Source organism: Duganella lactea (genome assembly GCF_009857505.1).
Classification (GTDB): domain Bacteria; phylum Pseudomonadota; class Gammaproteobacteria; order Burkholderiales; family Burkholderiaceae_D; genus Rugamonas; species Rugamonas lactea.
The window spans coordinates 1-54,819 of sequence record NZ_WWCP01000038.1; the positions used below are offsets into that span (position 1 = coordinate 1).

The 54,819-nt window shown below is 64.0% G+C and carries 35 protein-coding genes; 16 read left to right on the plus strand and 19 right to left on the minus strand.

Annotation, left to right across the window (positions count from 1 at the left end; translation table 11 throughout):
* Positions 1-138 precede the first annotated feature (138 nt).
* Genes recD through GTP44_RS22510 form a run of 4 tightly spaced genes read right to left on the minus strand, consistent with a single transcriptional unit; the run spans position 139 to position 12,270 of the window.
* Positions 139-2,082 carry an exodeoxyribonuclease V subunit alpha gene (gene recD / locus GTP44_RS22495; RefSeq protein WP_161021174.1) on the minus strand — a complete coding sequence of 648 codons (1,944 nt, stop codon included), beginning with the start codon at positions 2,080-2,082 and terminating at the stop codon, positions 139-141.
* Positions 2,075-5,764: an exodeoxyribonuclease V subunit beta gene (gene recB / locus GTP44_RS22500; RefSeq protein WP_161021175.1), complete on the minus strand. Its 3,690-nt coding sequence runs from the start codon at positions 5,762-5,764 to the stop codon at positions 2,075-2,077. The genes recD and recB overlap by 8 nt, the downstream gene beginning before the upstream one ends.
* On the minus strand, positions 5,761-9,171 hold the full coding sequence (gene recC, locus GTP44_RS22505) for an exodeoxyribonuclease V subunit gamma (protein ID WP_161021176.1): 3,411 nt from the start codon (positions 9,169-9,171) through the stop codon (positions 5,761-5,763). The genes recB and recC overlap by 4 nt, the downstream gene beginning before the upstream one ends.
* 36 nt (positions 9,172-9,207) lie before the next feature.
* On the minus strand, positions 9,208-12,270 hold the full coding sequence (locus tag GTP44_RS22510; RefSeq protein WP_229257037.1) for a CHASE domain-containing hybrid sensor histidine kinase/response regulator family protein: 3,063 nt from the start codon (positions 12,268-12,270) through the stop codon (positions 9,208-9,210).
* A 167-nt stretch (positions 12,271-12,437) separates the two neighbouring features.
* Between GTP44_RS22510 and GTP44_RS22515 the strand changes: the two genes are divergently transcribed.
* The 3 genes from GTP44_RS22515 to GTP44_RS22525 all read left to right on the plus strand — a co-directional run bounded on the left by GTP44_RS22515 (position 12,438) and on the right by GTP44_RS22525 (position 19,943).
* Entirely contained in the window at positions 12,438-14,009 is a 1,572-nt protein-coding gene (locus GTP44_RS22515) for a CehA/McbA family metallohydrolase (protein ID WP_161021178.1), read from the plus strand.
* Positions 14,010-14,229: 220 nt separating this feature from the next.
* Entirely contained in the window at positions 14,230-19,122 is a 4,893-nt protein-coding gene (locus GTP44_RS22520) for a hybrid sensor histidine kinase/response regulator (protein WP_161021179.1), read from the plus strand.
* On the plus strand, positions 19,110-19,943 hold the full coding sequence (locus GTP44_RS22525) for a CheR family methyltransferase (protein ID WP_371867303.1): 834 nt from the start codon (positions 19,110-19,112) through the stop codon (positions 19,941-19,943). The genes GTP44_RS22520 and GTP44_RS22525 overlap by 13 nt, the downstream gene beginning before the upstream one ends.
* 1 nt (position 19,944) lies before the next feature.
* Here GTP44_RS22525 and GTP44_RS22530 read toward each other — a convergent pair whose 3' ends face one another.
* A complete protein-coding gene (locus tag GTP44_RS22530; RefSeq protein WP_160990094.1) occupies positions 19,945-20,571 on the minus strand; it encodes a glutathione S-transferase family protein in 627 nt (208 codons plus the stop codon).
* Complete coding sequence (locus GTP44_RS22535; RefSeq protein WP_161021180.1) at positions 20,568-21,236, minus strand: glutathione S-transferase family protein; 669 nt, start codon at positions 21,234-21,236, stop codon at positions 20,568-20,570. Before GTP44_RS22535 ends, GTP44_RS22530 begins: the two co-directional genes overlap by 4 nt.
* Positions 21,237-21,357: 121 nt before the next feature.
* On the opposite strand from GTP44_RS22535, the gene GTP44_RS22540 reads away from it, so the two are divergent.
* Both GTP44_RS22540 and GTP44_RS22545 read left to right on the plus strand, forming a co-directional pair.
* Positions 21,358-24,024 (plus strand): M1 family metallopeptidase, encoded by a 2,667-nt coding sequence (locus GTP44_RS22540; RefSeq protein WP_161021181.1) that lies wholly within the window; start codon positions 21,358-21,360, stop codon positions 24,022-24,024.
* 378 nt (positions 24,025-24,402) lie between these two features.
* Positions 24,403-25,122, plus strand: coding sequence for a YceI family protein (locus GTP44_RS22545; protein ID WP_161021182.1), 720 nt, complete (start codon positions 24,403-24,405; stop codon positions 25,120-25,122).
* A 125-nt stretch (positions 25,123-25,247) separates the two neighbouring features.
* On the opposite strand, the gene GTP44_RS22550 is transcribed toward GTP44_RS22545, so the two are convergent.
* Positions 25,248-25,877 carry a LysE family translocator gene (locus GTP44_RS22550; protein ID WP_161021183.1) on the minus strand — a complete coding sequence of 210 codons (630 nt, stop codon included), beginning with the start codon at positions 25,875-25,877 and terminating at the stop codon, positions 25,248-25,250.
* A gap of 102 nt (positions 25,878-25,979) precedes the next feature.
* Here GTP44_RS22550 and GTP44_RS22555 point away from each other — a divergent pair, with 102 nt between their 5' ends.
* The 3 genes from GTP44_RS22555 to GTP44_RS22565 all read left to right on the plus strand — a co-directional run bounded on the left by GTP44_RS22555 (position 25,980) and on the right by GTP44_RS22565 (position 30,626).
* Entirely contained in the window at positions 25,980-28,778 is a 2,799-nt protein-coding gene (locus GTP44_RS22555) for a hybrid sensor histidine kinase/response regulator (RefSeq protein WP_161021184.1), read from the plus strand.
* 61 nt (positions 28,779-28,839) lie between these two features.
* Complete coding sequence (locus tag GTP44_RS22560) at positions 28,840-30,219, plus strand: MFS transporter (RefSeq protein ID WP_161021185.1); 1,380 nt, start codon at positions 28,840-28,842, stop codon at positions 30,217-30,219.
* Positions 30,220-30,245: 26 nt separating this feature from the next.
* Positions 30,246-30,626 carry a GNAT family N-acetyltransferase gene (locus GTP44_RS22565; RefSeq protein ID WP_229256423.1) on the plus strand — a complete coding sequence of 127 codons (381 nt, stop codon included), beginning with the start codon at positions 30,246-30,248 and terminating at the stop codon, positions 30,624-30,626.
* Here the strand turns inward: GTP44_RS22565 and GTP44_RS22570 are convergent.
* Complete coding sequence (locus GTP44_RS22570) at positions 30,623-33,724, minus strand: NAD(P)-binding protein (RefSeq protein WP_161021186.1); 3,102 nt, start codon at positions 33,722-33,724, stop codon at positions 30,623-30,625. The two genes, GTP44_RS22565 and GTP44_RS22570, sit on opposite strands and share 4 nt — an antisense overlap.
* Before the next feature lie 97 nt (positions 33,725-33,821).
* Between GTP44_RS22570 and GTP44_RS22575 the strand changes: the two genes are divergently transcribed.
* Positions 33,822-34,373, plus strand: a complete 552-nt coding sequence (locus tag GTP44_RS22575) for a hydrolase (RefSeq protein WP_161021187.1) — start codon at positions 33,822-33,824, stop codon at positions 34,371-34,373.
* Here GTP44_RS22575 and GTP44_RS22580 read toward each other — a convergent pair.
* Positions 34,370-37,483, minus strand: a complete 3,114-nt coding sequence (locus GTP44_RS22580; RefSeq protein ID WP_161021188.1) for a glycoside hydrolase family 2 TIM barrel-domain containing protein — start codon at positions 37,481-37,483, stop codon at positions 34,370-34,372. The genes GTP44_RS22575 and GTP44_RS22580 overlap by 4 nt on opposite strands.
* A gap of 151 nt (positions 37,484-37,634) precedes the next feature.
* Between GTP44_RS22580 and GTP44_RS22585 the strand changes: the two genes are divergently transcribed.
* From GTP44_RS22585 to GTP44_RS22600, 4 genes are all read left to right on the plus strand, one after another.
* The gene (locus GTP44_RS22585; protein WP_161021189.1) at positions 37,635-38,597 is read left to right on the plus strand and encodes an MBL fold metallo-hydrolase; all 963 of its coding nucleotides are present in this window, start codon (positions 37,635-37,637) and stop codon (positions 38,595-38,597) included.
* Between the two features lie 101 nt (positions 38,598-38,698).
* A complete protein-coding gene (locus GTP44_RS22590; protein WP_161021190.1) occupies positions 38,699-39,541 on the plus strand; it encodes an alpha/beta fold hydrolase in 843 nt (280 codons plus the stop codon).
* Between the two features lie 115 nt (positions 39,542-39,656).
* Positions 39,657-40,397: a sensor histidine kinase gene (locus tag GTP44_RS22595; protein WP_161021191.1), complete on the plus strand. Its 741-nt coding sequence runs from the start codon at positions 39,657-39,659 to the stop codon at positions 40,395-40,397.
* The gene (locus GTP44_RS22600) at positions 40,376-40,999 is read left to right on the plus strand and encodes a response regulator (RefSeq protein ID WP_161021192.1); all 624 of its coding nucleotides are present in this window, start codon (positions 40,376-40,378) and stop codon (positions 40,997-40,999) included. Before GTP44_RS22595 ends, GTP44_RS22600 begins: the two co-directional genes overlap by 22 nt.
* Before the next feature lie 15 nt (positions 41,000-41,014).
* Here GTP44_RS22600 and GTP44_RS22605 read toward each other — a convergent pair whose 3' ends face one another.
* Positions 41,015-41,704 (minus strand): hydrolase, encoded by a 690-nt coding sequence (locus GTP44_RS22605; RefSeq protein WP_161021193.1) that lies wholly within the window; start codon positions 41,702-41,704, stop codon positions 41,015-41,017.
* A gap of 116 nt (positions 41,705-41,820) precedes the next feature.
* On the opposite strand from GTP44_RS22605, the gene GTP44_RS22610 reads away from it, so the two are divergent.
* Positions 41,821-42,192 carry a hypothetical protein gene (locus GTP44_RS22610; protein ID WP_160990079.1) on the plus strand — a complete coding sequence of 124 codons (372 nt, stop codon included), beginning with the start codon at positions 41,821-41,823 and terminating at the stop codon, positions 42,190-42,192.
* 4 nt (positions 42,193-42,196) lie between these two features.
* Here the strand turns inward: GTP44_RS22610 and GTP44_RS22615 are convergent, their stop codons facing one another.
* The gene (locus tag GTP44_RS22615; protein WP_161021194.1) at positions 42,197-45,217 is read right to left on the minus strand and encodes a sensor histidine kinase; all 3,021 of its coding nucleotides are present in this window, start codon (positions 45,215-45,217) and stop codon (positions 42,197-42,199) included.
* A gap of 126 nt (positions 45,218-45,343) precedes the next feature.
* On the opposite strand from GTP44_RS22615, the gene GTP44_RS22620 reads away from it, so the two are divergent.
* The gene (locus GTP44_RS22620) at positions 45,344-45,706 is read left to right on the plus strand and encodes a hypothetical protein (protein ID WP_161021195.1); all 363 of its coding nucleotides are present in this window, start codon (positions 45,344-45,346) and stop codon (positions 45,704-45,706) included.
* Positions 45,707-46,031: 325 nt separating this feature from the next.
* Complete coding sequence (locus tag GTP44_RS22625; protein ID WP_161021196.1) at positions 46,032-46,925, plus strand: PAS domain-containing protein; 894 nt, start codon at positions 46,032-46,034, stop codon at positions 46,923-46,925.
* Between the two features lie 255 nt (positions 46,926-47,180).
* On the opposite strand, the gene GTP44_RS27260 is transcribed toward GTP44_RS22625, so the two are convergent.
* The 8 genes from GTP44_RS27260 to ssuE form a co-directional block, all read right to left on the minus strand.
* On the minus strand, positions 47,181-47,408 hold the full coding sequence (locus GTP44_RS27260) for a hypothetical protein (protein WP_229257038.1): 228 nt from the start codon (positions 47,406-47,408) through the stop codon (positions 47,181-47,183).
* A gap of 140 nt (positions 47,409-47,548) precedes the next feature.
* Positions 47,549-49,312 carry an amidohydrolase gene (locus GTP44_RS22630; protein ID WP_161021197.1) on the minus strand — a complete coding sequence of 588 codons (1,764 nt, stop codon included), beginning with the start codon at positions 49,310-49,312 and terminating at the stop codon, positions 47,549-47,551.
* A gap of 88 nt (positions 49,313-49,400) precedes the next feature.
* Positions 49,401-49,967, minus strand: a complete 567-nt coding sequence (locus GTP44_RS22635) for a YceI family protein (protein ID WP_160990074.1) — start codon at positions 49,965-49,967, stop codon at positions 49,401-49,403.
* Between the two features lie 208 nt (positions 49,968-50,175).
* Positions 50,176-51,000 carry an ATP-binding cassette domain-containing protein gene (locus tag GTP44_RS22640; protein ID WP_161021198.1) on the minus strand — a complete coding sequence of 275 codons (825 nt, stop codon included), beginning with the start codon at positions 50,998-51,000 and terminating at the stop codon, positions 50,176-50,178.
* A gap of 9 nt (positions 51,001-51,009) precedes the next feature.
* A complete protein-coding gene (gene ssuC / locus GTP44_RS22645) occupies positions 51,010-51,780 on the minus strand; it encodes an aliphatic sulfonate ABC transporter permease SsuC (protein WP_161021199.1) in 771 nt (256 codons plus the stop codon).
* A 1-nt stretch (position 51,781) separates the two neighbouring features.
* Entirely contained in the window at positions 51,782-52,927 is a 1,146-nt protein-coding gene (gene ssuD / locus GTP44_RS22650) for an FMNH2-dependent alkanesulfonate monooxygenase (RefSeq protein WP_202424193.1), read from the minus strand.
* Between the two features lie 15 nt (positions 52,928-52,942).
* Entirely contained in the window at positions 52,943-53,926 is a 984-nt protein-coding gene (locus tag GTP44_RS22655; RefSeq protein ID WP_161021201.1) for a sulfonate ABC transporter substrate-binding protein, read from the minus strand.
* Between the two features lie 9 nt (positions 53,927-53,935).
* Positions 53,936-54,523 carry an NADPH-dependent FMN reductase gene (ssuE, locus tag GTP44_RS22660; RefSeq protein ID WP_161021202.1) on the minus strand — a complete coding sequence of 196 codons (588 nt, stop codon included), beginning with the start codon at positions 54,521-54,523 and terminating at the stop codon, positions 53,936-53,938.
* Positions 54,524-54,819: the final 296 nt, after the last annotated feature.

Consider the following 54,819-nt stretch of genomic DNA (forward strand, 5'->3'; position numbering starts at 1 on the left):
GACAAGGGCGCCTATCTGACACACGGGTTCAACTACCCAAAGTCTGGTCGGCGTCACCCTGCCTGACCGTTGCCACCTCCACATTATCCGGCGATGGCGCGGTAGATTCAATATACGAGGTCTGACACCCGTTTTTTTTTAACGCATCAGCAGGGTGCGCAGGCCGCTGGCGCGCTGGGTGCGCTGGCCGATGGCGTCGAGCAGGACCTGGCCGTTCGGCGTCAGCAGCGTGAAGTGCTCGCGCGCGCGCGTGATGCCGGTGTAGATCAGCTCGCGCGCCAGCATGCCGCCGCCGTCTTTCGGCAGCACCATCGCGGTGTGCGAAAATTCGGAGCCCTGGGATTTGTGCACCGTCATCGCAAACGCGGTCTCGACGTTGCGCAACCTGGTGGCCAGCACGCTGCGCACCGTATCGCCTTCCGAGAAGTACACCCGCAATGCGCCCGCGCGCGCCGGGTCGGGCAAGGTCAGGCCGATGTCGCCGTTGAACACGCCGGTCGCGTAGTCGTTGCGCGTGACCATGACCGGACGGCCAATGTACCATTCGCCGCTTCGCTTTAGCAGGCCGGCCGCTTGCAACCGTTGTTCGATCACCTCGTTGAGGCCGGACACGCCCCACTCGCCCTCCCGCACCGCGCACAGGATGCGGAAGCTTTCGAAAGCTTTCAGCACCGATTTCACCCATGTCAGACGCGCCTCTTCGTCGCTCTCCACCGGCGGATTTTTGACCAGCTGCAAATACTGGCGATAGCCGTCCAGGGCCAGTTGCAGCAGATCCTGCGCCTGCGCCAGGTCGGTCCAGGCGACTTTACCATCCTGCCCTTCGCGCAGCACTTGCACCGCCGCCGCCGCGTCGCCGGCGTTGACCGCCTGCGCCAGCGCGCCGATCGGCCCGCCAAAGCGACGGCTTTCACGCAGCATCACCGTCTGCTGCGCGATCGGACCACCATGGCCCGCGTAGTGATCGGGAATCTGCTGGCCGGTGCTGGCTTGCACGTATAACAGGGTTTCCGGCTGATACCCGCCTTGCTCGGCGTTGTGACACAGGTCGCCCAGCACCGCGCCCGCCTCCACCGACGCCAACTGGTCCTTGTCGCCGAGCAGAATCAGTGTGGCCGTGTCCGGCAGCGCGGCCAGCAGCGCCGACATCATTTCCAGGTGAATCATCGACGCCTCGTCGACAATGAGCACGTCCACGTCCAGCTGGTTGCCTGCGTTGTACTGGAAGGCGCGCGTGTCCGGACGCGCGCCCAGCAAACTGTGCAGCGTGCGCGCCGCGCCCATGCGGGCGGCCAGTTCGCGCAGCGGCAGCTCGTCGCCGACCTTAACGGCCAGCTCGTCCAGCGCGCTATCGATGGATTGCTTCAGACGCGCCGCCGCCTTGCCGGTCGGCGCCGCCAGCGCCACGCGCAGGCCGGACTGTTGGTCGCCGGCGGTGGCAAACAGCAAGGCCAGCAATCTGGCCACGGTATAAGTTTTGCCGGTGCCCGGACCGCCGGTGATAATGCCCAGCTTGCCGCGCATGGCCACCGCGCACGCGACCTTCTGCCAGTCCACACCACCGCCGCGCGCGGCGTGCGGGAACAGAATGTCCAGCCAGCGGCGGATGTCCTCGGTCTGCGCCTCGGCGTCCAGCGGCAGCACGCCACCCAGCGCGCGGCCGCGCACGGCGCTGGCGACATGGGTTTCATCGCGCCAGTAGCGGCGCAGGTACAAGCGCTCGCCGTCCAGCACCAGCGGCTGATTATGGTCGGTGCTGTGCGCCGCCCACACTTGCGCGCAGTCGAGCAGCAGCTCGCGCCACGCGGAAGTGTTCTGCGGCCAGTCGCCGACAGTGGCGCGCAGGTCACCCCATGGGTCGTCGCTCCAGCCCAGCAGCGCGGCCGGATCGGCGTTCAGTTCATCCAGCATCAGGCAGCTATGGCCACGGCCTTCCAGTTCCGACAGCAGCACGCAGGCGATCATCAGCTGCGGCGAGCTGTCACCCACCGAGGCGATGAAGCGCGCAAAGGCGCCACTCAGGCGACGCAGTTGGCCGGCTTCGGTCAGCGCATCGACTTGCGTGAAAAATGCGTTATTCATTGCTTGCACCCAGCAGGCGATCCAGCCCGTCCAGCAGTTCGGCATCCGGCGCGATCCAGTAGCAGCCGCGCGTTTGCGCGTTGCCTATCCCGCGCAGGAACATGAAGATGGCGCCGCCCAGTTGTTCGGCCGGATCGTAGGCGTCACCGAGGCGGCTGCGCAGCAGCCGGTGCAGCGCCAGCATGTAGATCGCCCCCTGAATGTCGTAGCGATGTTCGGCCATGGCGGCGATCAGCGCCGGTTCTTGGTAGGCGGCGTCACCACCGCCCAGCGCATTCGACTTGTAGTCGAGTATCCAGTAGCGTCCTTGGTGCTCGAACACCAGATCGCAGAAGCCTTTCAGCATGCCGTGCAGTTCGCGCTCCGGCAGCGCGGGACGCGGCGCGCCACCCAGCAGGTGCGTGGCGCACAGTTGGTCCAGCGCGCCGGTCACCAGACGCTCGCTCGGGAACCAGAACTCCATCTCCGGCAGCGGCGAGGCGATGTCCTTCAACGGCGCATTCAGGTGCGGCAGCGGCGTCGCGGGGATTTTGCGCAGCCACGCCAGCGTGTCGTCAAAGTGATTTCCCCAGCCGTCACGCTCGACACGCCGCTTAAGCGACAATTCAAAATGTTCGCGCTCAACCATCGCAAAGCCCTCCTGTCCCATCCACTCCAGTTGCTCATGCAGGAAGTTGCCAGGCCGGGAACCACGCGGGAAGCGATGCCACGGCGCGTCCTCGACGCGGGTCGTCACGGCGATGGCCGGCTGGTCGCCGTCCTCCAGCAGTTTTTCCTGCAAGGCGTCGCGCGGCACCAGGCCGGCGGCGCTAACGGTGCCGGTGGGCCCGGTGCGGCGCGCCAGCGAGGTGAAACTGCCGACCGACCAGTCACGCTCAAAGTGACCGGTGTAGTGCTGCGGCGCCAGCAACGGCGGGCGGTATTCGAGGCGGCTCAGGCGTGTGAGCGGCTGTGCGTTCATCTCCAGCGTGGCGATGCGGATATCGCCGCAGTCCTTGCAGACATGCTGCCAGCGTTCCAGCATCAATTCCGACGGCAGCGGCGCGCCGCCGGTCAGCAGATAGCCCAGCGCCGATTCGTGCAGCGTGTTGTCGCCAGCCTTGCGCGCCGATAGCGCGGTCACGCCCAGCCACAGAAAATGGCGCGCGCGCGTCAGCGCCACGTACATCAGCCGCAGGTCCTCTTGCAGGCGCGCCTTTTCCACCAGATCCAGCGCGGCGTCGGTCAGCGCCATGTCGATCTGGCGCACACCATCGTCGTCGCTGAATTCAAAAAAGCTGCGATTGCGCCGCTCGACCTTGCGCGCGGTGACGGCGAACGGCAGGTACACCAACGGATACTCCAACCCCTTGGACTTGTGGACCGTGACCACCTTCACCAGTTCCGCATCGCTCTCCAGCCGCAGCACGCGCTCGTCGCCGGCGCCCTCGCCGCCTTCGATCTGCTCGGCGAGCCAGCGTATCAGCGCCTGTTCGCCATCCAGCTGGCGGCTGGCCGATTGCAGCAGCTCCGCCAGATGCAGCAGATTGGTCAGGCGCCGCTCGCCGCCAACCTGTTGCAACAGCGCCGCCGGCAATCGCAGCTCATGGACGAAGCGGCGCAACATCGCCAGCACGCCCTGGCGCTGCCAGATGAGATGCAGCGCCTTCAGTTGTTCGACACGCTCCTCCCAAGCCAGTTCATCCGACGACAGGCGCGCCAGTTCGGCCAGCGGCAGGCCGGCGGTACGGGTGGCAAACGCCGCCCGCGCCAGCGCGCCGTCCAGCGGATTGGCGACGGCCGACAGCCAGCGCAGCACGTCGGCCGCTTCCTCACTGTCGGTTACCGAGTCCTTGTCCGACAGGTACACGCTCGGCACACCGCGCCGCTGCAACGCGCGGCGGATGGCCGATGCCTCCTTGCGGTCGCGCACCAGCACCGCGATATCGGCGGGCTTGAGGCGCTCGAAGGCATCGCCCTGGAATCCGGCACGCTCGTCGTTCAGGCGCGCCACGATGTCTTCCGCGCAGTGGTGGGCGAAGAATTCGCGGTAGCTGTCGGCCTTCAGGTCCTGCGCGGCGCTACAGGCCAGCACCAGCGCCGGCGTATGGCCGCTGGCATCAACCATGTGTTCCTTGCGGCCCTTGGCATCGACCGCTTCGAATGGCAACGGATTTTCGCGCGTCTTCGGATTGCGGAAGCGGAAGGCGCCACGCGCGAAGCCTTCGACTTCGCCGCCGCCTTCGGCGTTGAGGAACAGATGATTGACCGCGTCCACCACCGGCTTGGTCGAACGGTAGTTGGTGCCCAGTTGATAGTGCCGACCTGCCGTGGCACGGCGCGCGGACAGGTAGCTGTGGATGTCGGCGCCACGGAAGCCGTAGATCGACTGTTTCGGATCGCCGATCAGGAACAACCCCGTTTCCGGGTCGTTGTCGGCCACGCGGTACAGCGCGTTGAAGATCTGGTACTGGTTCGGCGCCGTGTCCTGGAATTCATCGACCAGCGCCACCGGATATTGATCGGTGATGCGCTTGCGCAGCGCGGCGCCGTTTTCACCTTGCAGCGCGGCGTTCAACCGGTCCAGCATGTCGGCAAAACCGAATTGGCGGCTGCGTTTTTTGAGCTCGGCCATGCGCCCCGCCACGGCGGCGGCGGCGTGGCGGTACAGCGCGTGCGATAGCGGCGCCATTTCCGCCAACGCGAATTTGAGCGGCAGCGTGGCCTCGAAGTCGTCCGGCATGGCGGTGCTGAAGTTCTTGGCGAAAGCGTCTTCCACGCCTTCGGTTGTGAGGCGGTTCCATGCCGTGTCCGAAATATCCGGCTTGAAGCTGACCGGGTTCTGCGCCCATTCTCGCAGGCCGTTGAACCAGGCAATCAGCGAGTCGGCCCGCATCTTGTTACCGTTGAGGCATTTGGGATCGACGGCACGCAGCTGTGCGATCCACTGCTCCATGCGGTTGGCGCGTTCGTACCAGCCGGCCTTCAGCTCTGCGAGTTGCGCCTGCTGCTCGCGCTGCACATTGGCGATCAACACGCCCAGCGGCTCGCCGCCGGCATCGCCGATGATATCGGCGCGCTTGACCAGTTCGCGGATCGAGCGTTTCAGCGCTGCCACGTCGCTCCAGCAGGACAGCAGCGCTTCCAGCGAATCGGCGTTCAGCGGGTAGACTTGCTGGCGCCAGTAATCGTGGGCCGCGTCCTCGAACAGCGCCTGCTCGTCGCTAACCAGCTCTTCGTCAAACAGGCTGCCGCTGTCGAAAGCGTGCTCGCGCAGCATGCGCTGGCACCAGGCGTCGATGGTAAAGATGGCCGCTTCGTCCATCGTTTCCGCCGCCAGTTGCAGCCGGTGCGCGGCTTGCTGCTGCGCCGCGTGGTCCGGGTAGGATTCGAGGATCTGGTCGAGATACTCGTCCGGCTTGGCGTGCGGCGCCGGCTCGCGGAAGTACGCGGCCGCTTCCACCAGCCGTTCGCGCACACGGTTGGACAGCTCGCGCGTGGCGGCGCGGGTGAAGGTCATCACCAGAATATCGGCCGGCAGCAACGGGCGTTGGTAGCCATTGTCGCCGCCGTGGCCCAGCACCAGCCGCACGTACAGCGCGGCGATGGTCCAGGTTTTGCCGGTGCCGGCGCTGGCCTCGATCAGGCGCGAGCCGTGCAGCGGAAAAGTCAGTGGTGCGAGTTGCTTGCTTACGTTGCTCATGCCGCGTCCTCGCCTTCGATCTGGGCGACCGTGATGCATTGATCCATCCAGTCCGCCAGCGGTCCATACAGCGCCATCGACACGTCATGGAAGTCCGCTTCGGCGCTCAGCGCGGCGAAGTCCGGCCACACGCGCCTGAGACACAGGTCGTGGTTTTCGCCGTTGGCATCGAAACCGCCGTCGTACACCGCGCGCGGATCGCCTTCGCGCACCAGCGCCAGCGCGGTCTTGCAGGCGGTTGGCAGCGGACGGTTCATGCCGTCGCGCCACAGGCAGACCAGCTCACGCAAGGCTTCCTGCGCCTGCGCCGGGTCCAGCGGCTGCATGGTGACGATGGCGTCGCGCGCGACCAGGTGGCCGGTGACCTGCATGCCGGTGGCCGATATCGCCAGCTGGCGCAGCCAGGCCGCGATCAGCTTGTCGCCGCGCGGCTTGCCCTGCTTGTCGGCGACGCGCGACGACATCTGCGCCAGCCAGACGGTTTCGTTGCCGTTGGTGCGCAGCTGGTCGATCCAGTCGTCCAGCGGCACGCCGGCCAGCACCAGATTCAGCGCGACCTTCGGCGCCGGCAGACTGTAATGCTGGCGCAGCGTGAGCCAGGCGCAGCGCACCGGCACCAGCGCGTCCACCAGCTTGTCCTGGTACTGCTGGCCGATCAGGCCAATCGGCAGCTTGCCTTCGCGGGCCAGCCGCTCGGCGCGCTGCGTCAGTTTGTCGTAGACCTCTTCGATCAGTTCCGGCGTTTCGGCGTCGTCCAGCAGCGTATCTTCCAGCACGTAGCGCTGCAGCGCGTCGAGCGAGAACGGTTCTTCGTCCTCGCCCACCAGCGCGGCCTCGCCGAACATCACGCCGAGACGCTGACGGAAGAAGAAACGCACCGGCTGACGGACGAAGTTGTGCAGGCTGGCCAGCTTGAGACGGTATTTGTCGTCGATGTCGAACGGCGGCAGCTCGGCGGCGGCCGTGGCCTCGTCTTCCATGCCGTGCGCCTCGCGCCATTCGCGCGCGTAGGTCAGCAGGCCGCCGGCCTCGAAATAGCGGCGGCTGAAGGGCTGCAGCGCGTGTTCGGTGGTGCGCGCGTGCAGGTCCAGCTGCCAGCCGCCGACCAGATAATCGCGCAGCTGCGACACCAGCACCGATGGCGGCTGCTCGCTGTTGTCGCGCACATTGCGCCCCACCCAGCTGATATACAGCTTGTCGCGCGCGGCCAGCACGGCTTCCAGCATCAGGTAGCGGTCATCATCGCGGCGCGAGCGGTCGCCGGGACGCGACATACCGGGCAGCGCCAGCAAGTCAAAGTCGGCCTTCGGCGCGCGGCGCGGAAAGTCGCCGTCATTCATGCCGAGCAGGCAAACCACGCGGAACGGTACCGCGCGCATCGGCATCAGCGTGCAGAAAGTCACGCCGCCGGAGACGAATTGGTGGTTCAGCGTCGGTTCATCCATCAAGCCTAGCCAGGCTTCGCGCAGCACCGCCAGCGGTACCGCTTCGTCGTAGCGGGCGCCGTCACAGGTGTCCAGCCATTTATTCAGGGCGTCGTTCAGTTGCGACAGCGTGAGGCGGTCGCTCTCCTCGCTGGATTTGAAGAAGGCCGCCAGCAGCGCGCGCGCCTGCACGCCCCATTCGGCCGGCGTGCGCGGCTCGGCCAGCACGGCGCGCCAGTGCAGCAGCGCTTCGACCAGTTGCGCCAGCGAGCCGGCCAGCGCGGCATCCAGACCGCCGACTTCGGCGTAAGGTTCGATGCCGGCGTAACTGCCGGCATCACCGCTGGCATAGCCGAGCAGCATGCGCCGCACGCCGAAGATCCAGGCATTCTGCTCGCCGGCGGGGCCGAGACCGAGGCCGCTGCGGTGCTGCTGGTCGAGGCCCCAGCGCACGCCGGAACCTTCGATCCACAAGCCCAGTGTCGGCAAGTGCTCTTCGCGCAGGCCGAAACGGCCGGCCAGCGCCGGCACGTCGAGCAGATCGCGCACCTCGCTCTGGCGGCAGCGCTGTTGCGGCAACCGCAGCAACCATTCCAGCGCCACCAGCAGCGGGTTGACGCTGCGGTCATTGACGTCGCCGATCTCGAACGGGATGTAGCGGGCGTCGCTGCGGCGATGCTGCGCGAAGACGGCGTGAATGGCGGCCGAGAAGGTGTCGATGTCCGGCACCATCACCACCACGTCGCGGGGTCGTAGCGGGCGGTCGCTGTGCTCCGCCTCGGCGAACATTTTCAGTAATTGGTCGTGCAGCACTTCCACTTCGCGCTGCACGCTGTGGGTGACGTGGAATTCGATCGAGCGGTCGTCTTCCGGCGGCGGAATTTGCGGATGTTCGGACAGCGGCAGCAGTTCGCGCACGGCGGCCTGCACCTGCGTCAGCAAGGTGTCACCCTCGCCTTCGCTGAACAAGTCGACCCGCAGCGGCGCCGATTCAGCGGGGTAGGCTTGCGCGGTCTCGTCGAATTCGTCCAGCATGCGCACGAAGTCGCGGCCTTGCCGCCCCCAGCTGGCCAGCAGCGGATGGCTGTGGGCGTGCAGTTCTTCCAGCGGAATCTGGCCCAGGTCCCGGCCATTGCGCGGTTGCTGGCGGCGGTGCGCGCTGCGCAGCAGGTCGCGCCCTTCGATAATGTCGCCCCAGTAGTATTGGCAAGGATTCGGCACCGCCAGCAGCACCTGCGTATAGCCGGCGATGGCGGCCAGCGCCTGCAAGGTCTGGAACGGCAGCGCGGACACGCCGAAGATCACCACGCGGCGCGGCAGGCTGTCCTTCGGTTCTTGGCCGGCGGCGCAGGCGCGTACGAATTCGGTGTGGACGGTGGCGCGCCCCAGTCCTCGCTGATGCTCCTCAACGTCGGCGATGACGGCGCGCCATAACTGGCCTTGCCAGCGCTGATCGTCCGGCAGCGGCGTGGTGTCGCCGCGCGCGCTGCGCAATTGGTCGCTGCCGGCCGCCCAGTCTTCCAGCCAGTCGGCGCGATACACCTGGTATTGGTCGAACAAGTCGGCCAGCCGCTCGGCCAGTTGCAGGCGGCGCTCCGCCTCGCCGTCGGCGAGGAAGTGGCGCAGCGGCGCGAACGCCGGATCGGCCAGCAGCGTCGGCAAGAGACGCATCAGGCGCCAGGTCAGCGGAACTTTGTCAAACGGCGCGTTACGCGGCACGCGCTCGCTCCCCAGCAAACCGCGATAGGCCCGCACCCACAGGAAGCGGGCCGGCAACTCCACGCGCGAGGCGGCGCAGATGCCGACTTCCTCGGCCAGCGCGATCTTCAGCCATTCGGCCACGCCGTTCGACTGCACCAGGAAGATTTCCGACTCCAGTGCCCCGAGCGGGTGGTTGCGCAGCCATTGGAAAACGGCGGCGCGCAACTGTTCCATTTGATTGCCGTGCAAAATCAGCAGGCCGGGGGTGATGCCAGGGTGCATAGAGCTCTTTAATGGGTTCGACCCCGTATTATCGCTCTAGCTCGGGGCGTATGCCAGCAGTTCCTGTTCGATATGCTGCTCCAGCACGGCGAACATCGCGTGCAGTTCCTGGATCAGACGGCTGGCGTTGCCGGTGTCGGCATCGTGGCGCACCTGTTCGAGCGCGTAGCACAGGTTACCGAACCGCATGGCGCCAACAGCACGGGCAGCCGACTTGATGCGGTGCCCCACTTCCGCCAGATGCGCCAGGTCCTCCATCGCCAGCGCTTCATCCATTTCGGCCAGGCCGTCGCGCGCGGAGGACAGGAACAGCAGCGCATACTTGCGCATTTTTTCGGCCTTGCCGTCGAAGGTCTGGGCCAGCGTATCGACATCGAACAGCGCCACCGGCGCCTCGGCGTCCGCCGCGATGGCGACCATGGGCGGCGCCGAGGGTGCCGGTTGGCGTGGCACGAACACCGGCGGCGTTGGCAGCACGGCCGCCCCCTCCGGCAACGAGAAATACGACGGCGGTGGCGGCGCCGGCCTGCGCGGCGGCTCGCTGGCGCGCGCCCTCTGGCTCATCCACTTGGACAGCATGTTGAACAACAGCTTGGGCGCAATCGGCTTGGTCACAAATTCGTCCATGCCGGCGTCCAGGCAGCGCTGCTGATCGTCGCGTCCCGCATTGGCGGTCATGGCGATGATCAGCGTGGCCGCCAGCCTGGGGTGGGCGCGGATCAGGCGCGTGGCCTCGTAGCCGTCCATCACCGGCATTTGCACGTCCATCAGCACGCAGTCGAAACGCTCCTTGAGCAGCAGGTCGATGGCCTCTTTGCCGTTGTTGGCCACGCAAACGGTGGCGCCGGCGTCCTCCAGCAGCTCGCGCCCCACCTGCTGGCTGAAGATATTGTCCTCCACCAGCAGGATGGCGGCGCCGCGTATGCTGTCCAGCACGTTCTGCCGCACCGCTTCGCCGTTCGGCGCGAGGAGACCCACGCCCTGCGCCAGCCGCGCGGTGAACCAGAAGGTGCTGCCCTCGCCCGGCGTACTGTCGACACCCACGCCGCCGCCCATCAATTCGGCCAATTGCTTGCTGATGACCAGTCCCAGGCCGGTGCCGCCGTAGCGGCGCGTGGTGGAGGTGTCGGCCTGATGGAAGGACTGGAACAGTTGCGCCACCTGCTCCGGCGTCATGCCGATGCCCTGGTCGATCACTTCAAACCGAACCAGAATATGGTCGTCGCGCTCCTCCACCGGCCGGGCGCGGACAATCACCTTGCCGCGGTCCGAGAACTTGATGGCGTTGCTGACGAAGTTCAGCAACACCTGCTCCAGCCGCAGCGGATCGCCGCGCAGTTGATGCGACAGGCCGGGGCAGATTTCATATACCAGCTGCAGCCCGCGCGTCTGCGCGCTCTCGCTCAACTGGCCGGAGATATTGGCCAGCAGGGCGTCGAGCGTGAAGTCCAGCACCTCAAGATCCATCTTGCCGGCTTCGATCTTGGAGAAGTCGAGTATGTCGTTGATGATGCCCAGCAGATGCTGACCGGAGTGGTAAATCTTCTGCAAATAATCGCGCTGCTTCGGATGCCTGACGGATTTCAGCGCCAGGTGCGCCATGCCGATGATGGAGTTCATCGGCGTGCGGATCTCGTGGCTCATATTGGACAGGAAGTCGCTCTTGGCCTGGCTGGCGGCATCGGCCTCGTCCTTCAGCTTGTGCAGCGCCGTGACATCGGTGGCCAGGCCGATCACCGCCAGCGCGCCGCCGCCCAGCTCCACCGGCACCCGGACCGTCCACAGATGCTGCACCGCGCCGCCGCTATTGGTGAACTGCGTTTCGCCGGTGCGCTTGACGCCATCGGCGAACACCGGCCGTTCCAGCACCCAGGCGGCATCGGCGTCGACGGTCGGCATCAGCTCGCGATCCAGCTTGCCAATGATGTCGCTGACCGGGCGACCGAGCGATTCGGCCATGCGAGCATTCACGTATACGAAGCGGCGGTTCTGATCCTTCATGTAGACGTGGGCATCGACGTGGTTGAGCACCGTGTCGAGCAGCACGCGCTGCTTGATGGCGCGCCGGCGCGACGTGTACAGCACGAACAGGTAACTGTACAACAGCGCCGTGCCGGCAAAACCGGTCAGCGCGGCGATCCATGGAAAAAACAGGTCGAAGCGGGTCAGCAGCACATCGCGGCGGACCTGTAACTGCGCCTTCCACAAGCTGCCATTGAAGTCGATCGGCAGCACCGTTTCCAGATAGTCCGCGCGCTGGGCGGACGGCAGCGGCGTGGCGGTCAGCTCGCCGGTGTCGTTGAACAGCAGGCGATCGGTGCTCTCGATCACCAGGCGGCGCTGGTCGACGCTGGCGCTGCCGTCGGCGTAGAGCCGCAGGTGCACCTCGCGCATGGCCATTTCGTCGATGGCGCTCTGTATCAGCTTGGGGACGCTGAAACCCGCGCCGACCGAACCGGCATAGGCGGCGCGCCGCTCGGCGACGGTGGTCAGCGGCATGCCATTGCGATACACCGGAAAACGCACGCCCAGACCGTAATGCGGCGTTGGCAATGGTACGACGATAGGCTGGCCGGAGGAGGCGACATTGCCGCTGTCACGCGACCGATCCAACATGCTGGCGATGGCGGGATCAGCGGCGATGTCGATGCCGTGGAGCCCATCGACCATCGGTTCAAGATAGGTCAGCACCGCGTAATGCGCGCGGCGGCCGGGAGGCTGGATGTCGAACTGGGGGTAGCCGTCGCCGCGCACGCCGGCGACAAAGGTATCGCGTTCGGCGTCGCTGATGGACGGCGCCCAGCTCAGCACTTCAATCGCCGGGAAATGGCGCGGAATCTCCAGGCTGGCGACATACTGGCCAAATTGCTGGCGCGAGATGTGGCTGGAGGTCTGAAACAGCGCGGCCAGACCGCGCGTGAGGTCGGAATAGGACTTGATGCGCGCGGAGATGCTGAACTGGGTGCTGCGGGCCAGGTTCTCGAAACGCTGGTCGGCATCATCGTCGACGGTCCGCAAGGCGGCGCTGTAGAGCAGCACCCCGGCGCTGGTGGCCAGCAGGCATCCCACACCCCAAAACAGCAGGCGAGGTCCGCGCATCGTTCCTTTTGTACCGGAAATATTTGGCATCAGAGCAGCATACTATTAATGCCGTGCGGGAACCAGAGAAACAATTGGAGAGATTTAAGTTTGTGGATTGCATTTTAAACGGAACCCTTTACAGCAAGGGTCGCTCTAAATGATGAGACTGTTTCACGGAGGCGATCATGCGCGTATTTTTCACCACAGTCCTGCTGGGTTGGATGGTGCTGGAGCCGGCCCATGCAATCGACGAGCACGCGGAGTTTGATACCGTATTGCAAGTACCGTTTCAGTCAGACAGCGCCGGGCAGCGGCGTGTAGTGATGCGCTTCTCACCGCCGGATAATCATCGGCATCTGTTGCGCTGGCGGCTGGAGCTATTGCCGCGCCATGATGAAACGGTGGTGCGGAGCTGGCGCGGCGAACGTATGCTCGACGGCGAGGCGGCCGAGGTCAGCAAGATCTGGCGGGCGGCGGTGCCGGACGGCGTCTACAGAATGCGCTTGCGCGCCGGACTTGACGATGGAACGGAGGTCGAACAAGAGTGGCCGGTGGCGGTCGGCGCGCACAGGCCGCCGCCGGCAATGCTTGCGCCAGCCCAGCCTCTTGCGGACACCGACAGGCGGCAGACGACCGGCTACGATGTCTATCTGGGCAACCTGCACAGCCAGACCAACCACAGCGATGGCGGCGGAGCACTCGACCAATGCGACGGCGCACAAGCGCCGCAGTCCGGCGCCTACGGTCCTGCCGACGCCTATGCGTATGCCGCACAGCACGGCCTGGACTTTCTGATGACATCCGAACACAATCACATGTACGACGGTTCCGACGGCACCAGAGCGGACGCGAACGCCAACACCGCGCGCGCCCTGTTCCACGACGGCCTGCGCCTGGCGGAGCAATGGAACGCGGGGGCCAACCAGCTGCTGGCGATCTACGGCCAGGAATGGGGCACCATCAGCAAGGGTGGCCACATCAATATCCTCAACGCCGGCGCCCTGCTCGGCTGGGAACGCAACGCGACGGGCGAACTGCTGGCCGACGAGGAAGTCCCGAAGAACGACTACGCCAGCCTCTACACGCTGATGGCCGGGCGAGGCTGGTTCGGCCAATTCAACCATCCGCAAAAAGACCAGTTCGTCGCCGACGGCAAACCGCTGGCCTGGACCGAAGACGGCGACGCCAACATGCTGCTCTGCGAGGTCATGAACAGCAGCGCCTACTCCACCAACACCAGCGAAACCGAAACGCGGCGCAGCAATTTCGAATCCACCTGCAACGCTCTGCTGGAAGCCGGCTACCATCTGGCGTTCAGCAGCAATCAGGACAATCACTGCGCCAACTGGGGCGCCGCCTATTCCAACCGCACGGCGGTGCTTTTGCCGCGCAATACGCCGCTGACCCGAAACAGCCTGCTGGAAGCGCTGCAAGCCCGCCGCGTCTACGCCACCATGGACAAGCAGGCGCAACTGATCTTCACCGCCAACGGCCACATGATGGGCGCACGCATCACCAACGCCGGCAAAGTCACACTGCGGCTACGCTACACCAGCGGCAGCGGCCGCGAACCGGTGGCGGTCGCGATCTTCCACGGCGTTCCCGGCCGAAATGGCAAGGTTGCCACACTAGCAAGCACACAACAACGCACCATCACGCCGTTACCAGGAGAACACTTCTATTACGCCAGAGTGACGCAGGACGACGGCAAAATGCTGTGGAGCGCGCCCATTTGGGTGACACAGAAAACACGCTGAGTCGCTTGCAATCGTGCGCATTAAAAAATTTATTTCCGATAATATTTTTTGGAACGAAATGGTGGAATAATAATCACTCTCAAACCGCTACCATCGACCAGCCGCCGTGTAGACTCCCAAAGCACTCATCGTCAATGACGAGCAGACCATCCTGTTTTCCCTGGAAAACTTGCTACCCAATATCAACTCAACTTCCCTCCTGAGCAACGAGGAATAGGCAATGAACAATATGACCGACCTGGGCGAACAGCTGGACGCGAAAATTCTGCTGTCCACGCTGGTGGCGCTGAAAAAAGGCGATTTTTCAGTGCGCATGCCATCCGACTGGATCGGCATGGCCGGCAAGATCGCCGACACGCTGAACGACATCATCGACACCAAGGCGCGCATGGTGCGCGAGGTGACAGAGGTCAGCCGCGTGGTGGGTCACGAAGGCCGGCTGACCCAGCGCGCCGAGATGACCAACACCAGCGGCGGCTGGGCCACCATTCTCAGTTCCGTCAATACGCTGATCGACGATCTGGTGCGCCCCACATCGGAAATGGCACGCGTGATCGGCGCGGTGGCGAAGGGCGACCTGTCGCAAACCATGGCGCTGGAGGTGGACGGCCACCCGCTGAAGGGCCAGTACCTGCGGGCGGCGATGACCGCCAATACCATGGTGGAGCAGCTGTCGTCGTTCTCGTCCGAGGTAACGCGGGTGGCGCGCGAGGTGGGCACCGAAGGGAAACTGGGCGGCCAGGCGCAGGTGAAAGGCGTGGCCGGCACGTGGAAAGACTTGACCGACTCGGTGAACTCCATGGCGGGCAACCTGACCTCGCAGGTGCGTAACATCGCCGAGGTGACGACGGCGGTGGCGAATGGCGACTTGTCGAAAAAGATCACGGTGGACGTGCGCGGCGAGATTCTGCAACTGAAGGACACCATCAACGTGATGGTGGACCAGTTGCGCTCCTTCGCCTCCGAGGTAACGCGGGTGGCGCGCGAAGTCGGCACCGAAGGTAAGCTGGGCGGCCAGGCGTATGTGCCGGGCGTCGGCGGCACCTGGAAGGACTTGACCGACAACGTGAACTTCATGGCCTCCAACTTGACGGGCCAGGTACGTAACATCGCGGCGGTGACAACGGCGGTGGCGAACGGCGACCTGTCGAAAAAGATCACCGTGGACGTCAAGGGCGAGATTCTGGAACTGAAGAACACCATCAACGTGATGGTGGACCAGTTGTCCTCCTTCGCCTCCGAGGTAACGCGGGTGGCGCGCGAGGTCGGCACCGAAGGTAAGCTGGGCGGCCAGGCGCAGGTGAAAGGCGTGGCCGGTACCTGGAAGGACTTGACCGACTCGGTCAACTCGATGGCGGGTAATCTGACAGGCCAGGTGCGTAACATCGCCGACGTGACCACGGCCGTGGCCAACGGTGACTTGTCGAAGAAAATCACGGTGGACGTCAAAGGCGAGATTCTGGAGCTGAAAAATACCATCAACGTGATGGTGGACCAGTTGAACTCCTTCGCCTCCGAAGTAACGCGCGTGGCGCGCGAGGTGGGCACCGAGGGTAAGCTGGGCGGCCAGGCCAACGTGCCTGGCGTCGCCGGCACCTGGAAGGACTTGACCGACGGCGTGAACTCGATGGCGGGCAACTTGACGGGCCAGGTGCGTAACATCGCCGACGTGACCACCGCCGTGGCCAATGGCGACCTGTCGAAAAAAATCACGGTGGACGTCAAAGGCGAGATTCTTGAGTTGAAAAACACCATCAACGTGATGGTGGACCAGTTGTCCTCCTTCGCCTCCGAAGTAACGCGGGTGGCGCGCGAGGTCGGCACCGAAGGTAAGCTGGGCGGCCAGGCTTATGTACCGGGCGTTGGCGGTACCTGGAAGGACTTGACCGACAACGTCAACTTCATGGCATCCAACCTGACGGGCCAGGTGCGTAACATCGCGGCGGTGACGACGGCGGTGGCGCGTGGTGACCTGTCGAAGAAAATCACGGTGGACGTCAAGGGTGAGATTCTTGAACTGAAAGACACCATCAACGTGATGGTGGACCAGCTGTCCTCCTTCGCCTCCGAGGTGACGCGCGTGGCGCGCGAGGTCGGTACCGAAGGTAAGCTGGGCGGCCAGGCGAATGTGTCCGGCGTGGCCGGCACCTGGAAGGACTTGACCGAGAACGTCAACCAGTTGGCGGCCAACCTGACCAACCAGGTGCGCGCGATTGCGGAGGTGGCGACGGCGGTGACACGCGGCGACTTGTCGCGCTCCATTCAAGTGGAAGCGCGCGGCGAGGTGTCCTACTTGAAGGACAACATCAATGAGATGATCCGTAACCTGAAGGACACCACGCTGAAGAACGCGCAGCAGGATTGGCTGAAGACCAATCTGGCGCGCTTCACGCGACTGCTGCAAGGCCAGCGCGACTTGCAGGCGGTGACCAAGCTGATTCTGTCCGAACTGGCCCCGCTGGTGTCGGCGCACCACGGCGTGTTCTACATGATGGACTCGCAGGAGTCGGACGCGCGCCTGCGCATGATCGCCAGCTACGGCTACCGTTCCAGCCGCAAGCTGCCGACCTCCTTCCTGCCGGGCGAAGGGCTGGTGGGCCAGTGCGCGCTAGAGAAGGTGCGCATCTGGCTGACCGACGTGCCACGCGATTACATCGTGGTGTCGTCCGGCCTGGGCGCGGCGCCGCCGACCAATATCGTGGTGTTGCCGATTCTGTTCGAGCAGCAGGTGAAAGCGGTGATCGAGATCGCGTCGCTGGACCGCTTCACCGAAACCCACCTGTCCTTCCTCGACCAGTTGATGGAATCGATCGGCGTGGTGCTGAACACCATTGAGGCGAACAGCCGTACCGAATCGCTGTTGACGCAATCGCAGTCGCTGGCGCAGGAACTGCAGCAGACCAACCAGGAGCTGGCGGAAAAGGCGCGCCTGCTGTCCGAGCAGAATATCGAGGTGGAACGCAAGAACCGCGAGGTGGAACAAGCGAAGCTGGCGCTGGAAGAGAAAGCCACGCAGCTGGCCCTGTCCTCCAAGTACAAATCCGAGTTCCTGGCGAATATGTCGCACGAGTTGCGCACGCCGCTGAATTCGCTGCTGATCCTGGCGCAGCAACTGGGCGACAACCCGGACGGCAACCTGTCCGGCAAGCAGGTGGAATTCGCCAAGACCATCCACGGCTCCGGCTCCGACCTTCTGACGCTGATCAACGACATTCTGGACCTGTCGAAGATCGAATCCGGCACGGTCACGCTGGACGTCTCGGAGTACCGCTTCCAGAATCTGCGCAATTACGTGGATCGCACTTTCCGCCACATGGCCGAGGCCAAGCATCTTGGCTTCTCGGTGGAGCTGAAGGACAATCTGCCGACGGCCATGATGACCGACACCACGCGCTTGCAGCAGGTGTTGAAAAACCTGCTGTCCAATGCGTTCAAGTTCACCACGCACGGCCATGTTTCGCTGGTCATCAGCGTGGTGAAGAGCGGTTTCACCAGCGACCACCCGAACCTGCTGCATGCGGACGCGGTCATGTCGTTCGCGGTCAGCGACACCGGGGTCGGCATCGCCGCGGACAAGCTGCAACTGATCTTCGAGGCGTTCCAGCAGGCCGACGGCTCCACCGCCCGCAAGTACGGCGGCACGGGCCTGGGTCTGTCGATTTCGCGCGAGCTGGCGCGCCTGCTGGGTGGCGAGATTCGCGTCGAATCGGTGGTCGGCAATGGGTCGACGTTCACGCTGTTCCTGCCGTACAACCGCGCTGGCTTCATCAACTACGACACGGTGCGCGCGCCGCAGGTACGCCTGCCGCTGCCAACGCCGCAGGTGGTGTACGTGCCGCCGGCGCCGGCCGAAACCGCGCCGTTGGACCACGGCGACAGCGAGCTGGATGCGGATCTGGACGAATACAGCGGCAGCGACGACCGGGGTTTGGTGGCGCCGGGAGATCCGTCCGTGCTGATCATCGAGGACGACGAACGCTTCTCGCAGGTGGTGCTGGGCTTTGCGCGCGAGAAGAACTTCAAGGGCATCGTCACCATGCACGGCGACTCGGCACTGAGCCTGGCGCGAGATTATCTGCCGTCGGCGATCCTGCTGGATCTGGATCTGCCGGATATCGACGGCTTCACGGTGCTGGACCGCCTGAAGCGCGATCCGAGCACGCGGCATATTCCGGTGCATGTGATGTCATCGCTGCGCGAGCGGGAACGCGCACTGCGGCTCGGCGCCATCTCGTACTTGAATAAACCGGTCAGCAAGAAGGCCTTGCAGGAAGAGTTTTCGCGGATTCAGAAGTTCCTGCTGGGCGGGAAGCGCAGCCTGCTGGTGGTGGATGACGAGCCGGCGCAGCGCGAAAACATCATCGCGCTGATCGGCGATGCGGATATCCATATCGTGGCGGTGGATACCGGCCAGGCGGCGCTGGATGCCCTGCGCGAGCAGCATTTCGATTGCATGGTGCTGGACCTGACGCTGCCCGATATCAGCGGCTTCGATCTGCTGGATATCATCGGCAAGGATGAAGCCCTGCGCGATCTGCCGGTGGTGATCAACACGGCCAAGGATCTGGACCGCAAGGAAGTGGCCAAGCTGAAACGCTACGCCAAGACGATCGTAATCAAGGATGCCCGTTCGCCGGAGCGGCTGCTCGATGAGACGGCGCTGTTCCTGCACCGTTCGCAGGCCAGTCTGCCGGAGGCGCAGCGGCGCATGCTGGAGGAAATCCATGCGGCCGAAGGCGGGCTGGCGGGACGCAAGGTGCTGATCGTCGATGATGACTTGCGCAATATCTTCGCGCTGTCGTCGCTGCTGGAGCGGCAGCAGATGCAGGTGTCGTTCGCCGAAAATGGCCGCGATGGCATCGAGGTGCTGGAGCGCGATCCGACCATCGAGATCGTCCTGATGGACATCATGATGCCGGAGATGGACGGCTACGACACGATGCGGGCGATCCGTCGCATCCCGAAATTCAAGTCGCTGCCGATTATCACGCTGACGGCAAAGGCGATGAAGGGTGACCGCGACAAGTGCATCGCGGCCGGGGCGTCGGACTACATCACCAAGCCGGTGAATGTTGCGCAACTGCTGTCGCTGATGCGCGTGTGGCTGCACTGATGTCGCCGGTCGAGGAGCTTGAACTGGAGCTGCTGCTGGAGGCGCTGTTCCAGTTCCATGGCTACGATTTCCGTGGCTACGAGCGCGCCGCCGTCCTGCGCAAGGTGCATGTATTGCGCGCGGAGCTGGAACTGCCTACCATCTCGGCCCTGCAATCACATATCCTGCACAACGAGGACGCATACAACGCGCTGCTGCGCGCGCTGTATCTGGTTCCGGCCCGGATGTTCGACGATGCGCGGGAAGCGTCGATGCTGCGGCTGTCGCTGGGGCCTTGCCTGCATGGCGCCGCGCTGCCGCGCATCTGGATCGCCGATTGCGCGGGCGCGCAGCAGGCTTGGACGCTGGCGATTCTGCTCGAACAGGAACAACTGGCGGCCCGCACCGAAATCTATGCCACCGTCAACAGCGACACCATGCTGGCCGAGATCCGCCAGGCCAGCCTGCCGATGGCGCAATGGAGCGAACTGCAACAGAACTACATCCGCAGCGGCGGCACCGGCGAGCTATCGGACTACTTTGATGTCAGCGCCGATGGCACGCAAGCGGTACTCAAGCCGCATCTGGCCAGCCGCATCACTTGGGCGCAGTACAACCTGGTGACGGATGCCTCCTTCAACGAATTCCATATGATACTGGGACAGCGCGCCCTGCCCGACCTGGGCCCTGTGCTACGCAGGCGCGTGCTACAGCTATTTGACGATAGCCTGGCGCCCTTCGGCACGCTTGCACTGGACCGCGACTTCGACAGCCACGATCCGCTGGCGCGCCGCTACAAGCCTATCCTGACGCATCAGCCCTGGTACAAACGCGCCGCCTAAGCTATCCAGCGAATTCCAGGCTAGGCCGCTCGGCAATACGATCACGCCAGGCCTGAAGGTGCGCCAATCCCTCACTCCCCGGCTTAAACCGCATCAACCCACGCGCAAACTCCAGTGCGCAAAACGCCGTAATATCCGCGATGGTAAATCGCTGTCCGGCCACAAAAGGCTGCGCCGCCAGTACCTGATCCAGCCAGCGCGCCGTCTCGCGCATCTTCGCACCCTGCGCCGCGCCGTAATCGGGAAACTGCGGCTGCTCCAATGCCGCCAAGCCCGGATGCGTATGCCGCACACAGTTGGCAATCCCATAAAACAGATGCAGCTCAACGCGGCGATCCGTCATCTCGATGAAGGCGCGTTCGTCATAGCCCTCCCCCATCAAATTCGGTTCCGGCGCATAGCCTTCGAGCCACGAGCAGATGGCCCGCGTCTCGCACAGGATGCGGCCATCGTCCAATTCCAGCGCCGGCACGCGGCCAAAAGGATTTCGCGCCAGATAATCAGCGCTGCGATGCTGGCCGGCGCCCAGATCGATCTGCACCTGCTCGATCCCCTCAATGCCCTTCTCGGCGATGAACATGGTGACACGGCGCGGATTGGGCGCGCGGGCGGAGGTATAGAGCTTCATCGCGATTGCCCCGTTTCCAGCATGGTGCGGACGGTGGTGGGATCGGCGCGCTCCGCGCGTGGCGGCATGATGATCCCGCGCTGTACCGCCGGCCGCGCCGCGATCGCCGCCAGCCAGCGCCGCAAATGCGGCAAGTCGTCCACCGTCACGCCGGACCAGTCATGCGTATGCACCCATGCCCAGTTGGCGATGTCAGCGATCGAATAATCGCCGGCCAGGTATTCGTTGTTGGCCAGATGCGCATCCAGCACACGGAACAGGCGCTTGCTCTCGCCCTGATAACGGTCGATGGCCGGCTGGATCTTTTCGGGGAAATAGCGATGGAACACATTGGCCTGCCCCATCATCGGGCCAACGCCGCCCATCTGGAACATCAGCCATTGCAGTACCCGCGAGCGGCCCTTGGCATCGGCGGGCATCAACTCGCCGGTCTTCTCGGCCAGGTAGATCAGGATGGCGCCGGATTCAAACACCGCAAAATTATCTTCCGCGCGGTCGACGATGGCGGGAATGCGGCCGTTCGGGTTAATCGCCAGGAACCACGGCTGTTTCTGCTCGCCGGCCTGCAAATCCAGCGCGTGCAGCGTGTAGACCAGTTCCAGCTCTTCCAGCGCGATGGAGACTTTGTGGCCGTTCGGTGTGGCGGCCGTGTACAAATCGATCATGTCTGTGCCTTATCAGGAAAGTAAGCGTAGCTGAATCATAATCCCAATTGGCATTTGACAGCGCCCGGTGTTCGCCGTAGATTGCTCGCTTGCCCAAAAGGCCCAAATTCAAAGGAAGAACATGCAACGCAGTTTGATTTCGCTCGCCGTCACGGCGCTGCTGGGATTGTCCGCCGGCGCCCCTGTACTGGTTGTCGCCGCTCCCGCCGCCAAGGCCGCGCAGGCCACCACCCAGCTCCCGCGCAGCGCCGTCCCGACGCACTACGCCGTGTCGCTGACGCCGGACGCCGCCAACAGCAAATTCAGCGCCAGCGTGACGATTTCGCTCGATGTCAAACAAGCCACCACCTGCCTGACGCTGCAAGCGGCCGACCTCACCTTCGGCGCTGTCGCTATCAGCGCCGGGCCGGGCAAGACGCCGCAGCAGGCCAGCAAGATCGACGTCGACGCGGACAAGCAGACCGCGACTTTCCACTTCGCCCAGGCGCTCAAGCCGGGCAGCTACCAGCTCAAACTCGACTACACCGGCATCATCGGCACCCAGGCCTCCGGCCTGTTCTCGCTGGACTACGACAACGGCGGCGCGAAGAAGCGCGCGCTGTACACGCAGTTCGAAAACTCGGATGCGCGGCGCATGATTCCATCCTGGGACGAGCCATTCTACAAGGCCACCTTCGCGCTGGAAGCAACCATCCCGGCCGGCCAGATGGCGGTGTCCAACATGCCGGTCACCTCCAACACCAAACTGGCCGATGGCCGTGAACTGGTGCGCTTCGCCACCTCGCCAAAGATGTCAACCTATCTGCTGTTCTTTGGCCTGGGCGAATTTGACCGCGCCACCTCGGTGGTCGACGGCGTGGAGCTGGGCGTGATCACGCAAAAGGGGTCGCTGAGCCAGGCGCAATTCGCACTGGACTCGTCGCGCGCTGTGCTGAAGGAGTACAACGACTACTTCGGCGTCAAATATCCGTTGCCCAAGCTGGACAACATCGCCGCGCCGGGCCGCAGCCAGTTCTTCAGCGCGATGGAGAACTGGGGTGCGATCTTCACCTTTGAAAACTCCATACTGCTCGACCCGCGCGTGGCCACGCAGTCGGACAAGGAAGTGTCGTTCCTGGTGGCCGCGCACGAGATGGCGCACCAGTGGTTCGGCGATCTGGTCACCATGGCGTGGTGGGACGACCTGTGGCTGAACGAAGGCTTCGCATCGTGGATGGAATCGCGCACCACCACCCGCCTGCATCCGGAATGGCACTGGGAACTGCGCGCGGTTGACACGCGCGAAGGCGCCATGGAGCGCGATGCGCTGGCCACCACCCACCCGGTGGTGCAGCGCATCGCCACGGTGGAGCAAGCCAGCCAGGCGTTCGACAGCATCACCTACAGCAAGGGCGAGGCGGTGATCCGCATGCTGGAGAGCTATGTCGGCGAGGACGCGTGGCGCGCCGGCGTGCGCAGCTACATCGCCAAGCATGCATATGGCAACACGGTGTCCAACGATTTGTGGCGCGAGATCGAGAAGGCGGCGCACAAGCCGGTCACCGCGATTGCGCATGACTTCACGCTGAAGCCGGGCGTGCCGCTGATCCGCGTGTCGGACGCGGTGTGCAAGAACGGCAAGAGCACCATTCAGCTGACGCAGGGTGAGTTCAGCAAGGACCAGCAGAACAAAAAGCCGCTGAACTGGCGCGTGCCGGTCATCGCGCAGACGGTGGGTGGCGCCACTGTGCGCACGGTGGTCGGCGGCGGCAAGGCCAGCATGACGTTGCCGGGCTGCGGCGCGGTGCTGGTCAACGCCGGCCAAAGCGGCTATTACCGCACGCTGTATGCGCCGAAGGCGTTCGGCGCGCTGGCCGGCAACTTTGCCAACATGCCGGCCATCGATCAACTGGGCCTGCTGGCCGACAGCTGGGAGCTGGGCCTGGCCGGCCATATGCCGGCATCGGGCTTCATGGACCTGGCCAACAACGCGCCGGTGGACGCGGTGCCGCAGGTATGGGAGCGCATCGCCGGCGTGCTGGCCGGCCTGCACGACAGCTACGAAGGCAAGCCGGAACAGCAGGCGGCGCTGGACCGGTTTGCGCGGGCGCGTCTGGCGCCGGTATTCGCGCGCATCGGCTGGACCGCAGTGAAGGATGAAGCGGCGCCGGTGGCGAATCTGCGCGAGACGCTGATACATGCGCTGGGTGAAGTCGGCGATCCGGCGGTGATCGCGGAGGCGCGCCGCCGTTACGCGGCATCGGCCACCGACAACGAGGCCATGCCGGCCGCGCTGCGCCGCGCTATCCTCGGCGTGGTCGCGTCGCACGCGGATGCGGCGACGTGGGAGCAATTGCGCACCACCGCCAAGACCGAGCAATCGAGCATGATCAAGGCCGAGCTGTATGATTTGCTGGGCGCCGCCAACGACAAGGCGCTGGCGCAGCGCGCGCTGGACCTGGCGCTGACCGATGAGCCGGGAGCGACGGCGGGGGCGTCGATCATCCGCCATGTGGCGAGCAATCATCCGGATATGGCGTTTGACTTTGCGCTGGCCAAGCGCGCGCAGGTCGACAAGATTGTCGATGGCGCGTCGCGCAGCCGTTACTTCCCGGGGCTGGGCGGACGCTCGGCCGATCCGGCGATGATCGGCAAGCTGCGCGCTTATGCCAAGCAGTACCTGCCGGCCGACGCGCAGGGCGATACGAAGACGGCGATTGCCTCGGTCCAGTATCGCATCAAGGTGCGCGCGCAGCGTCTGCCGCAGATCGACGCGTGGCTGCGGGATCACGCTCAACACGGCGGCTAAGCAAAAAAAAACCAGCATCATCGTGAGATGGTGCTGGTTACAAAACGCTCGAGAGCGTGGGGATGTTCGGGTGTTCGCCGGCTATGGTGTCGTCTGAACGGTATTTGTGCCGGGCTTTAACGGTCCGGCAACCGGGCGCTTGGAGTAGCCTTGCGCTATGGGTGCTACTTTGCCATTGATCGGCAAGGACAGGCTTAGGAGTTCATTAAGGTTAAACTTAAGGATTCTTAAGCAAGAGTGATTGGTGCCGGTGTTTCAGGCCACCGGCCAGCCTGCTGAGCTATGCGCCGTGTACGTCCGCGCCGTCCTGGGTGCGGGGCCAATTGGTGCATGCTGTCGTCAGCGGATGCAATAATATTTGGACAATATGACAGCGAAATGACGCACACAAACTTTACCTACCTATTTGCGGCACTGCTGTCGTTGAGCGCTTGTTCGCAACTGCCACCACCGGCCGCGGAGCCGGTGCAGGCCAAGGCGCCGGCCAAGCCCGCTCCGGCCCCGCCAAAGCAAAAGCCAGTGCAAAAAACAACGCCAACGCCAACGCTACCGGCCGGCGCCGGCCCGGTGCTGCGGATCGACAGCGCGCAATCACTGATCGCCGTCACCGTGCGACGCGGCGGCATGCTGGCGCGTCTCGGGCACGATCACGTGGTGGCCAGCCACACGGTGACCGGCACCGTTTCACCATCGCGCAACATCGCCGATTTCACGTTCCGTCTCGATGAGATGAAAGTCGATGAAGCGGACCTGCGGCAGATTGCAGGCCTGGACAAGCAACCATCGGCGGACGCCATCGACGGCACGCGCTACAACATGCTGAATAAAGTGCTGGACGCCGAGCGCTATCCGCTGGTGCGGGTGCATGCGGAGCGCATCGCGGCTGGCCAGCCGCTGCAAGTGACCATCACGCTGCACGGTGTCACGCGCTCGATGGCGATTCCGGCCGAGCTGCGCGAGGCACAAGGCGTCATCAACGTCAAAGGCACGGTCAACCTGAAGCAAACCGATTTCGGACTGACACCCTTCTCCGTCATGGGCGGCGCCATGTCCGTGCAAGACCAGATGGAACTGCGCTTCGATCTGACCGCCAGATAAAAAAAGGCCCGCTGCAAAGGCGCGGGCCGAAGGGTTTCAAATCGGGAGAGACTTGAAAGAGCAAGGACAGTATCTCAGCGCCGCATGACGCCCTGATGACATTGCGCCCGCCCGAAAAAATTCTTTCAGCGGGCGATGATCAGGCGCAGACCAAGACCGACGAAAATGGCGCCGGCCACACGGTCCATCCACTTGGCCGCGCTCGGCGTGCGGTTGATCCAGGCGCCCACCGCGCCGGAGAAATAGCCCAGCAATCCAAACAGCACCACCGCCTGCAACGTGAACAACAGGCCCAGTTGTGCCGTCTGCCACCCGGCGTCGCCACGCTCGGCCACCACGAACTGCGGCAGGAAAGACAGGAAGAACAGCACCACCTTCGGGTTGATCGTATTGGCGAACAAGCCTTTGCTGAACAATTTACCCAAACTCTCATCCGGCAAGCCCGCGCCCTCCACGCGCGCGCCGCCGCGGCTGCGCAAGGCGCCGATACCGAGCCAGATCAGGTAGGCGCCGCCCAGCAGCTTCAACCCGCCAAACGCCAGCGGCGAAGCCTTGATCAGCGCCCCCACGCCAAACGCCGCCAGCAGCGTGTGACTCAGGCAGCCCAACGCGCAACCCAGGCCAAACACCATGCCCTGGCGGCGTCCACGCGACATGCCGACACTGAGCACCATCAGATTATCCGGCCCCGGTGACACGGTAATCAGCAGCGCCGTGCTAAGAAATCCTATGAACTGTTCTGGCGAGATAAGCAAGATGTTTTCCTTATGCGCAAAGCCGCCATGATACCAAACCGCCAAGTTCTCGTTTAAAATGGCCCAAACACCTTTTACGGACAGCCGGCGCACGGACCACCAATGAGCAAAGCGAGCAAGACACACAGCCTGATCGCCCTCCTGCGCCACTTTGCCCTGCTCCTGTTGCTGGCCTGTTGCACGCATGCCGGCGCGGCGCCGGTCGCCCTCACCGACGCCAGCATCGATCTGGCCAAAGCCGGCAAGCTGTATGCCGACAATGGAGAATCGTATCCGGTCACCGCCGCCGGCCTGCCGGCCATGCTGTCCAAGCTGCGGCCCGCGTCCAAGGTCGATCTGCTCGGTGGCAGCTACTGGCTCCACGCCGAATTACAGAACGACGGCCAGCTGCCGCAATGGGTCATCGATCCCAACGACACGCTGATCGACATGGTCGATATCCAGATCTACGGCGAAGATGGCAGCATCCGGCAACTGCTGACCGGCTATCGCCAACCGCACGCCTACATGCTCCATTATGGCAAGGACATCGACCTGCGGCCCGGCCTGCGCTATCAGCTGCTGATCCGTTTCTCCAGTCCCTACTACGCGCGCACGCCGGTGTTCTCGGTACTGCCGCGCGCCGACTATCAGCAGCTGGTGGCCATTCAGAATGTGCTGATCATCGGCTCGTTGGGGGCGCTGCTGGCGCTCACCGTGTTCAACTTCTTCATCTACTCGATTACGCGCGACCACTCGTCGCTGTACTACTCGCTGTATGTGCTGTGCTATGCGGTGGCGTGGGGCATGACCTTCCACGTGTCGGCCGATCTATTCGGCTGGCACAACCTGCACTGGCACTATGTGCCATTCTTCCTGCTGCCGGTACTGAGCACGCTGTTCTACACCACCTTCCTGCGGCTGAAGGAAATCTCGCCACGCCTCTATCGGCTCAGCCGCATCAACATCGTGCTGCCGCTGCTCATGCTGCCCAGCTGCTTCCTGGCGCTGAGCTACGCGCACACCATCGCCACCGTCGTCATCACCATCTGGATGACGATGGCGCTGGCCAGCGGCATCATCGTCTGGCGACGCGGTTATTATCCGGCGCGCTTCTTCGTGCTGGGCTTCGTGGCGCTGATGGTGCCCGGCCTGTTCATCCTGCCGGCCAACCTCGGTCTGATTCCGGCGGTGGTGAGCAATGCGCAGCTGTTCACGCTCCTCGGCGGCACGCTGGACGGCGTGCTGCTGGCGTTCGCGCTGGCCGACCAGATTCGCCTGCTGCGCAACAACCTGGAGCAGCGGGTGAACGAGCGCACGGCCGAACTGACCGAGGCGAAGGAGCACGCGGAAGTGGTCAGCCGCCACCGCATCGACTTCCTGTCGGCGATGAGCCACGACATCCGCACGCCGCTGGCCGGCGTGATCGGCATGATCAAGTTCGCCATGCGCGACCAGTCGGTGCGCGGCAGGACCGAGGAGTATCTGCGCATCGGCCTGCAGAACAGCGAATCGCTGCTGGCCATCCTCAACGACATCCTGGATTTTTCCAAGATCGACGCCGGGCGGCTGGCGATTGAAACCGTGGACTTCGACCTGATCGCGCTGATCGACGACGCCATCGGCATCCTGCAAGGCCAGGCCGACGCCAAAAGCCTGCTGCTGCGCAGTGACCTGGCGCTGGACCTGCCGCGCTACGTGCGCGGCGATCCGACGCGCCTGCGCCAGATCCTGCTTAACCTGTTGGGCAACGCCATCAAGTTCACCGACCGCGGCGAAGTGCGGCTGAATGTTTCGGCGCGCCAGCGTACCGACGACCGCACCGCCGTGCGCTTCGAGGTCAGCGACACCGGTCCGGGCATCCCGGCCGACACGCTACCGCGCCTGTTCCAGAAGTTCGAGCAGGCCGACCACTCGACCACGCGCCGCTACGGCGGCACCGGCCTGGGTCTGGCGATCTGCAAGGAGTTGGTGGAGCTGATGGGCGGCGCGATTTGCGTGCAGAGCCAGGTCGGCGCCGGCTCCACCTTCAGCTTCACGCTGCCGCTGGCACAGGGCTTGGCACCAGCCGCCGATGCCCTGACGCTGCCGCGCAAGGAGCAACACGCCTACCGCCTGCGCGTGCTGTGCGCGGAGGACGTGCGCACCAATCAGATCATCGTCAGCACGCTGCTGGAGGGCATGGGCCACGATATCCGCATCGTGGAAAACGGCCTGCAGGCGCTGCACGCGCTGAGCACCGCCGCCTACGATCTGGTGCTGATGGACGGCCGCATGCCGATGATGGACGGCGAGCAGGCGTCGCGCTTGATCCGCGCCGGCGGCAACGAAGACTACCGCGTGCTCGATCCGTCGATCCCGATCATCGCGCTGACCGCCAACGCCAGCGATCATGACCGCGAACGCTATCTGGCGGTGGGCATGGACGGCTTCCTCAGCAAGCCGGTCGACGAACAGCTGCTGTACGATCAGGTGGCAAAGGTGATCGCCCTGCACCTGAGCTGCGGCCGTTCGCTACGCCTGGCCGATACCGCGCGCCTGGCCGCCGCCCCCGCCGCATCACTGGACGAACAATTCGGCGTAGCGCCGGCAGCGCCGGACACGGTGCGGATCATGCCGCTGGCCGGGCTGTCGCACAAGCATCTGCAGCGCATCACGCAAGCCTTTCTGGACGAGGCGCCACGCCGACTGGAGACCGCGCGCGCGGCGGTGGACGCCGGCAACTGCCACGCGGCGGCGGCGGCCATCCACGCGCTGAAAGGCAGCGCCAGCTACCTGAACTCGGCCCATCTGCACTCGCTGTGCCAGACGATGGAGATCGCCGCCACCGCCGGCGACCTGGCTGCGGTCACCGGGATGCTGCCAGAGGCCACGGCGGCGCTGGAGCGGGCCTGCAGCGATTTGCGCAATGCGGCGGCATGAGCAAAGCTTGCCGTTTTCCGCGACAATATGAGGCTCAGCCCTTCTTTACATCGGATTTTTCATGACTCACCCTGATAGCGCGCTGGCTGCGCGCGACGGCCTGCCGCCCGAGGCGCGGCGGATTGCCATGCTGTCGCTCGCCATCGGCGTCGGCATGGCGTCACTTGATACCGCCATCGCCAACACCGCCCTTCCCGCCATCGCCGAGCAGCTGCACACGACGCCGGCGGCCTCGGTCTGGATCGTCAATATTTATCAATTGGCCATGGTGGCCACGTTGCTGCCGTTTGCCGCTCTGGGCGAAGTGATCGGCTACCGGCGCGTGTCCATCTTCGGTCTGGCGCTGTTTACCGCCGCCTCGCTGGCCTGCGCGTTGGCGTGGTCGCTGCCGTCGCTGGTGGTCGCGCGCCTGTTCCAGGGCGTCGGCGGCGCCGCCATCATGGGCGTGAACACCGCCATGCTGCGCACCATCTTCCCGGCCAGACTGCACGGCCAGGGCTTCGGCCTGAATTCGCTGGTGGTGGCGGTGGCGTTCGCGATCGGCCCCACCGCCGCCTCGCTGATCCTGGCGGTGACAACATGGGAGTGGCTGTTCGCCATCAACGTGCCGCTGGGCGTGGCGGCAGTAGTGCTGGCGCGCCGCGCGCTGCCGCACAACGCGCGCGCCAGCCACAAGATCGACGCCACCACCGCCCTGCTCAACGTGTTCGCCTTCGGCCTGCTGATCCTCACCATCGGCGATGCCGCCCACCTGGAGAGCTGGCAAAGGCTGCTGCCGGAACTGATCGCCGCGGCGGTGTGCTTCGCGCTGCTGCTGCGCCGCCAGGCCGGCCACGCGGCGCCAATGCTGCCGGTGGACCTGTTCAAACGGCCGCTGTTCGCGCTGTCGTCGCTGACCGCCATCTGCACTTTCGCCACCCAAGGCCTGGCGTTCGTCTCGCTGCCGTTCTATTTCGAGCACACGCTGGGCCGCTCGCCGGTGGAAACCGGCTTCCTGATGACACCCTGGGCGGTGCTGGTGGCGGTGATGGCGCCAATCGCCGGCAAGCTCAGTGACCGTTATTCGCCCGGCGCGCTGGGTGGCATCGGCCTGGCGCTGCTGTCGTCCGGCATGGTGTCGCTGTTGCTGCTGCCGGATCAGCCGAGCGTCTTCGATATCGGCTGGCGCATGGCGTGGTGCGGCATTGGCTTCGGCTTCTTCCAGGCGCCGAATCTGAAAGCCATCATGGGCAGCGCGCCGCCGTCGCGCGCGGGAGGCGCCAGCGGCGTGGTGGCCACCTCGCGCCTGATCGGCCAGGCGTTCGGCGCGGCGCTGGTGGCCTACTGCTTCACGCTGTCGGCCACGCGCGGCACCACGTATGCGCTGATGCTGGGCGCGGCGTTTGCGGCGGTGGCCAGCGTTGCCAGCTTCTCGCGATTGGTCGTGCGACAGCAGGATTAAGCTGCGGTTGGGCGGACGCACTCCATATGCCGCAGGACGGCTACGATCCGAAAACGCAAGGCATGTCCGACAGCGGCAACCAGCTCTCACGCGACAAGGCGCTTTCGTTCTGGCGCGGCATGATGGCCGGCGCCCCGCGCAAGGAACGCGTGCTGCTGGTGGCCGAAACCGCTGAAGGCCGCGTCATCGGCACCGTGCAGCTGATCACCGCGCAACCGGACAACCAGCCGCACCAGGCCGCGCGCGACGAAGGCAAAACGGTACTGGTGCTGGACACCGTCACCGGCGGCGATGCCGGACGACTGTACCAGCGGGCCGGCTGGCAAACCGCCGGCGTGGTGCCGAATTACGCGCTGAAGCCGGACGGCGCGTTATGCGGCACCACTTTCTTCTACAAGCAGCTCTAGAAGTCCGTCTCGCCCTCGATCACGGTCGGATAACCGCTGATCGCGCGCGAGGTCTGCATGCCCGCCATGACGGCCGCCTCCACGCAACCAGCGTTGATGCCGGTCCTGATCCAGTCCCCGGTCAGGAACAGGTTGGCGAAGCCCGATTGGTCGGTCCGCAGCCGATACCGGGTCGAACCGGCCACCGACATCACATAGCGTTCGGACGGATCGACATTGGCGCGCCAGTACTGCGCATCGAATCGCTGCACGCCGGTGGCGTCGCTGCCATCCACCAGCCAGTTCCACGGGAACGCGCCCGCCGGACCAGCCGCCGACCATAGCGATGCAATCTCCTTGCTCAACTGATTGATCGCGCCCTGCTTGGCAATCTCGGTCATCCGTTGCGGGAAGCCGTGATCACTGACCGGCGGATAGCTGGCCACCGGCAGCGCGCTGCAGAAGTAGGACACGTTTTTCGGGTCCAGCGGTGCCGGCCAGTCCTCGCGCACCAGCAATTGGTCCATCGGCGCCCAGGTATCGTAAGGCTCGGTGAAACCGCTCAGCACCGGCTGCTGGCCGTCCGGCTGATAGGCCCAGCCCATTTGCGTCAGATCCTTGTCCAGCCACACCTGATACGCCTGCGTCGCCACCGTCTTCACCTTTTCGGTGGTTGCCAGCAGCGCCGGGCTTTGCGCCAACAGTTGTGGACACAGCACCGGCAGCGAGCCGATCGAAATGCCAAACACCACCTGGTCGAAATCGACGCCGCGCTTCAGCGTCACCGTCGGCAGCTCCTTGTCGAACGCCGCGCGGTACACCTCCGGCCAATCAGTCCAGTGGGACTCCAGATTGATGCCCTTCTCCCGCAGCAGCGCGGCCTGTGCCGGCTGGATCTGATCGTACAGAGGCTCGCTCGGCCAGCAATCCAGCCCCTTCACCGGCAGCAGCGGATGGTAGTCGGCGCCGGCCAGTTGCACCTGCCGCGTCATGCGGATGCTGCCGATCTGCGCGCCGTCCGGCACCAGTTCCTCGACCTTGTGGAAGAATTTGAACTTGACGCCGCGCTTCAACAACGCCTGATACATCGGCGTAAAGATGGTATCGCCCATCCCCGCCTGCATCTTGAACATGATGCCGCCCTTGTAGGCCAGACCGATGCGCGCCATCGCGCGCAGCATGGTGCCGGCTTCCGCGTTCGGTTTCTCGAAATCGCCGTCCTCGTAGGCGAAAATCAAATCATAGAAGCCGCGCACCGGCGCCGACTGCACGCACAACTGCTCATCGCCGCCATGCTTGCGCAGCCAGGCACGGAAATCCAGATCATTGATCACATCGAAGCCGTGCTTGATCACGCCGTCCGCAAACACCCCCTTCATGATGGTGATGCCCAGATCCAGGCAGATGAACAGGCGCCGCACATCGTCCGCCACATCGCCCTCGGCGCGGGCGATCAACTTGTCGTAGCGCGAATGCAGCTTGCCGCGCACGCCCGCCAGGGCTCCAGCCAGCGCCAGATGTTGCCCCTCGTCGGCATCCTCCGCCATGTTGAACACCATGCCGCTCAGCGCACCGGCCAGCAGCGAAACGTCGTCACTCAACTCCTGCGCCGACGACGTCACGCCCTCGGCCAGGTGATACAGCCAGTCCGGAATAATGCCGGTGTGATGCGGATGCGGCGGCAGCGCCATTTCCCTGGTCAGATTATCCAGGCTGCGTATCCACTGCTCGATCCAGCCGACCATGGCCACCGCCATTTGCCACAGCGTGATCTTCTGGTCGCCCTCACCCGGTTCACCCGGCAGGGTCGGGAACAAGATGGACCAGTTGTGCCACTTGTCGCCCACCAGTTCGGACAAGGCCACGTAGTCATGCTGCTTGAAGGCGTCGCGCCAGGTCGCCAGCGGCGAACCAGCCGGCCGGTCCAGGCTCGCATACGCCTCCTTGATCATCTTGAACGCATTCGAATAGAAGCCGAACCAGATGTGCAGGCCATGCTCCTCGATCCTTTGTCCCAGCTTGGCATTGCGCCCGCTGGCGCCCTTGCCGCCCAGCCGCCAGCCCTGCTGATAGACCGTGATGTCGTAGTTGTTCTGCCAGCCCGGCTGCTGGCTCAGATAATAGGCCGTGGTCATCGCGCTGACGCCGCCGCCGAGGATGGCGATCTTCTGCGGCGAGATCGCCGAGTTGTCGACCAACTCCTCGCCAGGCTGCGCGGTGAAATCGAAGTTCAGGTAGTACGGCAGGATGGCTTGCTGCGCACCCAGCTTCAAGCCAAGCGTCTCGTTCAGCGGGAAGCTGTCGAAGGCGTGCAGCACCGCCTCGTACTCGCCGGCCAGCAGTTTGCCGCCGTGGATTTTGTCGATGGTCGCCGGCGCCGCCAGTATCGCCTGATACACCGCCTTCAGGCCCGCGCTGTCCGGGAACTGCTTGAGGAAGATCTGGTCGATACGCGGATTGCGCAACAGCGACAGGATATCCTTCCAGCCCGCGACATCCATGTTGAAGAAGTCCGGAATCGACAGGAACAGTTTGATCGCCTCTTCAATCAGATCGACCCAGTTTTCAATCGGCGTTTCCTCGCCCGACTGGCCGGTGGCGTTCACCTCCAGCAGCGGATGCATAGCGATCTTGGTCTCCGGTCCGAACGGATGGAAACCCTTGGCCGACAACGCGCAGCGCTTCTCGCTGATCTCATGCTCGCACAGATACTTCGGATAGCCGAACAGTTCACGGCCGTTGATCAGTGCCATCGCGTCGTCGACAAAGATGTGCGCCGGGTAGTAATAGATGTGGGCCAGTTCGCCCTCGTCGTCCATCGCCCCCACCATGATCCAGGTGACGATATCGATCTCCGTGATCCAGCCCTTGGCATGGTCGACCGGCGCCGCCGAATCGGCATGATTCACCTGCGTGAAGGTGATCAGCACATACGGCGAAATCGCCTTGAACGTCATGCGCGCGCCGGCCACCGCGTTCAGCGTGCCGTCGATCGTCGCCTGCAGTTTCGTCGAGTCGCCCTTGACGAAAAAGCCGTACATGTCGGAGTTTTTCAACTGCAGCGGTGTATGCATCATCACCGAGCCGCCCTGATAAATATACGAAGGTCTGGTCGCCATGGCCTCACAAAGAGAAAGTGAACAAGCCCTTAGTGTATTTCAGATGCGGCACAGTTGCCAAAAATAAAATTTCAATGCCCGGTGTAGAATGTCGCGCATGGAACACCACACTCAAAAGCCCGACGGCCGCACCGCCATTCTGCTGCCTTCCGGCTTCGTACTTGACCTGATAACGCCGGACGCCAGCGGCATGCCGATCACCGACATCGCGCTGTGTTTATCGTCGCAGCCGCGCTGGGGCGGCGCCGCGCGACCGTGGTATTCGGTGGCGGAGCATTGCGTGATGGCGTCGCGGATCGTGCCGCCACCGCTGGCCTACGCGGCGCTGATGCACGACTGCGAGGAATTTCTCGGCGACTGGCCGTCGCCGGTCAAGGTGATGCTGGGCCGCGCCTACGTCAAGCAGCGCGTGCACCCGGTGAAGGAGGCGCTGCGCCGCCGCTTCGGCTTCCAGGACGATATCGCGGAAATCAAGCATGCGGACCTGGTCTGCATGGCCACCGAACTGCGCGACCTGCTGCCGCCGGCGTGGATGGAATGGGGGCACCTGCCGCCGCCGGCCGCCGGGCGCATCGTCCCGGTCGGTCCGGAGCAGGCCTACCGCCTGTTCCTCGAACGGTTCGAGGAACTGCGGCACCAGGCGGTTTAACGGCCGCCGTCCGGCGTCACCACGAAGCGGTAACTGGCCGGCGCCAGCGGGATGCGGTACTTGACGTGCGGCCGCCCGTCCAGACTCCAGCCGGTATCGCCGCCGACACCCGCCTGCGCCATGTCGATCAGGACGCTGCCATCACCGTGCGGCGCGATCTCGGAGCTTTTCCACTCGCCGCGCGGCCGCAGGTAAAGATCCTCATACGGGAACGGCAGCGCGTTGAACGAGAACGGCTGGTCGGCGCTCACCTTCACGCCGCCCGTCGCGCCGGACAGCGCAAACCAGCGCACCTCCGTCTTGTTGCCGCTCTCCTGTGGGCGGATATAGCCGTGATACTGATCCGCCAGCGGCCCCTGATACAACCCTAGCGGCGCGCCGGTCTTGCGGTCGGCATAGGATTCGTGCGGTCCGCGGCCATACCAGCGCAACTTGTCCAGCGCCGCCGGGCTGTCGAAGCGCAGGCCGAGACGCAGCGGATCGGGCAGGTCATCGCGCAGCGGCGTGAAGGTGGACTGCACTTCCAGCGCGCCGTCGCCGCGCATGCGGTAGATGTTCTGCCAGTGCGCCGCGCCGGCCCCAAAGCTGAACAGCACTTTCAGGCTGTCGCCCTGCACTTCCACCGAACGCACCTTGCGGTTCTGGGTGAAGGTCTGCCACACCTTGTGGGTCTTGTCGACACCCGCGCCTTCGTCGTTGTCGATCAGGCCGCGCCAGAAGTTCGGGCTGCCGCCCGTCAGCACCGGCTGGCCGTTGACGCTGTAAGTCAGCAGGCCGGTATTGGCCGCCAGTTGCAGCACCGCCTTGCCGGCGCGAAGCTCATAACCATCGCCAGCCTTCACGGGCTTGATCCACGCCGATGCGCCCACGGACGGCGCAGCCGCCGACAGCACAAACTGCGACCAACCGACGACCGCCCCCTGCGCGACGCCATGCTCGGCCGCCTTGCTGCGCGCGCTGACCGTCAGCACCAGTTCTCCGCCCTTTGCCGACGTTGCGGCGGCCGGCAGCTTGACCGGCTGACGCGCGCCGGCGGCGGCGTTCGACGAGGCCAGCGCGCCTTGCGCCACCTGCACGCCGTCGCGCTCCAGCTTCCACTCCAGCGCCAGATGCGACAGATCGCGGAAATCGTAGCGGTTCACCACCTCGACGGCGCCCTTGCGCGGATCACCCTCGAATACCACCGGCGAATACACTTTCTGCAGCTCGTAGTATTCCGGGTCCGGCGTGCGGTCGGAACGCAACACGCCATCACCGACCACGCTGCCGTCGCCGCGCTCCGGATTCACATCAAAGCCGGAAGCCCAGTAGCCGCGGCCCTTGTCGTCCTTGGCATACACACTCTGGTCCACCCAGTCCCACACAAAGCCGCCCTGCAATTTGCGGTGCGCGCGGATCACCTGCCAGTAGTCTTCCAGATTGCCCAGCGAGTTGCCCATGGCGTGCGCGTACTCGCACTGGATCATCGGCTGGCGGTAGGCCGGGTCCTGCGCGTAGTCGGCCATCTTCTCGATATCGTCATACATCGGCGCGTAGATATCGACGTAATCGTTCGGCTTGTGCACCTCGTTCAACGTGCCGTGGCCCAGGTAGCTGATCAAGCGGGATGGATCGTTCTTGCGTATCCACGCCGCCGCGTTTTCGAAGTTGGGACCGGTGCCGGCCTCGTTCCCCAGCGACCAGAAGATAATCGACGGCGAGTTCTTGTCCCGCTCCACCATGCGCGACACGCGGTCCAGGTGGGCGACGCGCCAGTGCGGCTTGTAGCCCAGTTGAATGGCGGCGCGGCCGGCGGCGTCCTTGGCCTTGTCGCCCCGCTCCATATATTCGTGCGACTCGATGTCCGCCTCGTCCATCACATACAGGCCGTATTCGTCGGCCAGGTCGTACCAGCGCGGATCGTTAGGATAGTGCGAGGTGCGCACCGCGTTCACGTTGGCGCGCTTCATCAACTCGATATCCTGGCGCATGCTCTCCATCGACATCACGCGGTAGGTCTGCGGATCGTGCTCGTGGCGATTGACGCCCTTGATCATCACCCGCTTGCCATTGACGCGCACCTCGCCGTCCGCGATCTCCACGGTGCGGAAGCCGATGCGGCGCGCGGTGGCGGAAACCAGCTTGCCCTGCACGTCGAAGACCTCGACCAGCAAGGTGTAGAGTTTCGGCGTCTCCGCCGACCAGGGTTGCACCGCCGGAATCACGCCGCTCAGCGCCGCCTTGCGGTCGGCGCCCGGCGCGGCGCTGGTTTGCAGCACTTCGCGCTCGCCGTCCAGCACCGTGGCCTTGACCCGGACATCCGCCGGCGCGCCGGCGATATCGGCCAACAGCGCAAAGCGGCCATCGCGATACGCCTTGTCCAGCGACGCCGTCACCTTGAAATCGCGCAGCCGCGTTTTCGGCTCGGCGTACAGATAAACGCTGCGCTCGATGCCGTTGACACGCCAGAAGTCCTGATCCTCCAGGTAGGAGCCATCGGCCCAGCGATACAGCTCGATAGCGATAACATTACGGCCCGGCTTAACGTACTTGGTCAGATTGAATTCGGACGGCAGCTTGGAGTCTTCCGAATAGCCGACGCGCTGGCCGTTGACCCACACATAGTAGGCCGCGCCGGCGGCGCCGATCTGCAGGAACACATCGCGCTCCTTCCAGTCGGCCGGCAGGTCGAAGTTGCGGCGATACGAGCCGACTTCATTGAGCTCATGCGGAATGAACGGCTCGTTGGCCGGGAAGGGATAAACGATGTTGGTGAAGATCGGCTTGCCGTAGCCCTGCGTTTGCAGCATGCCGGGCACCTGGATGCTGCCCCATTTGCTGACGTCAAACGACGGCTGGAAAAAGTCCTTCGGCCGCGCCTCGGGATTGGCGGAATACGCGAAAGACCAGGTGCCGTCCAGCGACAGGTAATGGCGCGACGCCGCCTTGTCCCCGGCCAGCGCCAGCTGGCGCGACTCGAAATTGAAGAAGGTCGCCTTCATCGGCTCGCGGTTCACTTCCACCACTTCCGGCTGTTCCCACTCGGCCAGCGGCTGCGACGCCGCCATCAAAGGTTGTGGCAACACCAGTCCTGCGCTCAGCAGCGCCGCGGTCAACATGCGTAAATCCATTGTATCTCCTCTTATTTGTTATTCCGTCATTGCGATATAAGCAACGCGACCGATTATACGAGTCTTTCTACGCCTGAACTAGCCTTAAGCGGAGTTGCGGGGCGCCGACGCCGTCTCTAGTATCGATACATCATTGGATTTGGAGGTTTATATGTCCGCATCCCCACGCCGCCTGCTGGCGGCTCTGCTGCTGGTCTGTGCCGGCATCGTCCACGCCGCCGCGCCGCTGGCCAAAACCCAGGCGCCCGGCTACTACCGCACCGTGTTGGGCGATTTTGAGGTCACCGCTTTGTCCGACGGCACCCATCCATTCCCGGTGGATACCGTGATGACCAACATCACCCAGCAGCAGGCCCTGCGCGACCTGGCCGAAGTCGATCTGACACTGCCGGTGCAAGGCTCGATCAACGCCTTCCTGATCAACACCGGCAGCAAGCTGATCCTGATCGACAGCGGCGCCGGCGCGCTGTACGGCCCGTGCTGCGGAAAGCTGCTCTCGCACTTGCGCGCGGCCGGCTACCAGCCGGAGCAAGTCGACGACCTCTACCTCACGCACCTGCACAAGGACCACGCCGGCGGCATCATGGCGCAAGGCGCGGCGGTGTTCCCGAACGCGGTGCTACACCTGTCGCAAGCCGAGGCCGACTACTGGCTCACCCCGGCCAACAAGGCCAAGGCGCCCGACTTCCTGTCGACCTTCTTCGACGCCGCCCGAGCCGCCGTCGCGCCGTACCAGGCCGCCGGCCACTACCAGCCCTATAAAAACTTCGGCCAGCTTGCGCCGGGCATTGAAGCCCTGCCCGCCCCCGGCCACACGCCCGGCCACGCCGCCTATCTGATCACCAGCAAGACCCAGCAACTGCTGGTATGGGGCGATATCGTCCACGTCGCCGGCATTCAGTTCCCGCACCCGAGCGCCACCGTCAAGTACGACAGCAGCGCGCCGGACGCGCAATCCACGCGCGCCAGGCTGCTGCAACTGGTCACGCAAAAGCAGTTGACCGTGGCCGCCGCCCATATCGCCTTCCCCGGCCTGGGCCACATCCGCCGGCACAAGGGCGAATACGAATGGCTGCCGCTTAACTATGACGAGTCGTCCGCAAGTCAGCCCTAAGTGATAGTCCACGCATAGCCGACCTTTTGACAGGGGTGTTTCTATCGTGCGCTGCTTACACTGTTCTGTGCAGCATTCACTCACTCACACAGGAGCACCTCATGTCGAATAGCAAACTGACCGTCGATAGCGTCATCGTGGAAGATGGCACCCGCATTCACTTCAAGGATTGGGGCACCGGCCCGGCTGTCGTCTTCAGCCACGGCTGGCCGCTGCAGGGCGGCGCCTGGGAAGACCAGATGACTTTCCTGGCCAGCCAGGGCTACCGCGTGATCGCCCACGACCGCCGTGGCCACGGCCTGTCGAGCCAGCCGTGGGGCGGCAACGACATGGACACCTACGCCGACGACCTGGCCACGCTGCTGACCGCGCTGGACATCAAGGACGCCACGCTGGTCGGCCATTCCACCGGCGGCGGCGAAGTGGCGCGCTATATCGGCCGTCACGGCAGCGCGCGCATCAAGAAAGCGGTGCTGGTCGGTGCCGTGCCGCCGCAGATGGTCAAGTCGCCCAGCAATCCGGATGGCCTGCCGATGTCAGTATTCGACGGCATCCGCGACGGCGTGCTGAACGACCGTTCGCAGTTCTTCAAGGACCTCACCATGCCGTTCTACGGCTACAACCGTCCGGGCGCCAAGGAATCGCAGGGCGTGCGCGATACCTTCTGGTTACAAGGCATGCAGTGCGGCATCAAGAACGCCTATGACTGCATCAAGCAGTTCTCAGAAACCGACTTCACCGAAGACCTGAAGAAAATCGACGTGCCGACGCTGATCGTGCACGGCGACGACGACCAGATCGTGCCGATAGGCGCCTCGGCGCACGCCGCTGTCAAGCTGGTCAAGAATGCCACGCTGAAGGTGTATCCAGGCGCGCCGCACGGCCTGCCGACCACCCACAAGCACCAGCTCAACGCCGATCTGCTGGCCTTCCTCAAGGCCTGACGACCGCGCCGGAGCGACTAACCCGATCGGGTGAGTCGCTTCCTGCAAATCTGCCGTATGTCGCCGCGGCGGGCATTCCTGCATGATGCGTATGACACCATCAAAGGAATACCGTATGGCCAGCACCAAGCCCATCCCCGACCTGCGACCGGCGCGCCTCAACGCGCTGGGCGCGTTCGCCGCGTCCATCGCGCACGAAGTGAAGCAGCCGCTGGCCGCCGTCGCGCTGAACGCGCAAGCCTGCATGAAGTGGCTGGAGCAGGACCCGCCGCAACTCGATCGGGCCCGCGCCGCCCTCGGCGTGGTGCTGCAGGCGAGCGTGGCGGCGGCGTCCATGGTGCGTAGCCTGGACGGCATGGCGCGTCAGGCGGCGCCGGAACGCGGCCCCGTCATCGTTGACGACATGCTGCGCGATGTGCTGCAACTGCTGCGCGCGGAACTGCGCCAGCAGCGCGTGACGCTGACCGAGGCGTTGTCGCTCGACCTGTATCAGCTCAACGCCGACCGCGTGCAGCTGATGCAGGTGATCATGAATCTGGTGCTGAACGCCATCGAGGCGATGCGCGATATGCACGACCGGCCACGCGCGCTGCAACTGCGCTCGGCACAGCTGAACGGCACGCTACGCATCAGCATCGCCGACAGCGGCCCCGGCATTCCGCCGGCGCTGACCGAGCGCGTCTACGAACCATTGTTTTCCACCAAGCCGGGCGGCACCGGCATGGGCCTGGCGATCTGCCGCGACATCATCCAGGCCCATGGCGGCCAGCTGTGGAGCGAGGCCGCCCAGCCGCAAGGCACCGTTTTCCATCTCAGTTTCAAGGAGTACACCCTATGGACCCCATCTCGATCCTGATCGCGGACGATCATCCCCTGATACTGGCGGGCCTGAGCTCGCTGCTGGGCGCGATGCCCGAGTTCCGGCTACTGGCGCAGGCCACCGACGGCGCGCAGGCGGTGGCGCTGTACCGGCAGCACCGTCCGGACGTGGTCATCATGGACCTCAGCATGCCGCTCCTGAACGGCGTCGAGGCCATCGAACAGATCCGCGCGGAGGACGCCAGCGCCAGCATCGTCATCCTCACCACGTACCAGGGTGACGAAGACGTGTACCGCGGCCTGCGCGCCGGCGCCAAAGCCTATCTGCTGAAAGACGCCGCCTCCGAGCAGTTGGTCGATTGCCTGCGCACCGTGGCCGCCGGCCAGCAATATCTGCCGGAAGCGGTCGCCAGCAAGCTGGCCGAACGCAAGGCCAGCAGCCAGCTGTCGCGCCGCGAGCTGGACATCCTCGCCCACCTGGCGACCGGCAAGAGCAACAAGATGATCGCGCGCAGCGCCGACATCGAAGTCGGCACGGTGAAATTCCACGTCAATAACATCTTGGCCAAGCTCAACGTTGCAAGCCGCACCGAGGCCGCCACGGTGGCGGCCCGGCGCGGCTTGCTCAGCGTGTTCTGATGCTTTATTGGCTGATTACTTGTTGGCGGCCACCGGCGCCAGCGTTTCGTGCTGGGTGGTGACGCGCTGCGGCGCCTTGTGCACCATGGTGTAAGCGTAGTCCACGCCCATGCCGTAGGCGCCCGAGTGCTCGCGCGCGATGGCCATGACGGCATCGTAGGTGTCGCGGCGAGCCCAGTCGCGCTGCCATTCCAGCAGCACCTGCTGCCAGGTCACCGGCACCACGCCGGCCTGCACCATGCGCGCCATGGCCTGGTCGTGGGCTTCTTTCGAGGTGCCGCCGGACGCGTCGGCCACCATGTAGATTTCGTAGTCGCCTTCCAGCATCGCGCACAGCGCGAAGGTGGTGTTGCAGACTTCGGTCCACAGGCCGGCCACGACCACTTTCTTCTTGCCGTTGGCTTTCAGCGCGTCACGGACTTTCTGGTCGTCCCACGAGTTCATCGAGGTGCGTTCCAGGATTTCCTTGCCTGGGAACACGTCCAGCAGTTCCGGGTAGGTGTAGCCCGAGAACGCCTCGGATTCCACGGTGGTGATGGTGGTCGGAATGTTGAACACCTTGGCGGCCTTGGCCAGACCAACGGTGTTGTTCTTCAACACCTGACGGTCGATCGACTGCACGCCGAACGCCATTTGCGGCTGGTGATCGATGATGATCAGCTGGCTGTTTTGCGGCGTCAGGACTTCTAATTTCGGGTTGCTCATGATGGGTTTCCATATGGTGTAAAAGGAACCGTCATCTTAGGCGGCGAGCGCGCCAAAAACTACTCATCTAAATATAGGCTGGTCGCGCGCCGCGCCTCTGCTAAGATGGAACGACCATGAAAACACAACTCACCGAACTGACGCGCGCACTGCGCGACCTGCACAAACAATTGATCCATCTGGAAACCCAGTACTTCGGCGCCGTTGGCAGCCCGCTGGAGCATTTGCAGCTGATCACCAACCACCCGCATTTCGCCTGGCTGCAAAAGCTGTCCGGCCTGATGACCCAGCTCGACGAGCGCCTGGACGACCCGGAACCGGTGACGCCGCTGGAAGCCAAGGCGTTCCGCCAGTCACTGGAAATGCTGATCGGTCCGTGCGAGGAAGGCGACCAGGCGTTCCGCGCCAAGTACAACGCGCTGCTGCACGACGGCCCGGAACTGGTGATGGCGCACGGCGCCGTGCGCAAGCTGCTGGCCGGGATCTGAGGCCTTATCTGAACCGGCGCGGCAGCCAGCGCTTCCAGCCCGCGCGCCCCACGTAGGCGCGCGCGGCCGGCACCGTCAACCGCATGCGGGTGCCGCCGCCCGCCACATTCTCCAGCGCCATGTGCCCGCCGATGCGGGCGGCGCGTTCCAGCATGCCGGTCAGGCCCCAGTGGCCCTTGCTGCCATTGCTGATCAACTCGTCGGCGATGCCGCGTCCATCGTCCACCACCTCCAGGCTGAACTGGCCCGGCGCGTAATGCAATTCCACCTGTATCGATGCCGCGTCCGCATGGCGGAAAGCGTTCAGGATCGCCTCGCGGCCGATGCTGTAGGCCTCGCACGCCATCTGCTCGTCCAGCTGGCGCGGCGTCCCCAGCGTGCGCAGGCTGAACACCGCGCGCTGGCTTTCCTGCAACACCTCGCCAACCAGCGTCAGACCGTGCGCCAGATCGCCGTCGCCCATGGCGCCGGAGCGCAGGTCCTGTACCTCGTTGCGGCCCTCCTCCATCACCTTGTCCGCCATCAGCAGCACGCGCTCGATCTTGCGGCGCGAGGCGAAGTCGGCCGGTAGCGCGCCGAGCGCCGACTGGAAGCTCAGCGTCAGCCCGTGCACGCTTTGCAGGAAGCTGTCGTGCAGCGCGCGGGCGATGCGTTCGCGCTCGGCCAAACGGGTGGCGATGCGCAAGGTGGCCTGACGGGCCCACAGCCGGTAAAGCAGATACAGCAGCAGCAGCGCCGCCAGCGCGCACAGGCCGTAGAACAGCGGCGTCTGCGTGAAAGTCGGCAGAATGCGCATCGAAATCGCCGTGTCGGTGGTGTTCCACTGGCCGAACTGGTTGACCGCCGCCACGCGGAAGCGGTAATCGCCCGGCCCCAGATTGGTGTACGAGATCGCCCGGCGCGTACCCGGATCTTGCCAGTCGCGATCCACGCCTTCCAGCAGGTAACGGAAACGCAAACCTTCCGGCATGCTGTAGCTCAGCGCCGTGTACTCGATGCGCAACGCGGTCGTGCCCGGCGCCAGTTGCAGCGGGCGGGAGAAGTCCAGGTAACGCTTGCCTTGCGCCACCAGCGTTTCGATCTTGACTTCTGGCGGGTGCGGCTTGGGATAGGCGCGCGTACCGTCCAGCCGCGCGACGCCGCTGACGCCGGCGAACCAGAGCTGGCCTTGCGCGTCGGCGATCGCGCTGGGCAGACGGTTGGCGGTGGCGGCAAAATCGGGGTAGCCGTCCAGCACGCCGTACAGCGTGTAATCCAGCGCGGCCTGCGGCGTGGCCAGCGCGGCGCGCCATTGGTCGCCCCGCACCTGCACCACGCCCTTGCTGCCGTTGAACCAGCGGTCGCCGTTGGCGGCGATCACCATGCCGGAAACCCGCGACAACACCTCGCTATCGGCCACGCTGAGCCGGCGGAAGCGGCCGCCCTGCAGCACAGCCAGCCCGCCATTGCCGCCGATCACCACCTCCGGTCCGCTGTGCACGAAGGTGATGGCGCCGACATCGCCGTCCGGCCGCGGCGCGTAGCGGGTCAGCTTGCCGTTATCGTAGCGCAGCACCAGGCCGTCGCTGTAACCGAACCACATCACACCCCGCCCGCCCGGCGCGGCGAAGGCGATGCCGTTCGGCAGCCCCAGTTCGGACTGCGGCGTCCACTGGCCGTCCTGCCAGCGGAAGCTGCCGCGACGGGCGACCGACAGCCACAGCGCGCGGCCATCGTCGATGATGCGTGTGACCGGCACGCCGGCGGCCTCGGCCACGCCGGCGGGATAGGCGATGGACTCGACCTGCTCACCACGGCGGCGTTCGATCTGTTCCAGGCCGGCTTTCAGCAGCGCGCCATCGGCGCCGTTGGCCAGCACGCCGAAGGGACTGGCGACGCCGCGCTCCAGCAGCTCGGCGCCGCCATCGGCATTCAGCCGCCACAGTTCGTTGGTGGGTTTGGCCCAGACCAGTGCCCGGCCAGCGTCATCCAGCGCAAAGGTGAAGAAGCGCTCGCCGCCACTCATGCGCACCTTGGTCAGGCGGTTGTTGCGGAAACGCTCGACGCCGGACTGAGTGCCGATCCAGATATTGCCGTCGCGGTCCTCGAAAATCACATTGCCGGTCAGGTTGCTGACCTGCCAGGACTGGTCCAGCTTGCTGTCCGGCTGCGCCGCCGGCGAATAGACCGAGTCCGGCTGCCGGCCGATGCCGTCGGCGCGGCAGACGCCCGGACAGCCAAGCATCCAGTAATTGCCATCGCGGTCGAACAGGCCGTTCTCCTGCCCCGCCGCCTGCGCCATCCATGCCGGCCTTGGCCGTGGCGGGCCGGAGTGGTCCGACGGCACGGTGATCAGCTTGCCATGGGTATCGAGCCACAGCCGGCCGTCGGGCGAGGTGGTCAGGTTGACGGCGGTGTAGCCACGCAACACAGTGCGGAAGCGCTGGCTGCCGGGCTCGCGCACCATCAACTGCTCGCCGACCGCCAGCCACATCTGCTGATACTGATCGAGCTGGAGATTGGTGACGCGCCCCTGTGGTAAGCCCATCGCTACGCCGACGTTGCGCCAGACGCCCCGCTCCAGTTTCAGCAAGCCGATGGTCGTGGCGACCCACACTGCGCCGTCATCATCCTGGATGACGCTCGACACCGGCGCCAGCAAATCATTGCCGATGCGGGTCGGATAATCGGTGATATGGCCTTGGCTCAGCAGACTGACGCCGCCGAAGATATAGCCGATCAGCAGATCGCCATTGCGCAAGGCCTTCAGCGCGGTGATCGGCCGCTTGGGCGCCACCTCGCCGGACACGGCTTCAAAGCGGCGGAACCGCACGCCGTCGAAGCGGTACAGGCCGTTGCTGCTGGCGATCCACAGCCAGCCATCGGCGGTCTGCGCCATGGCGGACACCTCGCCCGGCGCGCCATCCTTGCCGGTCCAGATATCGTGGTGGTAATCGCTGAGGGAAACTTTGCTGTCGAGGGCCCGCGCGGCGGGGGCGCCGGCCAACAGGGCTAACAGGCACAAAAAATGGATGAACTTCGGCATGCACATATCATAGACGAAAACATCAGATGCAAAAACCTATCAATTCGTTAGAAACAATAAATTTCACCAATCTTCGCCGGAGCGTTAAGCTGTTCATACGTTCCACAGCATTGAGAGAGCACCATCATGAACCGTCAAAACCGTCCGCATACCCTGCCATTACCGATGAGCGCCCTCGCGCTGCTGAGCGCCCTGCTGCTCGGCGCTTTGGACTACCATGCCGCCGGCTGGGCGCTGTTTGGCCTCGGCGCGCTGGCCTGGCTCAAACTGGATGCCAAGCAATTATTGAAGTCCGACCGCTACGGCCTGTCGCCGGCGCTCGCGCTGCTGGCCTACACCGCGCTGGCCGGCGCCAACGCCAACATCGCCGTCACCTTCGCCCTGGCGCTGCATGCGCTGGTGGTCTTCCTCATTTTGCTGAGCCGCCATCTGTCCTATGACAGAGCGCAAGGTTTTTCTCAACAAAAGACCCTAAGCGCACGGTTTTAAAGTGGTTTTTCCGGATATCCACATCAACTGTGGATAAGGGTGTGAATAACCGCCACTTGACAGCCAAGAACCCTAATAACGGCGGGCTGTACAACAAAATGCCTAATCCACAGGCAGAATTTTTACCGATTAAAATCAAACACTTACAAAACACGGAAAGCTGCCGCCCGGCGGTTTTTCGGCATCTTGAAAAAAAATATTCTGTGCATAAGTAAGAACGCGACACCTTGGTTACACAGCACAGGGAATCCTTTGACAAAAGTGCTGACGAGGAATAGTGTCACTCTGAAGTTCGCCAGTTCGACTTACCATGGGATAAGCCTGCATGAATCAGAACGACGACGATACCGACTGGATGATTGAAGACGTGGCACAACCGGCCGGGGAAGCGCGCGCAGACGGCGCGACTGCGGCGGCGGCATCACCACCCTGGCGGGTGCTGATCGTGGACGACGATGTGGACGTCCACGTCGTCACCAAATTCTCTCTCAGCAACGCCTGCTTCCAGGGACGCCGCCTCAGCTTCCTGCACGCCTACAGCGGCGAGGAAGCGCTCAACGTGCTGCGCAACACACCAGACATTGCGCTGGTGCTACTGGACGTCATCATGGAAACCAGCGACGCCGGCCTGCACGTGGCGCGCGAGATCCGCGATACGCTGCACAACAGCCTGGTGCGCATCGTGCTGCGCACCGGCCAGCCGGGACAGGCGTTGGAGCACAGCATCATCCTCGACTACGACATCAACGATTTCTGGTGCAAGACCGATCTGACCACGCGCAAGCTGTTCACCACGGTGATTTCCTCGCTGCGCGCCTATTCGGGCCAGGACGAAGCCAACCAGCGCGCAGCGGTGCTACAGGCGGAGCTGGACGCGGCGCGCAAGATGCTGGCGGCGGTGGACCGGCACGCGGTGATCGCCACGCTGGACGCGCACGGCCGTTTTGCCGCAGTCAATGACAAGTTCTGCGCCGTGTTCCAATTCAGCCGCGAGGAACTGGTGGGCGCCGATCCGCGTCTGCTGCACGCTCCCCCCTATCCAACGGACCAGCTTGCCGACGCGCTGAAGGCGCTCAAGGAAGGCGAGGCATGGACCGACGTCATCACCACCTGGCGGCGCGACGGGCAGGAAGTACGCCTGCGGATCACCGTCACGCCCGACGGCGATGGCGCCATCATCGTTGGCAGCGTCCTGCAGGCGCTGAAAAAACCGCTTTAAGCCTCGTTTAAGTATCGGAAACATAAGCGTTTTTTGGGATATCCACAAATGCTGTGGATATCTATGTGGACAGCCCCCCATTGACAACGGATAGCGCCTGTAACGGCGCGGTTTATTACAAACTGCCCATCCAACGAGCAAAATCAACGCCCTTAAAAATCAATGACTTACGCGATAATAGATTGTAACGAGAAAATTTTTCAAAAAATTCCTTGTCAACATGATTTGTGCATAACTAAACGCCGGCAGCGCATATCAATGCGGGGATGTTCGCCGCTGATCAGGGTGCAATAGCACCCGTTCGATGACTTGCGGCTTCACATTGTGCGATTTCAGATATTCGATGGCGCAGACGGTGTTGAAGCTGCTTTGCACCATAATTCCGCGTTCCACAATCTCGCTGGAGGCAGCGTCGTGGCGAGGCTGAAACACCGAGACCGGCGGCGCCGATTCCAGGCTGGGGGCTAGCATAACGTTCATCATGATCCTTGTTCGAAAGTAAGGGGCTGCCGCCCCGATCGGTGATGCGCTCAAGGAGTATGGTCGATGCTCGCACAAAGTCAATGTCAAGCTCCTATCATTCCACAATTTAGTATTGCTGCTGGGCTACGAGGGCGGACCGCTTACTTGTTCTGGTAGCCGCCGTAGTATTTCACCGGGCTCCAGTCCGGCAACACGTCCAGCCTGGCCGGCGCGTATTGCTGGTATTCCGGCGCGGCGTAGACCACTTTGCCGTTCACAATGGTCAGGCTGGACTCGAGATTCTTGATTTTCTCGACGTTCATCGTGAAGTAGTCTTCCGGCAGGATCACCAGGTCGGCGTACTGGCCCTTGGCCAGCGTGCCTTTGAGCTTTTCCTCGCCGCTCATCCAGGCGCTGCCCTGGGTCATCAGCTTCAGGGCCTGATAGCGGCTCAGCACGTCCTTCTGTTGCCACACCTGCAGGCCGCCGGCGGTCTTGCCGCTCACCGCCCAGTAGATCGATGGCCATGGACCATAGCTCGACACGCGCGTGCCATCGGTGCCCAGGCCGACCGGGATCTTCATCTCCAGCATCTTCTTGATCGGCGGCATCTGGCGGGTCTGCTCGCCGTATTGTTTCCGGTACAGCTCGCCCTGGAAGTACATGCGGTTCTGCACGGCGATACCGCCGCCCAGCGCCTTCACCCGCGCCAACTGCTTGTCGCTGATGGTTTCGGCGTGGTCGAAGAACCAGCGCAGACCGTTCAGCGGCGTGGCTTTATTGACTTTTTCGATCACCGCCAGGTCGCGGTCGATGCTTTCGTCATACGTGGCGTGAATGCGGAACGGCCAGCGGTTCTTGATCAGCAAACGCAACACCGGCTCCAGCTCGCTCTCCATGTGCGAAGGCATGTCCGGACGCGGCTCCAGGAAGTTCTCGAAGTCGGCAGCGCTCCACACCAGGTTCTCGCCGCCGCCCTCGGTGTTATAGCCGTTGGCGTAGAACAGATGGTCGTTCTTGTCCGGCTTGGTCTGGCTCAGCCAGCGCTGATAGTCTTCCAGCTCCTTGCCCGGCTTCTGCGCGAACAGGTAATAGGAGGTGCGCACGGTCAGCTTGCCGTTTTTCGCCAGCTCCAGACTGACGGCATAATCGTCCGGATACGCCTGGCCGCCACCGCCGGCATCGATCGCGCTGGTCAGGCCGAGGCGGTTCAGTTCGGTGTAATACTGCTGGGTCGAGTTCAGCTGCTGGTCGCGCGACAGCACATTGGTCTTGGCCAGTGTGCCGTAAAGAATGGCGGCGTTCGGCTTGGCGATCAGCTTGCCGGTAGGCTTGCCGTCCGCGCCAAGTTCGACCACGCCGTCCTTGAATTTGGTGTTGGCATCGTAGCCCAGCGTGGCGATGCCCTTCTGGTTCAGGAAGCCCAGGCCGTACAGGTACAGCAGGAACACCGGCTTGTCCGGCACCGCTTCGTTGATTTCTTCCAGCGTGGGCAGGCGCTTTTCCTCGAACTGGTATTCGTTCCAGCCGCCCACCACCTTGACCCATTCGCCATCCGGCGTGCGTGCGGCTTGCTCTTTGAGCATTTGCAGCGCTTTCTTGAGCGAGGTGACGCCGTCCCAGCGCAGCTCGGCGTTGTAGTTCAGGCCTTCGCGGATGATGTGCAGGTGCGAATCGTTGAGGCCGGGGATGACGGTCTTGCCGGCGGCGTCGATGACTTGCGTGTTCGGGGATTTGAGTTTGAGGACTTGGGCGTTGGTGCCCACGGCTTCGATCTTGCCGTCCTTGATGGCCAGGGCTTGCGCGAACGCGCCTTCCTTGGTCATGGTGGCGACCTTGCCATTAGTGATGATGAGGTCGGTTGCGGCGTGCGCCGGGAACGCGCAGGCGATGGCCGCCGCGAATGCGAGCTGCGTCAATTTCATAACTACTCCGGGATAAAAAATGCCGGCGCGGTGTGAAGGCCGCGCCGGCAGCGTGTCAGAGAATTGAGGCGAGCTCAGTTCTCAGGTATTAGTCCTTGATGGCTTCGACGGCGAAGCTCAGGGTCACGTCGTCACCCACGTGCGGCGCGTACTTGCCGGCGTTGAATTCGGTACGCTTGATGGTGGTGGTGGCGTTCACGCCGCAAGCCAGTTTCTTGGCCATTGGGTGGTCCATGCACTGGAAGTGGGTGATTTTCAGGGTCACTGGCTTGGTGATGCCTTTGATGGTCAGATTGCCTTCGACCGACGATGGCTGATCACCGGTGAAGTTGAACTTGGTCGACTTGAAGGTGATGGTCGGGAACTTGGCGGTGTCCAGGAAATCTTCGCCCTGGATGTGCTGGTCGAACAGTTTCGAGCCGGTGTCCACCGATTTGGCGTCGATGACGGCGTCCACCGAACCGGTCTTGGCGGCGCGGTCCAGGGTGATTTTGGCTTTGGTGTTGTTGAAACGGCTCTGCTGAGTGGAATAGCCGAAGTGGCTGTAGCTGAAGCTGGAGAACGTGTGATGCTCGTCCGAGGTGAAGTTTTCAGGGGCGGCAAACGCGGTCAGGGAAACACCAGCGGCGATCAGCAGGGCAATAATTTTTTTCATTTAGAAACTCCTAATGTAAGGAACATGATTGTTCGAGTGAGGACGATTATGCTCGCCACATCCACAGTTGTAAAACGAAAAATTTACCGCTTTACTATCGATAAAATCGATCATATCCGCATGCAGTTATCATAACGGAACACCGAGGGATGGGTATCTGTCTAAAGGCGCATGGCCGGCCCACTCGCGCGGGTGAGCCGGCCATGGATCAAGCGGCGGCGGCGATGGCGGCCGATGCGGAGGCGGCAGTTTGATGCAGGATGCGGCCCAGCAGGCGCTGCTCCAGCGCGGCGAAAGCGGGGTTGCCGCGTGCGCGCGGGCGCGGCAGGTCGACTTTCATGTCCAGCGTGATGCGGCCGTCCTCGATCAGCACCACGCGGTCGGCCAGCGCCAGCGCCTCCTGCACATCGTGCGTGACCAGCACGGCGGTGAAGCCGCGCGCCAGCCATAAGGATTCGATCAGCTGCTGCATTTCGATGCGGGTCAGCGCATCCAGCGCGCCCAGTGGCTCGTCCAGCAGCAGCAATTGCGGCTCATGCAGCAGCGCGCGCGCCAGCGCCACGCGCTGACGCTGGCCGCCGGACAACTCGGCCGGCCAGTCATCGGCACGCTCGGCCAGGCCGACCGTCGCCAGCGCGGCCGCCGCCGCGTTCAAAGAACGCGGCAACCCGATCGCCACATTCTCCAGCACCGTCTTCCATGGCAGCAGGCGCGCTTCCTGGAACATGATGCGGATGCTGGCGGTGATAGTGCCCGTCCCCACCTTGATGCCGCCCTGCTCCACCGTCTCCAGGCCGGCGACCGCGCGCAGCAGCGTGCTCTTGCCGCAGCCGCTGCGCCCCACCACGGCGACAAACTCGCCCGGTTGCAGCTTCAGGTCCACATCATGCAGCACCTGGCGCGAGCCGAAGGACTTGCCCACGCCCTCCAGATTCAGGGACACCCCCTGGCGGCGTGGCGGTTGCGCCGAGGTCCAGGTGGCGCCTTCGCGCGGCAGCGCACCCGTATCGAATACAGCGGTCGAAGTTAACATGCTTGCTCCTTAACGGTATGCGGGATTCCAGCGCAGGAAGTGCTTCTCCATCCCGCGCGACACCAAATCAGCCAGCTTGCCCAGCAGGGCGTACAGCAGAATCCCGACCAGTACCACGTCGGTCTGCAGGAACTCGCGCGCGTTCATGGTCATGTAGCCGATGCCGGCCTGCGCCGAAATCGTCTCGGCCACGATCAGCAGCACCCAGACGAGGCCCAGCGAGAAGCGCACGCCGACCAGTATCGACGGCAGCGCCGCCGGCAGGATCACGTCGCGATACAGCGGCCAGCCGGACAAGCCGTAACTGCGCGCCATTTCAATCAACCCCTGGTCCGCCGAGCGGATGCCGTGGAAGGTATTCAGGTACACCGGGAAGAACACGCCCACCGCCAACAAGAACAGCTTCGCCGTTTCGTCGATGCCGAACCACAGGATCACCAGCGGAATCAGCGCCAGCGCTGGAATATTGCGGATCATCTGCAACGTGGTGTCGAGCAGCGTTTCGGCGCTGCGAAAGCTGCCGGTCAGCAGGCCAAGCGCCAGGCCCAGGCCCGCGCCGATGGCAAAGCCGGTGGCGGCGCGCCACAAGCTGGTGCGCAAGTGCGTCCACAGCTCGCCCGATTCGGCCAGCGCCCAGAAGGCCTTGGCCACCGCCCAGGGTTCGGGCAGGATGCGGCTGGACAGCCAGCCCAGTTGAGAAGACAGCTGCCACAGCGCGATCAGCAGCACCGGCAGTATCCACGGGGTCCATGCGCTCTGGCGCGGTTTCGTTTTGTTCATCTTATGCCGCCTTCCGCTGGGGCAGGATATCGCTGGCCATGATCTCGCCGAAAGGGCCGGTCAGCGATTGCTCGCCGTGGTCCTTGCCCTTGCCCAGCAACGGGAACACCAGCTCCGCGAAACGGTACGACTCTTCCAGGTGCGGATAACCGGAGAAGATGAAGGTCTCGATCCCCAGATCGGCGTATTCCTTGATCCGCGCGGCCACGGTGTCGGGGTCCCCCACCAGCGCGGTTCCGGCGCCACCACGCACCAGTCCCACGCCGGCCCAGAGGTTGGGGGATACTTCGAGCTTGTCACGGCGGCCGCCGTGCAAAGCCGCCATGCGTTGCTGTCCTACCGAATCCATTTTGGCGAAGGCCGTCTGCGCCTTGGCGATGGTTTCATCGTCCAGATGGCTGATCAGTTCATCGGCCGCGCGCCAGGCTTCCTCATTGGTCTCGCGGACGATGACGTGCAGGCGGATGCCGAATTTGACGCTGCGGCCATACCTGGCGGCGCGGGCGCGGATGTCGTCCAGCTTCGCTTTCACCGCCGCCGGCGGCTCGCCCCAGGTCAGGTAGACATCCATCTGCTCGGCCGCCAGTTCGTGCGCCGGTTCCGACGAGCCGCCGAAGTACAGCGGCGGATACGGCTTCTGCACCGGCGGGTACAACGTCTTCGCGCCCTTGACGGTGATGTGCTTGCCCTCGAAATCATAGCCCTTGTCGCCGCCCTCACCCGCCAGCGAAGCGCGCCACACGCGGATGAATTCATCCGAGATCTCGTAGCGCTTGGCGTGATCGGCAAACAAGCCGTCCGCTTCCAGCTCGCCCTGATCGCCGCCGGTGACGACGTTGATCAGCAGACGGCCGTTGGACAACCGGTCGAAGGTCGAGGCCATGCGCACCGCCAGGCCAGGCGTGGTCAGACCCGGGCGGATCGCCACCAGGAACTTGAGCTTTTGCGTGACATGAATCAGCGACGAGGCGACCACCCATGCGTCCTCGCAGGAGCGGCCGGTCGGCAGCAGCACGCCGTCGTAGCCCAGCGTATCGGCCGCCACCGCCACCTGTTTCAGATAGTTGGCGTCGATCGGGCGGGCGCCCTTGGAGGTGCCGAGGTAGCGGCTATCGCCATGGGTCGGAATAAACCAGAAAATATTCAGCGACATCTTGATTCCTTATTGCGCCGCCAGCTGTTTGGCCGGCGGCAGTGCGTCTTTCACCGCGATCGGTTTCGGGATCAGTTTCAGATTGGCGAAGGTATCGGCCAGCTTTTGCTGCTGTTCCAGCACCTCCTTGCTGATAGGCTTCACGCCATAGCTGTAGCGCGAAGCGGCCAGCGCCACCACGTCCACATCGAGGCCGGTCTGCGCCGCCAGCAGCTGCGACACCTCCTTCGGATGCGTTGCGCCCCACTCATCGACCTTGGCGATTTCCTCCAGCAGAATGCGGACAATCTCACCGTTTTTCTCGGCGTATGGACGCGAGGCCAGATAGAACTGGTGATTGGCCACCAGGCCTTTGCCGTCGGCCAGCACGCGGGCGCCGATCTGCTTCTCGGCGGCGGCCAGGAACGGGTCCCAGATCACCCAGGCGTCGACGGCGCCGCGCTCGAACGCCGCGCGCGCATCGGCCGGCGGCAGGAAGACCACGCTGATATCCTTGTAGTCCACGCCGGCCTTTTCCAGCGCCTTGACCAGCAGGTAGTGCACGTTGGAGCCTTTGTTCAGCGCGACCTTCCTGCCCTTCAAGTCCGCGACGGTGCGCAGTCTGGAATCCTTCGGCACGACAATCGCCTCGCTAGCCGGCGACGGCGGCTCATTGCCGACATAAACCAGATTGGCGCCAGCCGCCTGCGCAAAGATCGGCGGCGCTTCGCCGACGGTACCAAAGTCCACGCTGCCGACGTTGAGCCCCTCCAGCAACTGCGGGCCGGCCGGGAACTCGGTCCATTTAACGGTGATGTTGCGCGGCGCCAGACGCTGTTCCAGCGTGCCGCGGCCTTTCAGCAGCGTCAGCGTGCCGTACTTCTGATAGCCGATGCGCACTTCCTGCCGGCCCTGCGCATGCGCGGGCGTCGAACCGCTAGCCGCCAACACGCCCGCCGCGAACAGCAGGCCCAGAGTGTGCCGACGTGCGGCGCGTTTCTGATCGGTACTCATCACGGTTCCTTAGCGCGCCAGCCGCACTGGCTGCGCCTGCGTGACGAACACATCGTCCGACTGCTGGCGCAATGCGTTCAGCGCCGCCGACAGCGCATCCACACCCGCCTGAATGCGCCAGGCGATGGCCGGATCGACCGTCAGGCCGCTGACGTCATGCCAGGTCAACTGCTGCGAGGTGGCGTAAACACTGGTGAAGACCTGGCGCGCATCCAGCGCGTGCAGCACCGGGCGCAGCGCGTAATCCAGCGCCAGCATGTGCGACTGACTGCCGCCGGTGGCCAAAGGCAGCACCAGCTTGTCCTTCAAGCCGTCCTGCGGCAACAGGTCGAGAAAGGCTTTCAGCACGCCGGTGTAAGACGCCTTATAAATAGGCGTGGCAATCACCACCGCATCCGCCTCGGCGACGGCGTCGAGCGCGCGCTTCAGATTCAGATCAGCGAAATCGGCGTGCAACAGCGCTTTGGCAGGCAGGTCGCGCACCAGCAGCTTGCTGTGGCGATGACCCAGCGCGGCCAGCTTGTCGCCCACATGGTCCAGCAAACGGCCGGTGCTCGACGGCGCCGCCGGGCTGCCGCTGATGAGAAGAATGCTCATGAGGTTCGTCCCCAGAATTGATCATGGCATTCAGCATAAATCCGTCCATCCGAATTCAAAACGAATAGTTTTACGCTTCGATATGCAAAATCCGTTGGACGAAAACCCGGTGTCAGGTCTGACATTCGCACACGGGCTCAACTGCTGCGCAGTTGAGCCCGTGTGCGAATGTCAGACCTCGTATATTGAATCTACCGCGCCATCGCCGGATAATGTGGAGGTGGCAACGGTCAGGCAGGGTGACGCCGACCAGACTTTGGGTAGTTGAACCCGTGTGTCAGATAGGCGCCCTTGTC

Coding starts and splice junctions, on each gene's coding strand:
- GTP44_RS22580 (WP_161021188.1), bottom strand. CDS start 37,483: ATGGATTTACGCATGTTGACCGCGGCGCTGCTGAGCGCAGGACTGGTG.
- ssuE (WP_161021202.1), bottom strand. CDS start 54,523: ATGAGCATTCTTCTCATCAGCGGCAGCCCGGCGGCGCCGTCGAGCACC.
- GTP44_RS22595 (WP_161021191.1), top strand. CDS start 39,657: ATGGCCAGCACCAAGCCCATCCCCGACCTGCGACCGGCGCGCCTCAAC.
- GTP44_RS22590 (WP_161021190.1), top strand. CDS start 38,699: ATGTCGAATAGCAAACTGACCGTCGATAGCGTCATCGTGGAAGATGGC.
- GTP44_RS27260 (WP_229257038.1), bottom strand. CDS start 47,408: ATGATGAACGTTATGCTAGCCCCCAGCCTGGAATCGGCGCCGCCGGTC.
- GTP44_RS22555 (WP_161021184.1), top strand. CDS start 25,980: ATGAGCAAAGCGAGCAAGACACACAGCCTGATCGCCCTCCTGCGCCAC.
- GTP44_RS22615 (WP_161021194.1), bottom strand. CDS start 45,217: ATGCCGAAGTTCATCCATTTTTTGTGCCTGTTAGCCCTGTTGGCCGGC.
- GTP44_RS22530 (WP_160990094.1), bottom strand. CDS start 20,571: ATGAAGCTCTATACCTCCGCCCGCGCGCCCAATCCGCGCCGTGTCACC.
- GTP44_RS22510 (WP_229257037.1), bottom strand. CDS start 12,270: ATGCGCGGACCTCGCCTGCTGTTTTGGGGTGTGGGATGCCTGCTGGCC.
- recD (WP_161021174.1), bottom strand. CDS start 2,082: ATGAATAACGCATTTTTCACGCAAGTCGATGCGCTGACCGAAGCCGGC.
- GTP44_RS22570 (WP_161021186.1), bottom strand. CDS start 33,724: ATGGCGACCAGACCTTCGTATATTTATCAGGGCGGCTCGGTGATGATG.
- GTP44_RS22535 (WP_161021180.1), bottom strand. CDS start 21,236: ATGATCGATTTGTACACGGCCGCCACACCGAACGGCCACAAAGTCTCC.
- GTP44_RS22540 (WP_161021181.1), top strand. CDS start 21,358: ATGCAACGCAGTTTGATTTCGCTCGCCGTCACGGCGCTGCTGGGATTG.
- GTP44_RS22635 (WP_160990074.1), bottom strand. CDS start 49,967: ATGAAAAAAATTATTGCCCTGCTGATCGCCGCTGGTGTTTCCCTGACC.
- GTP44_RS22620 (WP_161021195.1), top strand. CDS start 45,344: ATGAACCGTCAAAACCGTCCGCATACCCTGCCATTACCGATGAGCGCC.
- GTP44_RS22520 (WP_161021179.1), top strand. CDS start 14,230: ATGAACAATATGACCGACCTGGGCGAACAGCTGGACGCGAAAATTCTG.
- GTP44_RS22585 (WP_161021189.1), top strand. CDS start 37,635: ATGTCCGCATCCCCACGCCGCCTGCTGGCGGCTCTGCTGCTGGTCTGT.
- GTP44_RS22655 (WP_161021201.1), bottom strand. CDS start 53,926: ATGAGTACCGATCAGAAACGCGCCGCACGTCGGCACACTCTGGGCCTG.
- recC (WP_161021176.1), bottom strand. CDS start 9,171: ATGCACCCTGGCATCACCCCCGGCCTGCTGATTTTGCACGGCAATCAA.
- GTP44_RS22565 (WP_229256423.1), top strand. CDS start 30,246: ATGCCGCAGGACGGCTACGATCCGAAAACGCAAGGCATGTCCGACAGC.
- GTP44_RS22630 (WP_161021197.1), bottom strand. CDS start 49,312: ATGAAATTGACGCAGCTCGCATTCGCGGCGGCCATCGCCTGCGCGTTC.
- GTP44_RS22545 (WP_161021182.1), top strand. CDS start 24,403: ATGACGCACACAAACTTTACCTACCTATTTGCGGCACTGCTGTCGTTG.
- GTP44_RS22575 (WP_161021187.1), top strand. CDS start 33,822: ATGGAACACCACACTCAAAAGCCCGACGGCCGCACCGCCATTCTGCTG.
- GTP44_RS22610 (WP_160990079.1), top strand. CDS start 41,821: ATGAAAACACAACTCACCGAACTGACGCGCGCACTGCGCGACCTGCAC.
- GTP44_RS22515 (WP_161021178.1), top strand. CDS start 12,438: ATGCGCGTATTTTTCACCACAGTCCTGCTGGGTTGGATGGTGCTGGAG.
- GTP44_RS22600 (WP_161021192.1), top strand. CDS start 40,376: ATGGACCCCATCTCGATCCTGATCGCGGACGATCATCCCCTGATACTG.
- GTP44_RS22560 (WP_161021185.1), top strand. CDS start 28,840: ATGACTCACCCTGATAGCGCGCTGGCTGCGCGCGACGGCCTGCCGCCC.
- GTP44_RS22625 (WP_161021196.1), top strand. CDS start 46,032: ATGAATCAGAACGACGACGATACCGACTGGATGATTGAAGACGTGGCA.
- ssuC (WP_161021199.1), bottom strand. CDS start 51,780: ATGAACAAAACGAAACCGCGCCAGAGCGCATGGACCCCGTGGATACTG.
- GTP44_RS22640 (WP_161021198.1), bottom strand. CDS start 51,000: ATGTTAACTTCGACCGCTGTATTCGATACGGGTGCGCTGCCGCGCGAA.
- GTP44_RS22605 (WP_161021193.1), bottom strand. CDS start 41,704: ATGAGCAACCCGAAATTAGAAGTCCTGACGCCGCAAAACAGCCAGCTG.
- recB (WP_161021175.1), bottom strand. CDS start 5,764: ATGAGCAACGTAAGCAAGCAACTCGCACCACTGACTTTTCCGCTGCAC.